This is a genomic window from Microbacterium sp. P03, from assembly GCF_043556235.1.
Taxonomy (GTDB): domain Bacteria; phylum Actinomycetota; class Actinomycetes; order Actinomycetales; family Microbacteriaceae; genus Microbacterium.
This window is the reverse complement of sequence record NZ_JBIGIM010000004.1, coordinates 170349-227428: the sequence shown is the minus strand read 5'-3', so window position 1 is coordinate 227428 and position 57080 is coordinate 170349. Positions and strand designations below refer to the sequence as shown.

At 69.4% G+C, this 57080-nt stretch carries 52 protein-coding genes (2 of these 52 cut by a window edge); 29 read left to right on the top strand and 23 right to left on the bottom strand.

Annotated elements, in window-relative coordinates; all coding sequences use genetic code 11:
* From ACFXOO_RS12350 to pcaC, 9 genes are all read left to right on the top strand, one after another.
* Positions 1-276, top strand: the 3' end of a protein-coding gene (locus ACFXOO_RS12350) for a branched-chain amino acid ABC transporter permease (protein ID WP_378842908.1). It extends 606 nt beyond the left edge of the window; 276 of the gene's 882 nt are visible here — the last part of the coding sequence; the start codon falls outside the window, past its left edge; the stop codon is at positions 274-276.
* Complete coding sequence (locus ACFXOO_RS12345; protein ID WP_394563749.1) at positions 276-1394, top strand: branched-chain amino acid ABC transporter permease; 1119 nt, start codon at positions 276-278, stop codon at positions 1392-1394. Before ACFXOO_RS12350 ends, ACFXOO_RS12345 begins: the two co-directional genes overlap by 1 nt.
* Complete coding sequence (locus tag ACFXOO_RS12340) at positions 1391-2665, top strand: ABC transporter substrate-binding protein (RefSeq protein WP_378852940.1); 1275 nt, start codon at positions 1391-1393, stop codon at positions 2663-2665. The genes ACFXOO_RS12345 and ACFXOO_RS12340 overlap by 4 nt, the downstream gene beginning before the upstream one ends.
* A 229-nt stretch (positions 2666-2894) precedes the next feature.
* Complete coding sequence (locus tag ACFXOO_RS12335; RefSeq protein ID WP_394563747.1) at positions 2895-3665, top strand: IclR family transcriptional regulator; 771 nt, start codon at positions 2895-2897, stop codon at positions 3663-3665.
* 114 nt (positions 3666-3779) lie between these two features.
* Entirely contained in the window at positions 3780-4670 is an 891-nt protein-coding gene (gene pcaH / locus ACFXOO_RS12330) for a protocatechuate 3,4-dioxygenase subunit beta (RefSeq protein ID WP_378852944.1), read from the top strand.
* On the top strand, positions 4667-5245 hold the full coding sequence (gene pcaG, locus ACFXOO_RS12325) for a protocatechuate 3,4-dioxygenase subunit alpha (protein WP_378842920.1): 579 nt from the start codon (positions 4667-4669) through the stop codon (positions 5243-5245). The genes pcaH and pcaG overlap by 4 nt, the downstream gene beginning before the upstream one ends.
* The gene (locus ACFXOO_RS12320; protein WP_394563746.1) at positions 5235-6692 is read left to right on the top strand and encodes a lyase family protein; all 1458 of its coding nucleotides are present in this window, start codon (positions 5235-5237) and stop codon (positions 6690-6692) included. The genes pcaG and ACFXOO_RS12320 overlap by 11 nt, the downstream gene beginning before the upstream one ends.
* Positions 6689-7468 (top strand): alpha/beta fold hydrolase, encoded by a 780-nt coding sequence (locus tag ACFXOO_RS12315; RefSeq protein WP_394563745.1) that lies wholly within the window; start codon positions 6689-6691, stop codon positions 7466-7468. The genes ACFXOO_RS12320 and ACFXOO_RS12315 overlap by 4 nt, the downstream gene beginning before the upstream one ends.
* Entirely contained in the window at positions 7468-7866 is a 399-nt protein-coding gene (gene pcaC, locus ACFXOO_RS12310; RefSeq protein WP_378853362.1) for a 4-carboxymuconolactone decarboxylase, read from the top strand. The genes ACFXOO_RS12315 and pcaC overlap by 1 nt, the downstream gene beginning before the upstream one ends.
* Positions 7867-7898: 32 nt before the next feature.
* On the opposite strand, the gene ACFXOO_RS12305 is transcribed toward pcaC, so the two are convergent.
* Positions 7899-9083: a 4-hydroxybenzoate 3-monooxygenase gene (locus ACFXOO_RS12305; protein ID WP_394563744.1), complete on the bottom strand. Its 1185-nt coding sequence runs from the start codon at positions 9081-9083 to the stop codon at positions 7899-7901.
* A 147-nt stretch (positions 9084-9230) separates the two neighbouring features.
* Positions 9231-9986 carry an IclR family transcriptional regulator gene (locus tag ACFXOO_RS12300; RefSeq protein ID WP_378852954.1) on the bottom strand — a complete coding sequence of 252 codons (756 nt, stop codon included), beginning with the start codon at positions 9984-9986 and terminating at the stop codon, positions 9231-9233.
* A 60-nt stretch (positions 9987-10046) separates the two neighbouring features.
* Between ACFXOO_RS12300 and ACFXOO_RS12295 the strand changes: the two genes are divergently transcribed.
* From ACFXOO_RS12295 to ACFXOO_RS12280, 4 genes are read left to right on the top strand one after another with little or no spacing between them, the layout of a single operon-like run.
* Entirely contained in the window at positions 10047-11117 is a 1071-nt protein-coding gene (locus ACFXOO_RS12295) for an acyl-CoA thioesterase (protein ID WP_394563743.1), read from the top strand.
* A 54-nt stretch (positions 11118-11171) separates the two neighbouring features.
* The gene (locus tag ACFXOO_RS12290; RefSeq protein WP_378842931.1) at positions 11172-11909 is read left to right on the top strand and encodes a 3-oxoacid CoA-transferase subunit A; all 738 of its coding nucleotides are present in this window, start codon (positions 11172-11174) and stop codon (positions 11907-11909) included.
* Between the two features lie 2 nt (positions 11910-11911).
* Positions 11912-12616, top strand: a complete 705-nt coding sequence (locus ACFXOO_RS12285) for a 3-oxoacid CoA-transferase subunit B (protein ID WP_394563812.1) — start codon at positions 11912-11914, stop codon at positions 12614-12616.
* A 1-nt stretch (position 12617) separates the two neighbouring features.
* Positions 12618-13787, top strand: a complete 1170-nt coding sequence (locus ACFXOO_RS12280; RefSeq protein ID WP_394563742.1) for a thiolase family protein — start codon at positions 12618-12620, stop codon at positions 13785-13787.
* A 51-nt stretch (positions 13788-13838) separates the two neighbouring features.
* Here the strand turns inward: ACFXOO_RS12280 and ACFXOO_RS12275 are convergent, their stop codons facing one another.
* From ACFXOO_RS12275 to ACFXOO_RS12265, 3 genes are read right to left on the bottom strand one after another with little or no spacing between them, the layout of a single operon-like run.
* Positions 13839-14669: a class I SAM-dependent methyltransferase gene (locus ACFXOO_RS12275; RefSeq protein WP_394563741.1), complete on the bottom strand. Its 831-nt coding sequence runs from the start codon at positions 14667-14669 to the stop codon at positions 13839-13841.
* 40 nt (positions 14670-14709) lie between these two features.
* Positions 14710-16440, bottom strand: a complete 1731-nt coding sequence (locus ACFXOO_RS12270; protein ID WP_378842939.1) for an amidase — start codon at positions 16438-16440, stop codon at positions 14710-14712.
* Complete coding sequence (locus ACFXOO_RS12265; protein WP_378852964.1) at positions 16437-17471, bottom strand: agmatine/peptidylarginine deiminase; 1035 nt, start codon at positions 17469-17471, stop codon at positions 16437-16439. Before ACFXOO_RS12265 ends, ACFXOO_RS12270 begins: the two co-directional genes overlap by 4 nt.
* A gap of 237 nt (positions 17472-17708) precedes the next feature.
* Here ACFXOO_RS12265 and ACFXOO_RS12260 point away from each other — a divergent pair, with 237 nt between their 5' ends.
* Together ACFXOO_RS12260 and ACFXOO_RS12255 are read left to right on the top strand one after the other, a co-directional pair.
* Positions 17709-18701, top strand: coding sequence for a Gfo/Idh/MocA family protein (locus ACFXOO_RS12260; RefSeq protein ID WP_378852966.1), 993 nt, complete (start codon positions 17709-17711; stop codon positions 18699-18701).
* A gap of 20 nt (positions 18702-18721) precedes the next feature.
* Positions 18722-19747 carry a Gfo/Idh/MocA family protein gene (locus tag ACFXOO_RS12255; protein ID WP_394563740.1) on the top strand — a complete coding sequence of 342 codons (1026 nt, stop codon included), beginning with the start codon at positions 18722-18724 and terminating at the stop codon, positions 19745-19747.
* Between the two features lie 36 nt (positions 19748-19783).
* Here the strand turns inward: ACFXOO_RS12255 and ACFXOO_RS12250 are convergent, their stop codons facing one another.
* From ACFXOO_RS12250 to ACFXOO_RS12205, 10 genes are all read right to left on the bottom strand, one after another.
* Positions 19784-22381: an alpha-mannosidase gene (locus ACFXOO_RS12250; protein ID WP_378842947.1), complete on the bottom strand. Its 2598-nt coding sequence runs from the start codon at positions 22379-22381 to the stop codon at positions 19784-19786.
* Positions 22378-22956: an SIS domain-containing protein gene (locus ACFXOO_RS12245; RefSeq protein WP_378842949.1), complete on the bottom strand. Its 579-nt coding sequence runs from the start codon at positions 22954-22956 to the stop codon at positions 22378-22380. Before ACFXOO_RS12245 ends, ACFXOO_RS12250 begins: the two co-directional genes overlap by 4 nt.
* Positions 22949-23914, bottom strand: a complete 966-nt coding sequence (locus ACFXOO_RS12240; protein WP_378852974.1) for an ROK family protein — start codon at positions 23912-23914, stop codon at positions 22949-22951. Before ACFXOO_RS12240 ends, ACFXOO_RS12245 begins: the two co-directional genes overlap by 8 nt.
* A gap of 150 nt (positions 23915-24064) precedes the next feature.
* The gene (locus ACFXOO_RS12235) at positions 24065-25084 is read right to left on the bottom strand and encodes a LacI family DNA-binding transcriptional regulator (RefSeq protein WP_378842953.1); all 1020 of its coding nucleotides are present in this window, start codon (positions 25082-25084) and stop codon (positions 24065-24067) included.
* Entirely contained in the window at positions 25081-26928 is a 1848-nt protein-coding gene (locus ACFXOO_RS12230; RefSeq protein ID WP_394563739.1) for an MBL fold metallo-hydrolase, read from the bottom strand. Before ACFXOO_RS12230 ends, ACFXOO_RS12235 begins: the two co-directional genes overlap by 4 nt.
* A complete protein-coding gene (locus ACFXOO_RS12225; protein WP_394563738.1) occupies positions 26925-28700 on the bottom strand; it encodes a hypothetical protein in 1776 nt (591 codons plus the stop codon). Before ACFXOO_RS12225 ends, ACFXOO_RS12230 begins: the two co-directional genes overlap by 4 nt.
* A gap of 83 nt (positions 28701-28783) precedes the next feature.
* Positions 28784-30223: an alpha-amylase family glycosyl hydrolase gene (locus tag ACFXOO_RS12220; RefSeq protein ID WP_394563736.1), complete on the bottom strand. Its 1440-nt coding sequence runs from the start codon at positions 30221-30223 to the stop codon at positions 28784-28786.
* Positions 30220-30882, bottom strand: a complete 663-nt coding sequence (locus ACFXOO_RS12215) for an aspartate/glutamate racemase family protein (protein WP_394563735.1) — start codon at positions 30880-30882, stop codon at positions 30220-30222. Before ACFXOO_RS12215 ends, ACFXOO_RS12220 begins: the two co-directional genes overlap by 4 nt.
* Positions 30879-31742, bottom strand: a complete 864-nt coding sequence (locus ACFXOO_RS12210) for a hypothetical protein (protein WP_394563734.1) — start codon at positions 31740-31742, stop codon at positions 30879-30881. The genes ACFXOO_RS12215 and ACFXOO_RS12210 overlap by 4 nt, the downstream gene beginning before the upstream one ends.
* Positions 31739-33151 carry an L-fuculokinase gene (locus ACFXOO_RS12205; RefSeq protein ID WP_394563733.1) on the bottom strand — a complete coding sequence of 471 codons (1413 nt, stop codon included), beginning with the start codon at positions 33149-33151 and terminating at the stop codon, positions 31739-31741. The genes ACFXOO_RS12210 and ACFXOO_RS12205 overlap by 4 nt, the downstream gene beginning before the upstream one ends.
* An 84-nt stretch (positions 33152-33235) precedes the next feature.
* Here ACFXOO_RS12205 and ACFXOO_RS12200 point away from each other — a divergent pair, with 84 nt between their 5' ends.
* The 8 genes from ACFXOO_RS12200 to ACFXOO_RS12165 all read left to right on the top strand — a co-directional run bounded on the left by ACFXOO_RS12200 (position 33236) and on the right by ACFXOO_RS12165 (position 42780).
* Positions 33236-33988, top strand: a complete 753-nt coding sequence (locus ACFXOO_RS12200) for a DeoR/GlpR family DNA-binding transcription regulator (protein ID WP_378842967.1) — start codon at positions 33236-33238, stop codon at positions 33986-33988.
* The gene (gene otnK / locus ACFXOO_RS12195; RefSeq protein ID WP_378842969.1) at positions 33985-35241 is read left to right on the top strand and encodes a 3-oxo-tetronate kinase; all 1257 of its coding nucleotides are present in this window, start codon (positions 33985-33987) and stop codon (positions 35239-35241) included. The genes ACFXOO_RS12200 and otnK overlap by 4 nt, the downstream gene beginning before the upstream one ends.
* Positions 35238-35846 carry a class II aldolase/adducin family protein gene (locus ACFXOO_RS12190; protein WP_394563732.1) on the top strand — a complete coding sequence of 203 codons (609 nt, stop codon included), beginning with the start codon at positions 35238-35240 and terminating at the stop codon, positions 35844-35846. Before otnK ends, ACFXOO_RS12190 begins: the two co-directional genes overlap by 4 nt.
* A 154-nt stretch (positions 35847-36000) precedes the next feature.
* A complete protein-coding gene (locus tag ACFXOO_RS12185; protein ID WP_378842973.1) occupies positions 36001-36996 on the top strand; it encodes a carbohydrate ABC transporter permease in 996 nt (331 codons plus the stop codon).
* Entirely contained in the window at positions 36996-37943 is a 948-nt protein-coding gene (locus ACFXOO_RS12180; protein ID WP_378842975.1) for a carbohydrate ABC transporter permease, read from the top strand. Before ACFXOO_RS12185 ends, ACFXOO_RS12180 begins: the two co-directional genes overlap by 1 nt.
* A 211-nt stretch (positions 37944-38154) precedes the next feature.
* Entirely contained in the window at positions 38155-39513 is a 1359-nt protein-coding gene (locus ACFXOO_RS12175) for an ABC transporter substrate-binding protein (RefSeq protein ID WP_378842976.1), read from the top strand.
* Positions 39514-39600: 87 nt separating this feature from the next.
* A complete protein-coding gene (locus ACFXOO_RS12170; protein ID WP_394563731.1) occupies positions 39601-42081 on the top strand; it encodes a hypothetical protein in 2481 nt (826 codons plus the stop codon).
* 69 nt (positions 42082-42150) lie between these two features.
* The gene (locus ACFXOO_RS12165; protein WP_378842980.1) at positions 42151-42780 is read left to right on the top strand and encodes a TetR/AcrR family transcriptional regulator; all 630 of its coding nucleotides are present in this window, start codon (positions 42151-42153) and stop codon (positions 42778-42780) included.
* A gap of 48 nt (positions 42781-42828) precedes the next feature.
* On the opposite strand, the gene hisD (ACFXOO_RS12160) is transcribed toward ACFXOO_RS12165, so the two are convergent.
* Complete coding sequence (gene hisD, locus ACFXOO_RS12160) at positions 42829-44154, bottom strand: histidinol dehydrogenase (RefSeq protein ID WP_378842982.1); 1326 nt, start codon at positions 44152-44154, stop codon at positions 42829-42831.
* A 78-nt stretch (positions 44155-44232) separates the two neighbouring features.
* Here hisD (ACFXOO_RS12160) and ACFXOO_RS12155 point away from each other — a divergent pair, with 78 nt between their 5' ends.
* Positions 44233-45159: a LysR family transcriptional regulator gene (locus ACFXOO_RS12155; protein WP_378842984.1), complete on the top strand. Its 927-nt coding sequence runs from the start codon at positions 44233-44235 to the stop codon at positions 45157-45159.
* Positions 45160-45189: 30 nt separating this feature from the next.
* Here ACFXOO_RS12155 and ACFXOO_RS12150 read toward each other — a convergent pair whose 3' ends face one another.
* The 4 genes from ACFXOO_RS12150 to ACFXOO_RS12135 form a co-directional block, all read right to left on the bottom strand.
* The gene (locus tag ACFXOO_RS12150; protein WP_378852992.1) at positions 45190-45993 is read right to left on the bottom strand and encodes a nitrilase-related carbon-nitrogen hydrolase; all 804 of its coding nucleotides are present in this window, start codon (positions 45991-45993) and stop codon (positions 45190-45192) included.
* A 22-nt stretch (positions 45994-46015) separates the two neighbouring features.
* Positions 46016-47182, bottom strand: coding sequence for a hypothetical protein (locus ACFXOO_RS12145; protein WP_394563730.1), 1167 nt, complete (start codon positions 47180-47182; stop codon positions 46016-46018).
* Positions 47183-47208: 26 nt separating this feature from the next.
* Positions 47209-48189, bottom strand: a complete 981-nt coding sequence (locus ACFXOO_RS12140; RefSeq protein ID WP_394563729.1) for an ester cyclase — start codon at positions 48187-48189, stop codon at positions 47209-47211.
* A gap of 133 nt (positions 48190-48322) precedes the next feature.
* Complete coding sequence (locus ACFXOO_RS12135; protein WP_378842990.1) at positions 48323-49324, bottom strand: LacI family DNA-binding transcriptional regulator; 1002 nt, start codon at positions 49322-49324, stop codon at positions 48323-48325.
* 120 nt (positions 49325-49444) lie between these two features.
* Between ACFXOO_RS12135 and hisD (ACFXOO_RS12130) the strand changes: the two genes are divergently transcribed.
* From hisD (ACFXOO_RS12130) to ACFXOO_RS12120, 3 genes are read left to right on the top strand one after another with little or no spacing between them, the layout of a single operon-like run.
* On the top strand, positions 49445-50773 hold the full coding sequence (hisD, locus tag ACFXOO_RS12130) for a histidinol dehydrogenase (RefSeq protein ID WP_378852994.1): 1329 nt from the start codon (positions 49445-49447) through the stop codon (positions 50771-50773).
* Positions 50770-51528, top strand: coding sequence for an SDR family NAD(P)-dependent oxidoreductase (locus ACFXOO_RS12125; RefSeq protein WP_394563728.1), 759 nt, complete (start codon positions 50770-50772; stop codon positions 51526-51528). Before hisD (ACFXOO_RS12130) ends, ACFXOO_RS12125 begins: the two co-directional genes overlap by 4 nt.
* Positions 51528-52271 (top strand): HpcH/HpaI aldolase/citrate lyase family protein, encoded by a 744-nt coding sequence (locus ACFXOO_RS12120; protein WP_394563726.1) that lies wholly within the window; start codon positions 51528-51530, stop codon positions 52269-52271. The genes ACFXOO_RS12125 and ACFXOO_RS12120 overlap by 1 nt, the downstream gene beginning before the upstream one ends.
* Positions 52272-52311: 40 nt before the next feature.
* Here the strand turns inward: ACFXOO_RS12120 and ACFXOO_RS12115 are convergent, their stop codons facing one another.
* Complete coding sequence (locus ACFXOO_RS12115) at positions 52312-53775, bottom strand: YdiU family protein (RefSeq protein WP_394563725.1); 1464 nt, start codon at positions 53773-53775, stop codon at positions 52312-52314.
* A gap of 206 nt (positions 53776-53981) precedes the next feature.
* Between ACFXOO_RS12115 and ACFXOO_RS12110 the strand changes: the two genes are divergently transcribed.
* Entirely contained in the window at positions 53982-54386 is a 405-nt protein-coding gene (locus ACFXOO_RS12110; protein WP_394563724.1) for a PPOX class F420-dependent oxidoreductase, read from the top strand.
* Positions 54387-54444: 58 nt separating this feature from the next.
* Here ACFXOO_RS12110 and ACFXOO_RS12105 read toward each other — a convergent pair whose 3' ends face one another.
* A complete protein-coding gene (locus ACFXOO_RS12105; RefSeq protein WP_394563723.1) occupies positions 54445-55050 on the bottom strand; it encodes an HD domain-containing protein in 606 nt (201 codons plus the stop codon).
* Between the two features lie 219 nt (positions 55051-55269).
* Here ACFXOO_RS12105 and ACFXOO_RS12100 point away from each other — a divergent pair, with 219 nt between their 5' ends.
* On the top strand, positions 55270-56736 hold the full coding sequence (locus ACFXOO_RS12100) for a DUF222 domain-containing protein (protein ID WP_394563722.1): 1467 nt from the start codon (positions 55270-55272) through the stop codon (positions 56734-56736).
* A 23-nt stretch (positions 56737-56759) separates the two neighbouring features.
* Here ACFXOO_RS12100 and ACFXOO_RS12095 read toward each other — a convergent pair whose 3' ends face one another.
* On the bottom strand, positions 56760-57080 hold the 3' portion of the coding sequence (locus ACFXOO_RS12095; protein WP_394563721.1) for a hypothetical protein. 225 nt of this gene lie beyond the right edge of the window; 321 of the gene's 546 nt are visible here — the last part of the coding sequence; the start codon falls outside the window, past its right edge; its stop codon occupies positions 56760-56762.

Below are 57080 nucleotides of genomic sequence, written 5' to 3'. Positions count from 1 at the left end.
GGGACGCTCGTCGCCCCCCAGCTCACGCTGACGCCCGGAATGCTCGACACCGCCCTCGTCTACGCGCTCGCGGCCGTGATCCTCGGCGGGCTGTCCTCGCCGCTCGGAGCGGTGGTCGCCGCCTGGTCGATCGGCGTGCTCGAGAATCTCGCCGCCGTGTACGTCCCGTTCATCGGCTACGACCTCAAGATCGCGGTGCCCTTCATCCTCATCTTCGTGGTCCTGATCTTCCGACCCCAGGGCCTCTTCGGCCGCAAAACGGTGGTGCGCGTCTGATGGCCGACTCGACGACGACAACGACATCGCGGATGCCTCGACCCGCGGCATCCGCCCCCCTCCGGCGGCCGTGGGTGCGGTGGACGATCACCGCCCTCGTGGTCATCGCGCTCATCATCGCGCCCCTCGTGCTGCCGCAGTTCGCGAACCAGACGCTCATCCGCATCGGGGTCTACGCGGTCGCCGTGCTGGGCCTGAACATCGTGATGGGCTACGGCGGCCAGGTGAACCTCGGCCAGATCTTCTTCCTCGGCCTCGGCGCGTACGTCACCGCGTACGGCGTGAACGAGGGGTGGAACATCGCACTCGTGCTGATCGCGGCGTGCCTCATCCCGGCCGTGGCGGGGCTTCTGATCGCTCTGGCCGCCGCCCGTCTGGGCGGTCTCGCGATCGCGATGGTCACGATCGCGCTGCCGATCGTGGGCGTCCCGCTCGCGAAGCGACTGTCCGATGTCACCGGCGGCTCGCAGGGCACGTCGGCGAGATTCTCGGACGCCCCGGAATGGACCGGCCTCTACGACGACCAATGGCAGTTCTACATCGTGCTGGCGATCGGCGCCGTGTCGTTCCTGCTGGCGCGCAACTTCGTCAACGGCAAGTACGGCCGCGCGCTCGCGATCGTCAAGGAGAACGAGTCGGTCGCCTCGTCGATGGGCGTCTCGCCCTACCGGTACAAGGTGCTGGCCTTCACGATCGCTTCGCTCTTCGGCGGTGTCAGCGGCTTCCTCTACATGGTGGCCGTTCAGTACACGTCGCCCGAGACGCTCAGCTTCGGCCATTCGATCAGCCTGCTGGCCGCCATGGTGATCGGCGGTGCCGGCAGCATCGTCGGGTCGCTCATCGGCGGGGCGTACTACGTCCTGGTGCCGCAGGCAACGAATCTCGTCGACCCGAACCTGACGATGATCAGCCAGGGGATCATCCTCCTGGTAGTCCTGTTCGTGCTGCCCGGAGGGCTTGTGAGCCTTCCGCGCGTCATCCGACGACTCACCCGACGTTCGACCGGCGGCTCTTCGCGAACCACCGCCGACGCCGCACAGACCGCTCCGCCGCAGGGTCCGAAGACGGGCTCGTCCGCGGAGGGACCCGAGAACACAGAGAGGCAAGGCTCAGCATGAGAATGCGAAAGACAGCAAAGGGGGTCGTCAGCATCGTCGCGATGACCTCGATCGTCGCCCTCGCCCTTGCGGGCTGCTCCCGCGAGGGCGGCGGCGGAAGCGGTGGCGACGCGAGCGGCGGCGCGGCGGCGACGAGCCCCGGCATCACCGACACGAGCATCACCCTGGGCATCACGACGCCGCTCACCGGCGCCACGGCCGGCCCGGGCAACTGCACCGTCGACGGCGCGAAGGCGTACTTCGGCGTGAAGAACGCCGAGGGCGGCATCGAGTTCGGCGACGGCAAGACCCGCACGGTCGAGCTCAAGACCTACGACGACGGCTACGACCCGCAGAAGGCGCTCGCGAACTTCCAGCAGATGGTGTCGGACGGCGTCTTCGCGGCCGGGCTGGGCCTCGGAACACCGACGAACCGCGCCTGGCGCGAGGCCGCGATCGACGAAGGCGTGCCGCAGGTGCTCGTGATGACCGGCGACCCGCTCTTCAGCGACCGCGCCGAGAGCCCCGAGCAGCTCGGACTCGTTCCGATCTACCAGCAGGAGGGCGGCGCGTTCGGCGAACTGCTGGCGAGCGACTCCACCGAGCACAAGGTCGCGATCCTGTCGCAGAACGACGACTACGGCAAGGGCTACGTCGAGGGCTTCAAAGAGGCGATCTCCGGTGCCTCCAACATCACCATCGTCAAGGAGCTGACCTACGAGGCGACCGACGCGTCCGTCGACGCGCAGATCACCGAGCTCGCGTCGAGCGGAGCCGACGTCTTCTTCAACGCGATGTCGATCACACCGCTCGTGATCTCGTCGCTGCAGAAGGCGCAGGCTCTGAGCTGGTTGCCGAGCTGGTTCCTGCCGTCGAACACGTCGAGCCCCACCGCAATCCTCGAGCCCGGCGGTGGCGCGGCCTTCCCCGGCATCTACTCGGTCGCGTTCGCGCAGTCGCCGCAGAGCCCGGCCTTCCAGGAGAGCGACGAGGGCAAGGCCTTCCTCGACGCGATCGCGGAATACACCACGCAGGACGGCGTACCCGCGTTCCCGCACTGCGTGTGGAGCTGGATCGGTGCGGCCACGCTTGATCAGGCCTTCCAGAAGATGGAGGAGCCCACCCGCGAGAGCTTCATGACGGCGCTCGAGGGCATCACGGACTACTCCGCGCCCTTCATGCTCGAGGGCTCGGTCATCGACACGACGCAGGACGGCAAGCCCGCCGTGTCGCAGGTGCAGGTGCAGAAGTACAACGGCAAGGGGTACGCGACGGCCGAGACGTTCGGCTGATCGTCTCCCGCTGAAACGCGGTCGGAGGGCCGGGGCGCATGATGCTCCGGCCCTTCGTCGTCCGTGTCAGGCGGGCGGTCGTCATCCGCCCGCCCCAGATCCACCCGTCCCCGCTCGCCGACTGCAGGAGCCGCGGGGCAGGAGTGGACTCTCGTGCCCCGGGATGCGCGGGTCCAGCCCCGAGGTTTCCCGCGGTGGTTCGATAGCCTCGGCTGGTGAGGAGCTCGCCATGACGGACGACGCCGCGGGAGCGGAGGGCGTGCTCTCCCGAGCCGCGCGGATGCTCCGTGCCTTCGGCGCCGACGACGATTCACTGAGCGCCGCCGACCTCGGTCACCGCACCGGCCTGCCGCGGTCGACGGCCCATCGCCTCGCCGCCGAGCTCGCCGGGCTCGGGCTGCTGGACCGCACCGCCGACGGCGGCTTCACGATCGGAACGGGCCTCTGGGAGATGGGCGAGCTCGCGCCCGTGTCGATGCGTCTGCGCGAGCACGCCCTGCCGCACGTGCTGCGTCTCTACGAGGCGAGCGGAGAGAACGTGCACATCGCCGTGCTCAGCTCGCCCGACCCGGCGACGGCAGAGGCTCTGTATGTCGCACGCGTGACCGGGCCGAACTCCATCCCCACCCTCAGTCGCATGGGCGGTCGCCATCCGCTGCACACCACGGGCGTCGGCAAAGCGCTTCTCGCCCAGCAGGAGGACGACTGGCTCGATGCGTTCTTCCAGCGCACGTTCGAACGCGAGACCGTCTACTCGATCGTCGACGTCGTGCCGCTCCGCGATGAGATCGCGCATGCCCGGGCCCGGGGCTTCGCGACGACGCGGCAGGAGATGACGCTCGGCAACGTCTCGATCGCCGCGGCGCTCCCTGCGATCGACGGGCTGCCACTCGCCGCCGTCGGAGTGGTGACGCATCTCGCCCGCGCCGACGAGCGCCGGCTCGGCCCGCTGGTGGTCGCCGCCGCCCGTGACATCGCGCGCGACCTCGCGCGAGACTGACGCGGCCGCGGCACCCGGCCTCGACGCCTCTCGATCCCATCCAGTGGGACACAGGCCTGGGATGCCGGGGCTCGACGTGTGACGCTGGGTCGTAGCATCCGTCGAAGGAGACCCATGACTTCCCCTGAATCCGATCCGCCGGCATTCACTTCGCGCACCGAGGAGGCGTTCTCGTCCTCCGTCGTGCTCGAGCAGCCCGCGCAGGCCGCCGCTCCCGAGTCCTTGCTCGCGACGCCCGTGCAGGTCTCGCAGGGCGAGATCACGCAGGAGATCGTCGACACGCACGCGGCCGCACAAGCGCGCGAGGATTCCGGCGAATACGTCCGCACCTCCCTGCACGACTTCCCGCCCTACCGCTCGAGCATCCTGCGGCACCCGACGAAGAACCCGCGCCTGGTCGATCCCGAGACGATCGAGCTGTTCTCGCCGGCGTTCGGTCAGCGCGACGTCGCGGCCATCGAGGCCGACTTGACGCTGCAGCACATGGGCGAGCCGCAGGGTGAGCGCATGACCGTGCAGGGCCGACTGCTCGATTCCTGGGGTCGCCCGCTCGCCAATCAGCTCGTGGAGATCTGGCAGGCCAATGCCGCCGGACGCTACATCCACCAGCGCGACCAGCATCCCGCTCCGCTCGACCCGAACTTCACCGGTGCCGGACGCGTCGTGACGAACGACGACGGTGAGTACAAGTTCACGACGATCAAGCCGGGCGCGTACCCCTGGAAGAACCACGTCAACGCGTGGCGTCCCGCGCACATCCACTTCTCGGTCTTCGGCAGCGGGTTCACCCAGCGGCTCGTGACGCAGATGTACTTCCCGGGCGACCCGCTGTTCCCGCTCGACCCGATCTACAACACCATCTGGCGCCAGAAGGACCGTGACGCGCTCATCGGACTGTACGACCACGACCTGTCGGTGCCGGAGTTCTCGATGGGCTACCGCTTCGACATCGTCGTCGACGGTCCCGACGCGACCTGGTTCGAGCCCGAGGAGGACCACGCATGACCCGCCAGCCCCACCCCTCCCTCGGCGCGTCGCCGCTGGCCGCAACGGGCGGTCAGACCGTCGGTCCGTTCTTCGCGTTCGGTCTCGACTACGACAAGAAGCACCAGGTCGTGTTTCCGCACAGCCCCGGCTCCGTCGTGCTCGGCGGCACAGTTTACGACGGCGCCGGCAACCCGATCCCCGACGCGGTGATCGAGATCTGGGGTGCCGACGAGAACGGCGACGTGTCGCGCGAGCGCGGCGCGTTCCGTCGCGACGACCACACGTTCACGGGGTTCGGCCGCGCTGCGACCACCGACGACGGCCACTACGAGTTCTTCACCCGCAACCCCGGGCCCACCGACGGGAAGGCGCCGTTCTTCTCGGTGATCGTCTTCGCCCGCGGCCTCCCCGACAAGCTGATCACGCGCATCTATCTGCCCGAGCACGAGGAACTCCGCAGTGCCGACGCGCTGCTGTCATCGCTCGGCGCGGACGAGCGCGCTACGCTCATCGCAACCCGCACCCCTGACGGGAACCTGCGGCACGACATCCGGCTGCAGGGCGATAAGGAGACCGTGTTCCTTGAGTTCTGACGACGGATCGGCGCCGACGCCCCCGCGGACGGCTTCGACGCCGGAACCCTTCGATGTCGGACTGATCTCGCCCGTCACGGTGGGCATCGATGACATGGTGGCGGATGCTGCGATCTTGGACGCGCTCGTCACGGCCGAGGTCGCCCTCGTCCGGGCCTACGCCGCGCTCGAGGTCGCCCCGTCGGCGGTGGCCGACGACCTCTCGACGGCGCTGGGCTGGCGCGGTGTCGGGCGCACCTGTCGCGAGCACGGGCTGGACGCGGCCGATCTGGCTCGCGCGTCGGTGGCCGGCGGCAATCCTGTCATCCCCCTCGTCGGCCTCCTGAAGGAGCACGTCCCCGCAGAATCGCGCGGGTGGATCCACCGGGGCGCGACCAGCCAGGATGTCCTCGATTCCGCCCTCATGCACGTCGCCGAGCGCGCAGCGACCGCGATCCTCGTGCACCTGCAGCACGCCCAGGGCTGGATCGCGGGTTTCCTCGAGGCGAACCCCGACGAGCCCGCCGCCGCGCGCACCCTCACGCAGCACGCCGTCCCGACGACCATCGGGTGGCGCGCGCTCGGGTGGGGGCGCGCGCTGACGCGGGCGTACGACCGGCTCGAAGCAGCCCGCGCAGCGCTTCCCGCTCAGCTCGGAGGAGCGGGCGGCACCCTCGCGTCGTTCGTCGAGATCGCCGGCCGGGAGCGCGCCGAACAGCTGCCGGCGGCGTTCGCCCGTCAGCTCGGCCTCGCAGCTCCCGACGCCCCGTGGCACACGTCCCGCTGGCCGGTGACAGAACTCGGCGACGCCCTCGTGCAGGTCCTGGACGCGATCGGCAAGATGGCCGCGGATGTCGCGACCCTGTCGCGCACCGAGATCGCCGAGGTGTCCGAGGGCGTCGGTGGGGGCTCGTCCGCCATGCCGCAGAAGCAGAACCCGACGGTGTCCGTGCTCCTGCGTTCTGCGGCGATCCGCGCCCCTCAGTTGGGGGCGACCCTGCACCTCGCATCGGCACTCGCCGTCGACGAGCGCCCCGACGGTGCGTGGCACGCCGAGTGGCCCACGCTCCGCGAGCTGCTGCGCCTGACGCTCGGTGCGTCGTCGCATGCGGCAGCGCTTCTCTCGGAACTCCGCGTCGACCATGACGCCGTCGCCCGCAACCTGCGGCTCACGCGCGGACTGATCGTCGCCGAGCGACTGTCGATCGTCCTGACGCCGCTGATCGGGGCCGGGCGTCTCGCCGAGATCGTCGCGGAGGCATCCCGCGGTACCGACCTGGGCGAGCTCGTGCGCGCGTTGCCCGAGTCCGATGGAATCGACGTCGATGAGCTGCTCGACCCTTCGCACTACCTGGGACTCGCGGCATCCCGCGACCCCGTTCCGGAGACGGACCCGGAGACGGGTGCCGCAGCCGATGGCGTGCCCGAGGCCGCCCCCCACTCCGCGCCCGACCAGGAGACGCCATGACCGTTCCCGAGCTCGCCTTCACTCCCGTCGTGGGTCCGGGCGACGCGCCGCTCGTCGTGCTGGGCCCGTCGCTCGGCACGTCGACCATCCTCTGGGAAGACGTGATCCCGCTGCTGTCGGGACGCCTGCGCGTGACGGCATGGGACCTGCCCGGCCACGGCGCGTCGCCGGGAACGGTCGAGCCCTTCAGCGTTCAAGAGCTCGCCGACGCGGTCGCGGGCGGCGTGCGCGATCTCGGAGAGACCTCGGTGCTGTACGCCGGCGTCTCCCTCGGCGGTGCGACCGGACTCATGCTCGCGCTCCGGCACTCGTCACTGGTGGAGCGCGCCGCGATCGTGGCGTCGGGTGCGAAGCTCGGCGAGCCGCTCGGCTGGTTCGAGCGGGCGAACCAGGTGCGCGCGCAGTCGACGTCATCGCTCATCATCTCGTCGGCCGAGCGCTGGTTCGCACCCGACTCCGTCGCGAACCGGCCCGAGCTGTCCGGCCGACTGCTGCACGCTCTGCAGGACGCCGACGACGAGAGCTACGCGCTGTGCTGCGGCGCGCTGGCCGCCTACGACGTGCGCGATGAGCTCAGCGACATCGCTCCGCCGATCGACGCCGTGTGGGGCGAGTTCGACAAGGTCGCGCCCGAGGAGAAGGCCGTCGAGATCGCCGACGGTGTGCAGCGCGGGAGTGTCACGCGCATCGCCGGTGCGGCGCACCTGCCACCCGCCGAGCAGCCCGAGGCCGTGGCATCCGCTCTGCTCGCGTTCTTGACGAAGGAAGAGGCGTGATGCGACCCGCAGGCGAAGGGCTCAGCGACGAGGAGCGATACGACCAGGGCATGGCGGTGCGTCGCGAGGTGCTCTCGGACGCCCACGTCGAGCGATCGACCGCGGCGGCGAACGCGCTGACGAGCGACTGGCAGGACTTCATCACGCGGGTCGCGTGGGGCGACGTCTGGTCGCGGCCGGGCCTCGATCGGCGATCGCGCTCGGTCGCAGTGCTGTCGTCCCTCATCGCCCACGGGCACCACGAGGAGCTGGCGATGCACCTCAAGGCGGCGCGCCGCAACGGGCTCTCGCTCGATGAGATCCGCGAGGTGATCCTGCAGAGCGCGGTCTACTCCGGCGTGCCGGCGGCCAACACCGCCTACCGCATCGCGTCCGAGGTCTTCGCCGACGAGCTCTGATCTCGGTCGGAGGCCCGTCCCGGATGCCGCCGCTACAGGCTCGCCAGCGGCCAGCCCGTGTACGCCTCGGCCAGATAGGTGCGTCCGGCTTCGGACTCCACCACGGATCGCAGCTCGCCCACCTGGCGGAGCCGGTCGAAGTCCGAGGCATCCGGCCCGACGTGCAGCATGCTCGTCATCCACCACGAGAAGTGCTGCGCCTTCCAGATGCGGCGCAGGGCCACCTCGGGGAAGGCGTCGATCGCGCGCGAATCCCCCTCGAGCAGGAGTGCGCGCAGGGCCTGGTCGAGCAGGACGACATCCGCGACCGCGAGGTTCATCCCCTTGGCGCCCGTGGGAGGCACGGTATGGGCGGCGTCGCCGATGAGGGCCACCCGTCCGCGCAGCAGCTGGTGGGCGACGAAGCTCCGGAACCGGAGCACGTCGCGCTGGAAGATCGGCCCCTCGATCAGCTCGTGTCCGTCGACGCTCGCCTGCAGAGCATCCCAGATCTCGCGCTCGCTCATCGAGTTCGGGTCGAGGTTCGGATCGCACTGCAGATACATGCGCTGCACGGTCGCGCTCCGCTGGCTGATCAGCGCGAAGCCGTTCGGGGAATTGCTGTAGATCAGCTCGCGCGCGCTCGGCGGCGCCTCGCAGAGGATGCCGAACCACGCGAACGGGTACTCGCGGAAGTATCCGCCGGTGGAGGACCCCGTCACCACCGCGCGGGCCACGCTGCGCGAGCCGTCGGCGCCGACGACGAACTCGGCCTCGATCGCGAACGGCCGGCCTTCGGCATCTGTCGCGTGCACCGTCGGTCGGTCGGTCTCCGCACCCTCGACCCGGTCGGCGGTGACCCCGAAGCGCAGGTCCTGGCCGGCGGCGAGACGGGTCGCGATGAGATCCTTCAGCGCCTCGTGCTGCGGGTAGAGCCAGACGCCGCGACCGACGGTCTCAGCGAAATCGATGCGGTGGCCCTCGCCGGAGAAGCGCAGCTCGATGCCGTCGTGGCGCTGACCGTCGACGAGCACCCGCTCGGACGCTCCTGACTGGCTGAGCACCTCGACGGTGCCCTGCTCGAGGATGCCCGCACGGATCGTGCTCTCGATCTCGGCGCGGGTGCGCTGGTCGATCACGACCGAGTCGATGCCGGCGTTGGCCAGCAGATGCGAGAGCAGCAGCCCCGCGGGGCCGGCGCCGATGATCGCGACGCGGGTGCGCGTGATGTCGTTCATGATCGTCTCCTTCGACGGACGAGCAGATGCCTCAGCTTCAGTGTGCCGTCGAGCGACGGCATTCGCTGTGAAGGTTCCCATTCAATGGGAAAGATTCGTGGCCGCCCTTCCCGATCATCGATCGAGCGCGGCCGCGCCCGGAGGCGCTCAGCGTCGATCCGAAGCGAGGCCGGTGCGGATGCCCGCGGCCGCCGCCGTCAACTGCTCGAGCGCTGCAGCGGTCGGCATCTCGCGAGGGAGCACGACGGACAAAGCCGCCACGACCTCCCCGGTCTCATCCCGGACCGGGACGGCGACGCCGGTCGAGACCGCCTCGATCGAGCCCGGCGCGACGACGTGGCCGAGCCGTCGCGCGTCGGCCAGCGCGCGACGAAGGGTTGCGGCATCCGTGATCGTGTCGGGCGCCAGCCGTACGAGCGGTGCGGAGAGCACGCGCTCGACGAGGTCGGGCGGCCCGAACGCCAGCAGGACGAGGCCGGAGGAGGAGGCGTGCAGGGGGAGCCGGCCCGCGACCCGCGTGATGTTCGCCCCCGCCTCGGGATGCGACAGCCGCTCCAGGAAGAGAGCCTCGTCCTGCTCGAGCACGGCGAGCTGGGTGTGTTCGCGCACCACGGACTGCACGCGCTCCATATGAGGAAGAGCGGCCTGGCGGAGTCGCAGCGCCGCCGACCCGCGCAGGGCGAGCTCCCACAGGCGCATTCCCAGGCGTACGCGGTGCTCGTCGTCGCGCTCGAGCAGCCCGGCCACGACGAGCGCGTCGACCTGGCGGTGAGCCGTCGAGGACGGCAGCCCGGCGCGGCGGCCGATCTGCGCGGACGTCTGGACGGTGCGCTCCGCGTCGAACGTCTCGAGGATGCGCACCAGACGCTCCACCGCGGAGTCGCCCGACGCCGAATTCGCCATGGCATCAGGGTGGCACATCGCCCGCAGGCCCGAAGGACCGCCGGGCTCTATGCTGGCGCCGTGAGCGCACCTTCGACGGCGTCGACGCCCCCGCCCGTTTCGGCGACGGCGGGGGGTGACGACCGCATCACGCTGCGGTTCATGTCCACTCCGGCCGACACGGCGGTCGGAGGTCGAGCGATCGCCGCGGGCAGCGTGATGGAGTGGATCGACAAGGCGGGGTACGCCTGCGCGGTCGGATGGTCGGGCGCATACTGCGTGACGGCCTACGTCGGCAATGTGCGCCATCGCCGGCCCATCATGCCGGGCACGTTGATCGAGGTGCAGGCGCGCCTGATCCATACCGGTCGGTCGAGCATGCACGTCGTGGTGACGGTCTCGTCCGCCGACCCGAGTTCCCGCACATACACGCCGGCGACCACGTGCATCCTCGTCTTCGTCGCGAAGGACGCGGGGGGGCATCCGGCGTCGGTTCCCGCGTGGACCCCCGCGAGCCGGTCCGATCGCAAGCTCGCCGCGGGGGCGATCGAGCGCATCCCTGCACGCACCGAGATCAAACGCCGCATGCTCGCGGAGGACTACACCGACTCCGGGCGCGCACCGCGCACGGTGCTGCGCTTCCTCGTGCCGCCCGGCGTCGTCAACTGGGGAGGCAAGGCCCACGGCGGCACGGTGATGCGCTGGATCGACGAGGCCGCCTTCGCCTGTGCCGTCGGCTGGATGGGCGGGAGTCCCGACGCCGACCATGCGATCGCGGTGTACTCGGGCGGCATCCACTTCTTCGCCCCGGTGCGCATCGGCGATCTGGTCGAGGTGGACGCACGGCTGATCTACACCGGACCGCACAGTATGCACCTCAGCATCAGGGTGTCGACGGCCGATCCGCGCCGCCCGCACGAGTGGACGCTGACGACCGTCTGCATGAGCGTGTTCGTCGTCCCCGGTGCGGGCGGTGTCGCGCTGCCGGTGCCGACGTGGCAACCGCAGACCGCCGAAGACGTGCGTCTGCGCGACCACGCCCTCGAGATCATCCGGCTGCGCGAGGACATCGTGCCGATCTCACCGACCCTCTCGCTCGAGCCCTGGAACGCGGCCGAGCACCCTGTCGCATCACCGCGCCATGCTCTATGATGGACGCATAGCGCACAGTCGTTCGCACAGCGAACACAAGCTGACGGAGGCTGCATGATCGACAAGACAGTGACGGATGCCGCGACCGCCGTCGCCGACATCCCCGACGGCGCCACGGTCATGATCGGCGGCTTCGGCCGCGCGGGCCAGCCCGTCGAACTCATCGACGCGCTGATCGCCCGCGGAGCGCGCGACCTGACGATCATCAACAACAACGCCGGTAACGGCGACACCGGTCTCGCTGCCCTGCTGGCCACCGGCGGCGTCCGCCGGATCATCTGCTCGTTCCCGCGGCAGTCCGACTCGTGGGTGTTCGACCGGCTGTACCGGGCGGGCGAGATCGAGCTCGAGATCGTTCCCCAGGGGAACCTCGCCGAGCGCATCCGCGCCGCGGGAGCGGGCATCGGTGCCTTCTTCAGCCCGACGGGCGTCGGCACCGAACTCGCCGAAGGCAAAGAGGAGCGCACGATCGACGGCCGCCGGTACGTGCTCGAATACCCGATCCGCGCCGACTTCGCCCTCATCAGCGCGCTGAGAGCCGACCGCTGGGGAAACCTCGTGTACCGCAAGACGGCCCGCAACTTCGGCCCGATCATGGCGTCCGCCGCGACGACCACGATCGCGCAGGTCGACGAGGTCGTGCCGCTCGGCGCGATCGACCCCGAGACCGTCATCACCCCCGGCATCTTCGTCGACCGAGTCGTCGCGGTGGGGGAGCGACGCTGGCTCGCCGACGGCGAGTTCGTCGGCGGCGTATCCATCGAAGGCGATCTGCGGGAGGCATCCTCATGACCATGACACCGGCGTCCGAGGCATCCGGCGCATCCGCGCCCACCCGCATCCCGCGCGACCAGCTGGCCGCGAAGATCGCAGCCGACATCCCCGAAGGGGCGATCGTCAACCTGGGCATCGGGGCGCCCACCCTCGTCGCGGACTTCCTCCCCGATGGCCTCGAGATCATCCTGCACACCGAGAACGGGATGCTGGGCATGGGCCCGAAGCCGGCGGCAGGGCGGATCGACCCTGACCTGATCAACGCCGGCAAGCAGCCGGTGACGGAGCTCGCCGGAAGCGCGTTCTTCCATCACGCGGACTCGTTCGCGATGATGCGCGGTGGACACCTCGACGTGTGCGTGCTCGGCGCGTTCCAGGTGTCGGAGCACGGCGACCTCGCCAACTGGTCGACCGGCGCGCCGGGCGCCATCCCGGCCGTGGGAGGTGCGATGGACCTCGCCATCGGCGCGAAAGACGTCTACGTCATGACCGACCTCCTCGCCAAGGACGGCTCGTCCAAGCTCGTCGCCGCGTGCACGTACCCGCTCACGGGCGTCGGCTGCGTCACGCGCGTCTACACCGACCATGCGATCTTCGACGTCACCCCCGACGGCTTCACGGTGCGCGAGGCGTTCGGCGACAACACAGCCGCATCGCTCTCGGCGCTCACCGGACTCACCCTGCGAGAAGCGGATGCCGCGGCATCCGCCGGAAAGGAATCCTGAGATGACCGGCTCCTTCATCTACGACGCCGTCCGCACGCCGTTCGGTCGGGCCGCCGGTGCGCTGTCGGGGGTGCGCCCCGACGACCTCGCCGCCGTCGTGATGCGCGCCGCCGTCGAGCGCACGGGCCTGGACCCCGCCCGCATCGAGGACGTCATCTTCGGCGATGCCAATCAGGCGGGCGAGGACAACCGGGACGTCGCACGATTCGGGGCGCTGCTGGCAGGCTTCCCGACGACGGTGTCGGGCGTGACGGTCAACCGGCTCTGCGGATCGGCCGTGGAGGCCGTGATCCAGGGGTCCCGCGCGATCGAGGTCGGCGATGCGTCGGTGATCCTCGCGGGTGGTGTCGAGTCGATGAGCCGCGCCCCGTTCGTGGTGGAGAAGTCGCCGAAGGCCTGGCCCGCCGTCGGCAACCAGACGATGTGGAACACCTCGGTCGGCTGGCGCATGACGAACAAGGCGCTTCCGAAGGAGTGGACGATCAGCAACGGCGAATCAGCGGAGAAGCTCGCCACGATCTACGGCATCTCGCGGGAGGCGCAGGACGAGTTCGCCCTGCGCAGCCACCGGCTCGCCGCCGAAGCGTGGGCCGCAGGTGTCTACGACGGCGAGATCGTGCAGGTGCCCGGGGCCGAGCTCGAGCGCGACGAGGGCATCCGCGACGGCGGCACGCCGGCATCGCTCGGGGCGCTCAAGGCGCTCTTCGCCGCGGACGGCACCGTGACCGCCGGTAACTCGTCGTCGATCAACGACGGCGCGTCCGCCGTGCTGCTCGGCGCCGAAGGCGCGCTCGACGCCGAACCTCTCGCCCGCATCGCCGGGCGCGGTGTGTTCGGCAACGACCCCGACGTGTTCGGGGTCGCGCCGGTCGAGGCCGCCAACCGCGCACTCGCGCGGGCGGGCCGGACCTGGGCCGATGTGGACGTCGTCGAGCTGAACGAGGCGTTCGCCTCGCAGAGCCTCGCGTGCCTGCAGGGATGGCCCGACCTCGACCCCGGGATCGTGAACATCCACGGCGGAGCGATCGCGATCGGGCACCCGCTCGGGGCGTCCGGTGGACGCATCATCGGCCACGCGGCGCATGAGCTCGCGAGGCGCGGCGGCGGCGTCGCCGTCGCGGCGATCTGCATCGGCGTCGGCCAGGGCCTCGCGGTGGTGCTCGAGCGCTGACCCGCGTTCCGCGCCCTGTCTCCCCGACCGATCGCGCCGAGTACGACCGCGTCAGCCTGGCTTGCGGGCCTGCAGCGTATAGCTGAGCGGAGCGACGCCCGGGTGCTCGGCCAGCGCGTATTCACCGTCGGCGCGCTCCTGCATCTGTCCGGGTAGGGCCTCCCACGGCACGCTGTCGTGCTCGACGAGCCCGGTGATCTGGAGCCCCGCTCCGAGAAGCGCGGTCACGACCTCGCCGAGACCGTGGTTCCACTCGTAGGTCTTCGAAGCGACGATCGGCCGGTCGGTCGGCACGTAGGTGCTGTCGTCGTCCCACTCCATCGGGTCGGCGAGCTCGAAGTACGAGAAGCGCAGGTGCAGGTCGTCGTCGAGCCGCTCGTCCATGGCCCAGAGGATGGGATGGCCCTCGCGGAGGAAGAGTCGCCCGCCCGGGGCGAGCAGGCGGGCGACGACTTCCGCCCATTCGGTGATGCGGGGCAGCCAGCACAGCGCCCCGATCCCCGTGTAGACGAGATCGAACGAGCCGGGCTCGAGCACGGCGGAGGCACCCGCGACATCCGACTCGACGAAGTCGACGGCATCACCGGTCTCGGCCACGAGCCGGCGCGCTTCCGCGATGGCGACGGGGGAGAAGTCCAGGCCGGTCACGTGCGCACCGAGGCGGGCGAGCGACAGGGTGTCGGTGCCGATGTGGCACTGCAGGTGCACGGTGCGGAGGCCGGCGACGTCGCCCAGGCGTTCGCGATCGAAACGCACGACGTCCGAGAGCAGCGCACGGTCCTCGATGTACCTCTGCACTCCGTAGCCGAACCCGTTGCGAGCGGCGTGGAGCGCCGCCCTCTCATCCCAGTTGGCGCGGTTGGTGTCGAGATACTTCTGCATGCCCGTCACGCTAGCCGAACCGTCAGCGACGGCGTGCGCCTCACTCCAGTGGCGGTGTCCGCGGCGGCGACGTCCGGCGGCGTCCGGTTGCCTCGAAGGCCGCGGCCAGGCGAAGCAGCGCAGTGTCGTCGTAGGCGCGTCCGGCGAACGTCAAACCCACCGGCATCCCGATGTCGGTCATCGTCCCCATCGGAACCGTGACCGTCGGGATGCCGAGGTGTCGCGGCACGAGGTTGCCGTTGGCGACCCAGACCCCGTTGCGCCACCCCAGATCAGCGGATGCCTCGTTCACGTCCATGTCCGCCGGACCCACGTCCGCGACCGCGGGGAAGACGACGGCATCCAGTCGCTGCGCGTCCATCCACTCCTCGAGGTCGACACGCCTCGTCTCCTCGAGTCCGCGCAGGCCGTCCTCGAGCAGGGGGATGTCGGTGAAGGAGTGCACGGGGTGCGCGCGCACGAACGCGGGGTACTCGGCGATGTCATCGTCGAACCCGGTGTAGCGGTCGGGGAGCGCGCCGTCCGGGGCGGGGAAGATCGTCGCGCCGTCCACGTCGCGCAGGCTCGACAGCGTCGGATCGCCGTTCGCCGCGAGGAAGTCGTCCCACGCCCATGCCGACAGATCGATGATCTCGCGCCGCAGGTACTCGGGCGGCACGAGGCCGCGGGTCGCGATCGTCGGGGCGCCTGGTCGGTCGCCTTCGTAGTTCGACACCGCGGGGAAGTCGACCTCGACGACCTCAGCGCCGGCACCTTCGAGGTCGCGCCGCGCCGCCTCCCAGAGCGCCATGACGCTGTCGCGCGTCTCGATGCGCCGGCCCGTCGGCCCGCCGATACCGACCCGTGCACCGCTTCCCGCGCGGTCATCGGCGTTGATGTACATCCGGGGCACGCCGATGCGGCGCCCGCGGAGGACGCCGGCCGCGGCATCCGGCTGCGGCATTCCGAGAGCGGCATACGTGGCGGGCCGCACTTCCGACGCGGCGGGGATCGGCACCCACGGCTGGGCGCGCCAGAAGTCTCCGCGGGTCTGGTCGTCGTCGGCGACGATCACGTCGAGCACTTCGAGCAGGTCGTCCATGGTACGGGTGTGCGGCACGACGACGTCCATCGTCGGCACCAGCGGCCAGTTGCCGCGCACCGAGATCACACCGCGCGACGGCGTGTACGCGCACAGCGCGTTGTTCGAAGCCGGAGCGCGTCCCGACGACCAGGTCTCCTCCCCGAGCCCGAAGGCGGCGAAGGATGCGGCGGTCGCCGTTCCGGAGCCGTTGGACGACCCCGACCCGAACGCGGCGGTGAGGTAGGCGGCGTTGTACGGGCTCTCGGCACGACCGTAGACGCCCCGCTGCATGCCGCCGTTCGCCATCGGCGGCATGTTCGTGAGCCCGAGCAGCACCGCGCCGCCGGCGCGCAGGCGCTCGATCGCGAAGGCGTCGTGCTGAGCCACCAGATCGGCGAAGGCGGGGGATCCGGCGGCTGCGGTCAGACCGCGGGCGAGATAGCTGTCCTTCGCCGTATAGGGGATGCCGTCGAGCGGCCCGAGGAGCGCGCCGGCGGCACGCCGCTCATCCGACGCGCGCGCGTCGTCCAGTGCCTCGGGGTTCGGCACGACGAGGGCGTTGAGCGCGGTCGTGGTGCCGGGAGCGTCGTAGGCCTCGACGCGGGCGAGGTACGCCTGCACGAGGCCGACGCTCGTCACGCGCCCGTCCTCGAGCGCCGCCCGGAGGTCGGCGATGGATGCCTCGACCACGTCGAATCCGCCGGTCATCGCGTCACCGCCGGCTGCTGCTGCGTGATGCAGTGGATTCCACCGCCGCGCGCCAGGATCGGGCGGGCGTCGATGGTGACGACACGACGGCCGGGGTACACCGACGCCAGGATCTCACGGGCCGCAGCATCCGCCCGCTCCTCCCCGTAGCCGCACGCGATGACCCCTCCGTTGACGACGAGGTGGTTGACGTAGTTCCAGTCGACGAATCCCTCGTCGTCGCGCAGCTGCGCGGGCGCGGGGATGTCGACGATGTCCCAGCTTCTTCCCGCGGCATCGGTCGTGCCGGCGATGTATTCCCGCAGCCCGCGCATGACGTCGTGATCAGGATGCTCGGGGTTCGGCTGCTCGTGCAGCAGGAGTGTGCCGGGGGACGGGATCGTGGCGAACATGTCGACGTGGCCGCGGGTACCGAGGTCTTCGTAGTCGCGGGTCAGCCCGCGCGGCAGCCAGATGACCTTCGTCGCGCCGATCGTGCGGCGGAGTTCGGCCTCGACGCGCGCCTTGTCGGCGTAGGGGTTGCGGCCGGGGTCCAGCTGAACGGTCTCGGTGACGAGCACGGTGCCCTCGCCGTCGACATGGATGGCTCCGCCCTCGTTCACGAGCAACGACGAGATCAACTCGGCCTCCGCGCCGGCGGCGGTGAAACGTCCGATCTCGCGGTCCTTCTCCCAGGTCGACCACGCGGGTGCGCCCCAGCCGTTGAAGATCCAATCCACGCCGCCCAGGATGCCGGGCCGTTCGTCGTCGAGCACGAACGTGGCGCCCATGTCGCGCATCCAGTAATCGTCCAGCGGCGCCTCGACCTGCGCGATGTCGGCGGACAGCATCCGTCGGGCGCGGTCTCGCTCGACCGGGTCGACCACCATCGTCACGGGCTCGAATTCGGCGACGGCGTGGGCGACGGCCGTCCACGCCGCGTACGCCTCCTCGGCCGACGCGGTGTCATCGCCCAGGGTGAGGCCGGGGCGGGGGAATGCCATCCAGGTGCGATCGTGGGGGGCGGTCTCTGCGGGCATGCGCCAGGCCATGGGACACCTCTGCTTCCTGTGGGACGGACGCCGCGGCTTCCGTCGACGTCGTCTCTTCGGGCGGAGCCGGACAGATCCTGTTGATCGCATGATCAACAGCTATGCACGACGCTAGCCGTGGCATCCAGCTCGTGTCAAGAGTGCGTGACCCGGAGCGCTCCGTGCGAATGTGGTAACGTTGCCACATTCCAGCAGAGACCGGCGCTCTCGGCGCGGGTTCGCACACATGGGGGTGTCGTGAAGACGATCGGGATCGGCGTCGTGGGCTTCTGGCACGTGCACGCCAACGACTACGCACGTGAGGTACGGGAGCATCCAGGTACGGATCTGGTCGTCGGGTGGGATCGCGACGCGCACATCGCCGACGAGGGGGCCGCAGAGCTGGGGATCGACCTCGTCCCTTCGCTCGACGCGCTGCTCGGCCATGCTCACGTGGACGCCGTGACGATCACCACGGCGACGGCCGATCACACCGACGTCATCCGCCGCGCGATCCGCGCCGGCAAGCACGTCTTCACGGAGAAGCTCCTGGCGCCCACGGTCGAGGAATGCATCGAGCTCATCGACGAAGCCGAGGCGGCCGGTGTGCAGCTGGTGGTTTCGCTTCCGCAGCTCGGCGCGCCGCCCACCGTCGCCGTGCGCTCGCTGATCGACGAGGGGGCCCTCGGCACCGTCACCTACGCCCGAGTCCGTGTCGCGCACGACGGCTGGCTCGACGGGTGGTTGCCGGAGCGGTTCGCCGACGCCGCTCTCGCGATCGGAGGAGCGTTCGCCGACCTCGGCTGCCACCCGGCCTATCTCGTGCAGCACTTCCTCGGAGCCCGTCCGCAGACCGTCGCGGCGACATACGGGGCCTTCACCCGGCATGCGGTGGAGGACAATGCCGTGGTCGTCCTCGGGTACGCGAACGGGGCCGTCGGCGTGGCCGAAGCGAGCTTCGTCACGACACCCGGCGCCTTCGCCCTCGAGGTGCGCGGCACCGACGCATCCGTGCTGTTCGGCTTCGGGCGGGAAGCTCTGATCGGCAAGGGCGGCCGGTTCGGCGACGCATGGACGGAGCTGGCGCTCCCCGAGGCGGAGCCGACGCCGTTCCAGCTGTGGATCGAGGCGATCCGCGACGGGGCCGATCTCACGACGAACCACGAGGCCGCCGTCGAGCTGACCCGCCTCGTCGTCGCCGCCAACGCCTCATCGGGCTCCGCTCGGAGCTACGACGCACCGCCATCATGAGCACACGACTGGAGAAGAACATGTCAGACAAGATCAGGATCGGACTCATCGGAGCCGGCGGCATCGCCGGAGCGCACGTCGCCGGCTATCGGCGCAACCCCGAGTCGGTGATCTTCGCCGCCATCGCCGATCCCGTGCGGGCGAACGCGGAGAGGCGCCGCGGAGACGACGGCGGCGTGGTCATCTTCGAGGATTACCGCACCATGATCGCGGAGGCCGATCTGGACGCGGTCGACATCTGCCTGCCGCACCATCTGCACGCGGAGGCGATCATCGCTGCCGCGGAGGCAGGACTCCACGTGCTCGTCGAGAAGCCGCTGTGCATGACGATGACCGAGGCAGCCGCCATCGCGGACGCTGCGGAGCGCTCCGGCGTCACCATCATGTGCGCGCACAATCAGCTGTTCCTGCCGGCGGTCTCGGAGGCCAAGCGACTCATCGACGACGGGGTCTTCGGCCGCGTCTACGAGGTGCGCACGACCGACAGCTTCTACAACGACTTCACGCCTGAGAGCATGGGGTGGCGCGCCAGCGCCGCGACAGCCGGCGGGGGAGAGCTCATCGATACGGGTTACCACCCGGTCTACCTGCTGCAGCACCTGGCAGGAGCGATTCCCGTCGAAGTGACCGCCATGCTCTCGCGACACCGCCTCGACTTCATGGAGGGCGAGGATTCCGCGCAGGTGCTGGTGCGCTACGACAACGGCGCCGTCGGCGTCGTCACCACCGGCTGGGCGTACGACGCCGCGCCGGGTACCGAGAAGTTCTCGCTCGTCGCGGAGCGCGGATCGCTGTCGTCCGACGGCGTGACGTTGACCTACCGACTTCGCGGACAGGATCCGGTCGTCCTCGACTTCGAGCCGGTCCACGACATCGCGGCCGAGGTCGCACATTTCGCCGAATCCCTCCTCTCCGGCCGTCGGCCGATCCACACCCACGTGGAAGGGATCGATGTGCTCGGCGTGATCCTCGCGGCGTACGAGTCGGACCGTTCTCGTTCGTTCGCGCCCGTTCCCCGCGTGCGCGCGACCACATCGGCCGTCTGAGCCCGCGGCCGCAGCCACCCCGTCGATCGACTCGCTTCAGTCGACGGGGTGGCCGAGCGGCCACTCCAGAAGATCGACCTCGACGATCTCGGCGGTCTGATCTCGCGGAACACGGAACGTCCGCAGCTGATACGGTCCGAAGTCGGCGTCGAGGGTGCGTCCGACGAGCGGCAGATCCATCGACACCGACGCCGCCGCCCCCCGTGTCTCGATGGCACGGACGATGACATCGGCCCCGCCGTCCGGGGCATCGTCCTCGCTGCCCTTCAAGGCGGTGACCATGACAGCTTCGCCGCCGTCGTCGGCGAAGCTGTGCCGCGGGGGCAGGTCTCCCTCGTGAAAGGACTCGAGCTGAGCGCGGACGGGCTGGCTCAACAGCGCGGCGCGACGGGTCGGCTGCGAGGTGCGCCGGTCACCCAGGTGGGGGATGAGCTCGACGCGGAAGTGCTGGACGCCCTGGTCCTGGAAGGAGTACACGCCCTCGGGATCCAACAGCCGGGGGTCGTGCCACGAGTAGACCGGGCTGCGCACCGCGGTGATCCCGATGCTCGGGGTGTTCATGCCGGGGGAGCCCGCCGGGGAGACGTCCCACCCGTGCTTGGTCGTGCAGATCACGGTGAAGCCCGCGGGTGATCCCTCGATCGTTCCGGTCAGGTCGACCCACGATTGGGCGGGTTCCTCGGCGCCGTCCACCGGCCGTTCGATCACCCCGAACGGGACCTCGTACGTCGCGACGGGGGAGTCCAGCCCGACGGGGTAACGCAGCTTCAGCAGGTGCGCCTTTTCGTGCCAGTCGATCGTGACATCGACCTGGAGGCTCCGACTGTCGTATGCGAGGTAGAGCTCCTCGGTGAGCGTGCTCGAGCCCCACGAACGCTCGACACGCACGCGCACTCGAAGCGGGCCGGTCTCACGGACGACGATGCGATCGAGCATCATGGGCGCGCCCGGCCATGCGTAGGAGATCACGCGATGGCCCCACGTGTCGGTGGGGTCCTCGCAGACGACGGTGCGGGACTCGCCGAGGGTGCCGGCGAGCACGTCCGTTCCCGACGCCTTGTCGAGCATCGAGACGACGTCGCCGGTCGCGGGATCGAGCTCGATGCGAAGGTGCGCATTCTCGAAGACGGTGCCGTTGTCGCTCACCCTGATGTCCGCGTCCGTTTCGCGGTATGTGCCGGGGAGGATCCGATAGACGGCGTATCCGAGCGCGGGCACCACCGCCCGGAACGTCAGGGCGCCGCGGCTCATGTCCCCGGTCGTCGCCGTGGACTGCGTCGCCTGCGTGCGGACGGCCGCACCCTCGTGGTCGACGACGTGCACACCGTGCGGCTGGCCGCCGTACTGCATGTCGACATCGGTGGACACGGCCCAGGGATGAGGGTTGAAGACCACGACGGGTTGCGTCGAGACATCCACCGGAATATCGATGCGACGGGCGATGCGGTTGTGAGCGCGCGTGATGATGCGCTTGGCGATCGCCACGGACTCGCCGAGCTGGTCGCGCGCGTCGTCGTAGGACGGCTCGATGGCCGAGCCGGGGAGGATGTCGTGGAACTGGTTGAACAGGATCTGCTTCCACGCGCGTTCGAGGTCGTCGCGCGGGTAGACCGCACCGGTCAGTGCGAGATCGACAGCCGCCCATCGTTCGGCCGACAGCACCGCGAACTGCGCGCGCCGCTGCCACGCTTTGATGCCCGAGTGTGCCGAGTAGCAGCCGGGAGCATGATGCTGGAGGTCGTCACGCCGTACCTCGAGCCGGTCCAGGAAGGCGTCGCCGCGAGAGAGCATCTCATCGAAGTAGGCGCGGGGAGAGGACATCGTCATCCTTCCGAATGTGCCCATGCGGTCGTATCGGTGGATCGACTCGATATTGAGCTTCGTGGGGCCGCCGCCGTGATTGCCCACTCCGTAGAACACCATCATCTCGCCGAGCGAGCGATCCAGCTGCCCGAGCGCCTTCTCCGTCTGGAAAGCGAGATCGGCAGGACCACTGCCGTACTCGAACGGGATGCGGTAGGCCAGGACACGCGAGCCGTCGGGCGCTTCCCAGTGGAAGAGCGTGGCGTCGAGGTCGCTCTCATGAGGTCCCGGGCGCAGGAAGCAGTAGGAGTCCATCCGCTGGCCGCGGAGTACCTGCGGAAGCGTGACGCTGTGGCCGAACGGGTCCACGTTCATGCCCACGCTGGAGATCCGACCGAAGCGCGATCGCAGGTACCGCTGCCCGTACAGGCCCTGCCGGGCGAACGACTCGCCCATCGGCATGTTGCAGTCGGGCTCGACCCACCAGCCGCCGACGTTGACCCACCGCCCCTCCGCGACCCGCTCGCGGATGCGCTCGAACAGGGCGGGATCCTGCTCTTCCACCCAGGCCAGCAGCACGATCTGATCACACGTGAAGACGAAGTCGGGGTATTCGTCCATGCGGTCCAGAGCACTCGTGAAGGTGGCCCTGGCCTCCTGGTATCCCTCTTGCCACGGCCACAGCCAGACGGGATCGAGGTGCGCATTGCCGATCATGTGCAGACTGCGATCGGGTGTCGCCGCGGGCCGGGGCGCGCGTGCCAGGTCGGCCGGCTGGGCGCCGGAGGGCGCGTTGGAGACAGGAGCGGATGCCGGGGGCCGAGGTCTCATGAGGGCTCCTCTCCTGCCGCCCAGGCGTCCAGTATTTCGGACAGGGCATGCAGGAGGAAGGTGTGCATCTCCTGGATGCGGGGGGTGTCGTCGGACGGTACGAGCAGCACGTGATCGGCGAGAGCGACGGCGGGACCGCCGTCGCCGCCGCCGAAGAGGACAGCGACGGCACCCTTCGCCCGCGCGACGTCGAGGGCTCGCAGGACGTTCGCCGAGCGACCGCTCGTCGTGAAGGCGGCGACGACGTCACCCGGCCGGGCGAGGGCCTCTATCTGTCGCGAGAACACGTCCTCGAAGGAGTAGTCGTTGGCGATGCATGTCGACACGGTTGCGTCCGTCGTCAGGGTGATCGCTCGGAGCGGCCGCCGGTCGCGACGGTAGTGGCCGATCAGCTCACCGGTCAGATGCTGGGCGTCGGCGGCGCTGCCGCCGTTGCCGAGCGTGTACAGCGTTCCGCCGGACTCGAACGACGTGATGAGCATCGCTCCGACGGCGCGCACGGTCTCCAGCAGCGCGGACGCGTCTTCGGCGACGCGGGAGTAGGAGCGAAGCTGTTCGTCCAGCCAATCAGGCACGGTGCACCTCCGCGAGATCCATGGCGAGCGCGGCGGCGCCGACGACGCACACCTCGTCGCCGAGCTCTGCCAGCGCGATGCGGGCGGCGGCGCCGGCCGGCGGCATCGCGTCGCGGCGCACCGCCGCGCTGATCGGTTCGAGCAGCATCGCACCCGACCGGGTGACACCGCCGCCGAGCACGACGACGTGCGGTTCGAACGCGTTCACGAGGTCTGTGATCGCCTGTGCGAGCAGTTCGGTCGTGTCATCCCACAGCTCTCGAGCGAGTTCATCGCCGGCCGCGGCGCCCCGCGACACGTGCTCCGCGCGCACCGGCTCCTCGTGACGCAGCATCGAAGGGCGAGCATCGTCTGAGAGCAGATCGCGGGCCCGATCGGCGATGGACGTGCCCGAGGCGTAGGCCTCGAGGCATCCGAGTCGCCCGCACTGGCACAGGCGGCCGCCCGGTCTCACCATCACATGCCCGAATTCCCCGCCGTTCCCCGCCGCCCCCCGGTGCAGGCGGCCGCCGATGATCGCTCCACCGCCGATGCCGGTGGAGATGGTCAGGTAGAGCGCCGTCCCCGCACCGCGGGCGGCGCCGTAGCGGAATTCGCCCAGCACGGCGGCCGTGGCGTCGTTCTCCAGGACGGCGGGAACTCCGAACGCGGACTCGGCGAGCGCGACGATGGGGATGTCGATCCACCCGGGAAGATGAAGGGGGCCGGTGAGCACACCGGCGGCGGCGTCCAGCGGTCCGCCGCAGCTGATGCCGACCGCGGCCACGTCGTCGATCTCCGCCGCCGCCATGCTCCGGCGGCCGAGGTCGAAGAGATGCGCGATGACTTCGTCCGGGCCGCGCTCCTTGCGCGTCGGCTCCGACAGGAATCCATGGGTGCGCCCGTCGGGGGTCACCACGGCGGTGGCGAGCTTCGTCCCGCCGATGTCGAGCGCGAGCACCGGCAACCTGACGGCCATGTTTCCTCCGGCATCCGTACGACGGTCATTGTCGACGAGTTAATGTGACATCGTTCCCACATCGTACAAGGTTAGATCCCGGATCAGCAACACCCCGGCCGGGGGGGGGGGGGCTCCGGAGTGGGACAGGGCGCGGAGCGATGCGGAGCGTCAGCGCCGTGCGGACGTCGAGCCGCGGTCGACGAATACGGTCGGCAGCACGATCGTCTGCACCGGGGCATCCGGTGACTCGATGCGACCGAGCAGGGTGCGCACGGCGGCCGCACCGAGTCCGAGGGTGTCCTGGCGCCGCACCGAGATCCCTGGTTCCACCATGCTCATCCACGGGGCATCATCGAAGCCGACGATGCTGAGGTCGTCGGGCACGGACAGGTCGAGGGCCTGCGTCGCGCGCCAGACGCCCTCCGTGAGGACGTTGTTGGCCGCGAACACCGCGGTGGGCGCCTGCGGGCGCGAGAGGAGGGCGGTGGCCGCCTCCTGTGCCTGAGCGGCATCCCACCCCGCGGGCACGATGAGGCTCTCGTCGACGCGGATGCGCCGTGCCGCCAGTGCGTCCAGGTATCCGCGCTGCCGCTCGTCTCCGGTGGTCCACTCGGTCTCGTCGATCAGCAGGGCGATCCGCTCATGGCCGAGGGCCAGCAACCGGGCAGTGGTCTCGCGCGCGGCGGAGCGGTTGTCGACGACGACCGCGTCCGTGCCGGCCGGATCGAAGCGACGGTCCACCTCGACGAGCGGAACCCCCCGGCGGGCGAGGAAGGGTGCGAGCGCGGCGGACACCGGTGTGGCGATCACACCGGAGACGCGCGACGACACGAGTGTCTCCACCGATTCGAGTTCGTCTTCGCCCACCCCGTGCAGATCGACCAGGACGATGGAACGACCGGCGCTGCGGGCCTCGGCGCCGACGCCCGACGCCAGTTCGGCGTAGAAGGTGTTCCGCAGGTCAGAGACCAGCACGCCGATCGATCGGCTGGTGCGCTGTTTCAGACTCCGCGCGGTGGCGTCCACCACGTAGCCGAGTTCGAGGGCGACGGCGCGGACCCGATCGCGCACATCGGGCGCCGCGTATCCGTGCCCGGACAGAGCTCGGGACGCCGTAGATCGAGAGACTCCGGCGGCAGCGGCGACGTCTTTGATGGTCGCACGAGCGATCGGGAACTCGCGACTCATCCGCCCACCGGGCGCACGTCCAGGATGGCTTCGGCGTGTTGTCCGAGCCGCCGATCGCCGATGGTGACGTCGATCGCGAGTCGATGGCGGCGGCCGGCAGTGTCGGCGACGACGGTGAACTGCATGGTCACTTCCTCATGAGGGCCCAGCCGCGCGGCCATCTCCGCCTCGGATGACCGCCAGCCTAGCGGCAGCACCACGCGCAGCCACGCGTCCGCCTCCCGGTCGAACGGATTGCGCACCCTGACCGTGTAGGCGACCGTGTCACCGCATCCCACGCGGGCACGGTACGGGGAGATGCGCGCGAGCTGACCGTCCGCGGGGATTCCGACTTCGTCGAGAGGCAGCAGTCGTTCGTGAACATCGTCGACGAGCGCACCGGACTCTACGAGGTCGTCGAGGTACGCGGCATCCGTCCACCGCGGTTCCCAGTGACCAGACGCCATCAGGCCCGGCGCGATGCGGCGGTACAGCGCGGCGCTCTGCGGATAGTCGCCGAGTCGGAACAGATTGCGGTACTGGTAGTTCATGACGTCCCGACGGCCGTCGCGTCCGCCGAGGCCCTCCTGCTGGTCGCCGGTGAACGCCACCGTCACCCCGTCGACCTCGAGGCTGTACGCGACGGCGTAGAGCGTGTGCCCCGGCTGCGCATGCGCCGTGATCACGTACTCGTTCCAGCAGAACGGCTCCTCGAGAGGGAGCACGCGGTCGGCGGGAATGGAGTCGTACCACTGGCAGGGAAGGTCCTCCCGCCACGGATCGGCCATGGTCGGCGCGACGTTCTCCGGGATCCACAGCTGCGTGCCCTCGACCTCCCTGAGGAGCGGCAGGCCCGCGACGTGGTCATCGTGGTAGTGAGTGGGAAGCGCGACCGTGATCCGCTCCACGCCGTGATCGCGGCGGAGAGCGGGGAGGGACGCGAGCCAGGGCAGTCGGGCGGCGCGCTCCTGGCCGAGCACGATGCCGGTCGTCATGTCATAGCCGTAGTCGATCACAAGGGCCTCGCCGCCGGCGGAGAGCAGGACGTACGAACACGACAGGGAGGTGCGGTTCAGGAGCAGGTGCGGCGTCAGGGCGGTGAAGGGATGGTCGAGGCGGTCCGCCAGATCCCAGGGGGAGGAACGTCTGCTGTCGACGTACTCCTGCATCGTGTCGGCGAGCTGCGCCAGCGCCGTGTGAGGGTCGGTCATCACTGCACCGTGCGAGGGTGCGAGCAGTGTGGGATCCTCACGGCCGAGCAGGATGCTGCTGAGTACCGTCATGGCGGGGCCCTCGTTCTGGGTGTAGGACCATTGCGTCGCCGCCAGCGACCACACCTTCCCCGGCGCGTAGATGAGGTCTCCGGTGAAGGCGACGCGGGCAGCGCCACGATCGAGGAGGTAGGTGACCGAGCCCAGTGTGTGACCGGGGGTGGGGAGGACGCGGACGGTGACGCCGGGCAGATGCAGTTCGCGGTAGACCGGAACGGTGGCGTGCACCGGCACCGACTCGAGGAGCGAGAACCGGTCCTGACGCAGGTTGTAGTCGTTGTCCAGCTGACGCGTCTGCCACATCTCCTCCACGCGGTCGAACAACTCCACTTCCACCGGCGGGACATGGATGCGTGCTCCGTGTGCCACGGCGCGGGGCAGCCCCTGCCCCTGGTCTCGGTGATGGTGCGTCATCAGCACATCGGTGATCGACCGGATGCCGAGGCCGGCGATCTCGTCGAGAGCCGTCCCGGATCCGAAGTCGATCGCGACGGCGTCGCGCTCGCCCGGGCGGGCGTCGACGTCGACGATGAGATACACGGCGCACGTGTCGGCGATGCGCCAGACGCCCGGTGCGATCTCGACGGGACTCACCGGAGGGTCCTCCGGTACTCATCCCATGTGGCTCGGATGACGGCGAGGTCCTCGGCGCCGATGGTCTCTCCCTCGGCGACCCGTTCCAGGTAGTAGAGCGCCGGCACCCCCAGGGTGGCTTGCACCCTCGCATAGTCGAGCCACTCCGCGCGGCCGGGCATGGGCCATTGGTCGGTGTCGATCGGATGCCGCGGCAGTGTGCGTGTCGCGATCGCATGCCGGGCGCGGAGCTGATCTGCGACGGGCACGGGATCACCTGCCACGTCGAGCTCGAGCACGTCGTTGGTGCGGACCATGTCGGTGACGTCACCGAAGGACGGATGAACGGTGTGAGTGATGACGAGCGCGTCGGACTTCACCGCGTGGGCGGCGCCGTGGATCTCGGCCATCAGGCGATGAAGCGCTGCGATTCCCCACACGCCGTCACTGCCGACTGCAGGCATGAGGGAGCGCCCGCTCGGCGCCCGCTGCGTGAAGTCCACCTTGAAACCGTCGGCGTCGAGGCCGTCGTGAGCGAGCAGACGAGCGACGATCGCGCGCAGCCGCGCCAGATAGGCCCCACTGCCCGGATCGGCCGAGATCGCTCGGCCCGCCGCGTCCGTGATGCATTCCTCCACGGGCAATCCGGTGGGATCCCACGCCTTCCACCACAGCAGGACTCTGCTGCCCTCGGCGTGACGGGCACGGATCCATCCCCGGAGGTCGGGCCACGCGTCGACATCGGGCTGCGCCGTGCCGTACGACTCCTGCCAGCGGTCGTCGACCACGACGGTGCCGGGTCTCAGGTCGGCGGCACGCATGATCGCGAGGAATTCGTCGTAGATGTCCTGGCGGCACAGATCGGGCGCCGGTGCACCACCCCGGGCGACCTGTGCACCCCACCCGCAGAAGATCGGCTCTCGCCACCAGGGGATGACGACGGATCCGGCGTCCTCGGCGAACCCGTGGGCCACGAGATCGGCGCGGTGGTGCAGGAGCGCGTCCAGCGGGGTCGACACCGGTGCGAGCACGACGATCGGCGACCGCCAGACACCCTTCACCGGCGTGTGTCCTTCATAGCTGAGCCGCAGGAGGAATCCACCGTCGAGGGGCTCGTACGCGAGGGTCGTGAACCGAAGGTCTTCGACGGGCGCTCGGACCGACATCGCGAGCCAGTCTCCGGCGGGAGGCACGGTGGGGCCGGTGGGCGCGGATCGACCCCACGCCAACGCGAGCGGTGGGGGAGAGAAGATGCCGTGCAGGCGTCCGGGGTCGGCATCCCCGACGATCCCGAGGAGGGCTGCGGCGGAGGCGGGGCGGACGAACGCGACGGGCTCCGTCGGCGAAGGCACATAGAGGGACGCCGCGTCGATCGACGAACGGAACGTACCGGATGCCCCCGTCGGCAGGATGCCGTCGCCCCCGGCGAGGGTGACGTCGGTGATGTCGCCGAAACCCTCGGCTTCGACCCGCAACTCCACTGCCGACGCCGTGCACCGGACGACGAAGCGCCGCGCCGACCAGTGGCTGGATCGCGTGGCGATCGAGACGAGGAGGGCGTCGCCGTCGGCGGAGACCGTCGGCTCGTCGATGGACAGTGCTTCGTCCTGGCCCTGCTGGGTGTGGACGCTGGAGAGCACGCACAGCCGCGACCAGCGAGACCCGGCCGCGTCACCCAGCTCCAGATAGGGCGACCGGGCCACGCCGCGTGCGCCGGTCGACCACGACAGCGCGTAGTCGTCCCCGCGGATGGTGATGCGGTCCACGGTCTCGGTCATCGACGGGCGAGTCATGTGCGTCATCCTATGTGGCAGCGTTCCCAGGTTCGGAGGTCTCGGACGCGCCCCGGCCTGCCGCCATGACGTCAGCGCGCCCTTCACTCGACGATCGGGTAAGGGGCGCCGTCGACGTGGATCTCGAAGCCCGGCCTGTCGAATCGTGCGTCCAGGCGCGCATGGCGCGAGCCGTTGGTCCAGCTCAGCTGCAACGACCCCGCGTCGGGCGAGGTCCACACGAACCGGCCGTCGAATGCGGGGTGCCTGCGCAGCTCGGCGAGAGCGAGCTGACCCCGTGTGACGGGTGTCCGCAGTGCCGCGGAGAGCTCCTGCGGACTGTAGCGGTGGCGGTTGACGTCGCGTCCCTGACCGGTGGCGCCGAACCGCTCGCGATCGTCCTCGCCACCGAGCAGCCCGACGTAGTAGAACTGCGGCTCGCCCGGCAGGAAGATCTGCACGGCGCGCGCCAGGAGCATCCGGCGGGTGTCGCCTCCGAGGACGCTGAGGAACGTGGCGTTGATCTGGTGAGGCATGCCGGCCCAGGTCGGGGTCACCGAAGCGAGCGTCGAGTGGCCGTTCGTGGCGACGGCGGCGCGCGCGAACACGTCCGCCATCTCCTCCTCCGAAAGGAGGCCCCGCTGGCCGGCCCCCGGTCCGGCGTCGATGATGCCGATGCCGTCGTGCGTGTCGAGGACTGTGACGGCATTGTCGGGCCGCATTCCGATCCACTCGGCCAGTCGATCGACGCGCCCCGTACCGAGGGCGTGCAGAAGCAGGGGCGGTGTCGCGAAGTCGTAGACCAGGTCGACGAGCGGCGCGATCGCGAGCTGCTGCGAGTAGTGCGCGTGCACTTCGACCAGGACGCGCATGCCGCGGTCGCGGATGAGACTCGCGGCCTGCCGCACGAAGACGAGCGTGTCCTCGGTCATGAACGAGTCGGTTCCCGGGGTCTTCACCGCATAGCCGACGGCGTCCAGTCGCACGGTCGACACGCCGGCCGCTGACAGCGCGTCGGCGAGTCGTTCGAGGTAGGCGATGCCGGCGGGATGTCGCACGTCGATATCGATCTGCGACGGCATGAACGTCGTCCACACGAGCCGCCGCCGTCCGTCGCCCGAGCGGTACGGGGTGAACGGCACCCCGGGACGCGGCCGGTAGAAGGCGGCGATCTCGGATTCCCCCGCGCCGTCGGGGAACACCGCGTCGAACGTGAGGAACATCCCGGCGGACGGGGAAGCGTCGCCGCGGTCGAGCCAGTCGACGAATTCGGCGGAATGGGCCGAGACGTGGTTGACGATCAGATCGACGGTGACATCCCTGTCCCGGGAGATGCGGCGGACGTCGTTCCATCCGCCCAGACGCGGGTCGACCCGTGAATGGTCGACCGGGTCGAACCCGGCGTCATCACCGTCGAACGGGGTGAAGAAGGGGAGGATGTGCACCCCGGTGAACTGCGGAAGACTTTCCGCGAGCACGCGCGACAGCCCCGCGAGGTCAGCAGCCAGGCGGTCGACGTAGGTGAGGAGGGTGACTCCGCTCACACGACGGCACCGAGCTCGTCGACGAACGCGGTCGCGCCGCTCTCGGGCGACGTCAGCACGCGGGTGTCCCCGCCGGCAGCGGCGGCCATGGATGCCTGCGCGAGGACGACGACGTCCGCGTCCGTCGCGCCCACGGCGGCGGCGATCAGCCTGTCATGGGTGGCGCCGTCACCGTCCGCGCGCGCCTCGGCTGCCTGCGGCACGAGTGTCGCGGTCACACGCACATCAGCCGACGTCAGCGCACGCTCTACGAGCCGGACCGTCGGGCCCAGCGTGGCCTCGAGGGTGGCGAGCACCGCGATCGTGCCGACGCGCCCGGTTTCCGCGCCCGCAGAGCTCGCGCGGTCGACGGCCGTGCCCGCCATGGCCGCGTCGACGCGCACGACGGACACGCCGGTGTCGGCTGAGGCCCGCTCGGCCGCCTCGCCGATGGAGGAGCACGTCACCAGGACCTTCGATGCGCCTGCGCGGGCGAGCGACTCCACGTGACCGCGCACGCGAGCGGCCACCTCGTCGGTGACCCCGCCCGCGGCGATGGTGTCGGCCAGGAGCGCGGGGTCGACCACGTGGACGATGTCCAGATCACCGCGTCGTGCGCGCAGCAGATCGTGGAACAGCGGCGCCAGGGCCGGCACCGTGTGGAGCAGACCCACTCTCATGCATCCCTCCAGGGCCGTGCGACGGCGTCCACGGTCCGGATGAGTGATTCGAGCCGGGGTAGTGCCCGCTCTCTGAGGCCTGCGCGGACATTCTCAGTGCCCACGAGGTCGCTCCACAGAGCGCGGCCGGCGAGGAAGCCGCTGGCACCCTCCATGCATGCAGCCCGTACGGCGTCTTCGAACCGGCTCTGCGCGACACCCTGGGAGAGGACCACCCACGGCCCGGTCATGCAGTCGTTCAGTGCGGCGCTCGCCTCCCGCTGCGCACGCTCGTCGCCGGTGCCCGCGAGCGGCACCTGCGCCTTGTACAGATCAGGGTGCAGGGACGCGAGCTCGCGCGCGGCTTCGCGGATCGCAGCATCCATGTCCCACTCCCCTTCTCCGGGGGCGGCGCGGACGACGGGCTCGAGCACGGACAGCACACCGCGGTCGCGGGCGAGGGCGATGAAGCGCTCCGCCAGCGCGACCCGTTCTTCCCGGTGTTCGTCGCGCCGCCAGATGATCAGCAGCTTCACCGCAGACACTCCGTCGAGCGGATGCCGGGCGACGACATCGTCGATGGTCGTCTCCTCGACCGGACCGCCGGCGTCCTGCGTGAGCGCGTCGGCGGCGAGGATCAGACCCGTCGTGGTCGGCACGATCTCGCGGATCGAGTCGAATCCGTAGTGACGATCGATCAAGAAGCCGGACGCGGAAGGACCGAGTTCGGTGGCGACGTCGGTCTTGAAGCCGATCAGCACGTCGTCGTCCGGGCGGCCGCGTCCGGCGGCATCGAACATGTGACGCAGGCTCTCGCGCTGGTCCATCGCCACCATGGCGAAGGTCCCGGTGGTACGGGCGATGGCATCGAGGGTGGTCATGAATCTCCTTCGAGAGGGTGGGTGGGATCGGAGAGGGCGTGGACGACGAACCTGTCGTAGGCCGCGTCCAGCCCCTCTGCGCGGCAAGGGACGACCGGCTCGGTCTCGAGCACCGCTGGTTCCGGGGCCAATCCGGCGCGTACCGCGGCGAGCAGGGCCGCGCCGGCGGCGACCGGCTCCGACGATGTGCATCGCCGGACCGGCGTCGTGCCCATGGCCGCGCTGAGCGACGCCCAGACCGGTATGCGATCGGTGAGAGAGCCCAGCAGGACGACACGGTCGGCGCGCGCGCCGGTCACCCGCTCGACCGTGCGGCGCATCCACGCGGAGTGCAGGACGAGGGACTGCAGGAGCGCGCGCGGCACATCCGCCTCGTCCTCGCCGAGGACACGCAGGCGCGCCGTCGGATCGGGCGCAGGACACTGTCGTCCGCGCGGATAGGGGAGGATCACCGCGGGTGTCGTGTCCCACGCCTCGGCGCTCAGGCGGCTGAGGTGTCCGAGAACGTCGTCCGGCCACGCCGCGAGCAGGCCGCCGCACGCGGGATTGCCCGCCATCACCGTGAAGTGACGATCATCGACCGTGCGCCCGATGGAGAGACCGTCTGCCACGGCTCGTGGGTCCGGTCGATCGGTCACGGCCAGGAGCGCCTCGGCGGTGCCGAGGGAGTCCGCCATGTCACCGACCCCGCGCGCGCCTGCGGCCCAGGCCCCGACCGCATGGTCGTGCCCGGCGATGTACACGGGAATGTCACGCCCCAGCCCGAAGCCGGCGGCGGCGTGTCCGGTCATCCCTGCCGGCTCGCCGGCGTGCACGATGCGCGGTAGGACCTGCTCGCTGATACCTGCCTCATCGAGCAATGCGGTGTCCCACCGGTGCTCGTGCTGCGCCCTCGTGTCGAGCATCATGGTGCGGGCCGCGAGTGTGTGGTCGGTGGCGTGCCGGCCGGTGAGCGCCTCCACGACGACATCGGCGACGCCCCGCCACTGCGCGAGTCGCGCGTGGATCTCCGGCGCGTGTTCACGAAGTCCGAGGAGCGTCATCAGCGCCGGTTTGGGCGTCGCCGGTATGCCACTGCGCAGCGGGAGGTCGGGATGTCGCTCGAGCACGCGGCCGAGGACGTCGCGGTTCTGCACGCGGTCCCACCGCAGGAAAGCGCTCAGGGCGACGCCGTGCCCGTCGACGGGCACCCCGGTCTCTGCCATCGAGCTGATGCCGATCGCGGCGACGGGAAGGCGCGTCGTCGCCGTCGCCGCCTTCAGCAGGCGCGAGATCACCGCTTTCAACGACGACGGGTCAGCGGGCGTCGCCGCCCGTCCGGTCCAGACGGCGCGCCCGCTGTCGACCGCGTCGATCAGCACGACCTTCGTGTTCGTGCTGCCGACGTCCACGCCCACGACGATCGTCACCCGGGCAATTCTGTTATGAAATGAACATTCTCGCAATTGTGTGAGCAGATTGACAATGGGGGACGTGCTCGATTGGATGTCGTCATGCGCTACACCGGAGCCCCCGCGCGCAGGGATGAGATCGCCCGCATCCTGGCGACGGAGGGGTACGTCTCGTCGGGCGATGTCGCGGAGCGTGTGGGCGTGTCCGAGATGACGATCCGTCGAGACCTTCACCAGCTCGAGTCCGAGGGACGAGCGCGTCGCGTCGCCGGGGGAGCCGCGGCGCCCTCGAGCGGGCTCCCGTTCGAGCGCCGCGACGTCATCGACGCCGCCTACAAGAACTTGATCGCCGAGGCGGCGATCGGCGAGATCGCCGGGGCGAGCAGCGTCGCACTCGATGCCGGCACGACCGTCGCGGCGATGGCCCCCTTCGTCCGCGCCGACATGGTCCTCACCCACTCCCTTCCGGTGATCTCGGCGGTCGCCGGCCGACGTCCCGACGCCCTCGTCGTCGCCGGCGGCCACTACCAGGCAGACACCCGCTCGTTCGCCGGCCCTCTCGCCGAGGCGACACTCGCGAATGTGCGGACGGACGTCGCGGTCCTGTCCGCGACCGCGGTCACCGCAGACGCCTTGTGGGGGGCCAACGCGCTCGACGCGGCGGTGAAGCGCGTCCTGGCGGCGCAGGCTGCGCGCGTGGTACTGGTGGCTGACGGCTCGAAACTGGGAGCATGGGCGCCGCTGCGCGTCGCCGATTCCTCCCTCGTCGACGTGCTCGTGACGGACGCGCGCGCCGACGAGGGTGTCGTCGCAGCGCTCCGCGGGCGCGGACTGATCGTGCGAATCGTCGGATGAGCGTGCATCTGGGCGTCATCGCCGACGACATCACCGGCGCGTGCGATGTCGCGGGAGGTGTGTCGCAGACGGGCATGCCGGCCGAGGTGAGACTCGGAGTGCCCGACGTCGACGATGAGCCCGCCACGTCCTGCGTGGTCGTCGCGCTCAAGTCCCGCGCGGCGATCCCTGACGCAGCGGTCGCCGAGAGCGTCGCGTCGGCTCGCATCCTGCGCGCGTGGGGAGCGACGGTGATCTACCAGAAGTACTGCTCCACGTTCGATTCCACGGATACGGGCAACATCGGGCCGGTGGCCGACGCGCTCATCGATGACTGGGGGTCGGACGCAGCATCCGTGGGCACCCCGGCGACCCCGGCCGCGCACCGGACGCTGTACCTCGGTCACCTGTTCGTCGGCGATCGACTGCTGTCGGAATCATCGGTCGCGCAGCATCCGCTCACTCCGATGAAGGACCCCGACCTCATCCGCGTGCTCGCCCGACAGACGAGCCGCCCTGTCGGCGGCGTCGCTCTCGAGGATGTACGTGCGGGAGCATCGGCTGTGCGGTCCAGGATCGCCGAGCGCCGTGAGGTCGGCGTTCGTCATCTGCTGGTGGACGCCACCCAGGAGAGCGACCTGGACGTGATCGCCGACGCGCTCATCGGCTCGCGTGACCTCATCGTGGGCGGGGCGGCCGGCCTCGCCGTCGCCATCGCGCGTACGGTCGCGCGCGCGCCCGCGTCGCCGGCAGAGTCGCCGAGCGCAGGAGGCGAACTCATCCTCTCGGGGAGTGGATCCGAGCGCACGCGCGAGCAGGTGGCTGCGTTCCGCGGACCCGTGATGCATGTCGATCCGGATGAGGCCGTCGCCACGCCCGAGAGCGTCATCGGTGCGGCGATGGCGTTCGTGGCGCGCGAGCCGCGTGCGCTGGTGAGTGTCACCGCCGCGCCGGAGGCCGTCGCCGCGGCGCAGCGACGCTGGGGCTCCGCGCGGGCCGCTTCCGCTCTGGAAACCGTGCTGGGGCGGGTGGCGGCACTGGCCGTCGAGAATCTCGGCATCAGACGAATCCTGGTGGCAGGAGGCGAGACGTCGGGCGCGGTGGCCCACGCCCTCGGAGTGCGTCGCCTCCGCGTGCGGCGCGTCGTTTCGACGGGCGTGCCGTGGATGTCGGCCGTGGACTCCGGCGGCAGGCGGTTGGACCTGTGTTTCAAGTCAGGCAACTTCGGCGAGAAGGACCTGTTCGAGTCGGCGTGGGCGGAAGGCCGGGAATGACCCTGATCGACGATCTGATCGCCGCGTGCCGTGCACTCGCGGACGCGGGCCTCTCGCCGGGAAGCTCCGGCAACGCGAGCGTGCGAGACGGCGACATCGTGTACGCCACACGGTCGGGTTCATCCCTGCGACGCGTGACGAGCGACGACCTGGCGGTCATCGGGCTGGATGGCGCACACATCTCCGGGCCGCCGGTCACGAAGGAGATCGGGATGCATCTCGCGGCGTACCGGGCCCGACCGGACACCGGCGCCGTCGTTCATCTGCATTCCTGCGCGGCCACCGCGGTCTCCTGCCTCGACTCCGGCGACGCTGATCCGATCCCGGCATACACGCCCTACCGGATCAGGCTGCTGGGTCGTGTCGCCGTCGTGCCGTACGCGCCCCCCGGCAGTGTCGCACTGACTATGGGTGTCGCAGAACGTATCGCACATGCCCACGTGCTCCTGCTGGCCAACCACGGCAGCCTCGTCCGCGCGGAAGATGCCGCGACCGCCGTCGACCTCTGCGAGGAGCTCGAATCGGCCGCCGACCTCGCTCTCGCGCTGGCCGGTAGACGTGCACGGACCCTCGACCCGGCGAGCGCATGGGGCTCCTCCGAGTGACGTAGAACCACCGGATCCGGCCGCGCCACCTGGTTGCCAAGACGCGCGATGGGACTTATAGTCTGAAGTGATGTGGTAACGATGCCACAAACCACCGATGATCGCTGGAGGAACCACTGATGGTCTCTGCCCCCGTCCCGAGGACGCGGACGCCATGAGCGTCAACATCGGAATCGCTGCGGAAGCGATCACCTCCGGGGAGCCGATCAAGCGGCGCCGTGGAGCGAAGGCGCCGAAGGTGCCGAAGGTCAAGGTGCGCTACAACAAACGCGAGGCCATCGCCGGCTACCTGTTCATCGCCCCGTGGATCGTGGGATTCCTGATCTTCACCGCCGGCGCGATGATCTACAGCCTGTACATCTCGTTCAGCAGCTACAACCTGGCGACCAACCGTTCTCGTCCCGTGGGACTCGAGAACTACGCGCAGCTGTTCGAGGACCCGAAAGTCTCGCTCGCTCTCGGCAACACGCTGTTCTACGCAGTACTCGCCGTTCCGGCCGAAATCATCTTCGCTGTCGTGCTGGCACTCGTGCTGGACAAGATCACCCGGGGCGCCGGGGTTTTCCGCACGCTGTACTACCTGCCCAAAATGACCCCGGCGGTGGCCACGGCATCCGTGTTCTTCCTCCTGCTCAACGGCAACACGGGAGCCGTCAACCAGTTCCTGCGCGTCTTCGGGATCGAGGGCCCGCAGTGGCTGATCGACCCGGCATGGGTCAAGCCCAGCATCGTGATCATGGCGCTGTGGACCGTCGGCGGGACGATGGTCATCTTCCTCGCCGCGCTGAAGAACGTGCCGGTGGAGCTCTACGAGGTCGCCTCGATCGATGGCGCGGGGCCGATCCGGAAGTTCTTCTCGATCACCCTTCCGATGATCTCGGGTGCAATGTTCTTCAACGTCATCGTGTTGTCGATCGCCGCATTCCAGGTCTTCGATCAGGCGTACATCCTGTTCTGGCGAGACACGGCCAACACCGCTCCCGATGCTTCGTTGTTCTATGCGATCTACCTGTTCCAGCAGGCCTTCCGTCAGTTCAACTTCGGCTTCGCGGCCGCGCTCGCCTGGCTGTTGTTCGTCATCATCCTGCTGATCACCTTCATCCAGATGAAGGTCGGCAACCGATTCGTCTATTACGAGGGAGACCGCTGATGTCGGTGTTTCAGGAGACCCCCGGCGTAGCGGAGCCGATGCCGGAGATGGCGCTCTCCGTGGATCCGACGCTCAAGCCGAAGCCGCGCCGCAAGATCTGGACTCCGCAGACCTTCATCGGCAGATTCCTGCTGTGGGTGGTCGCCATCGCGTTCGCCCTGCTGTTCATCTACCCGTTCGCCTGGCTGCTCGCGGCGAGCTTCAAGCCCCGAGGCGAGGTGTTCGACAACAAGCTGATTCCCGAGACGTTCCTCCCGCAGAACTACGTCGACGTGTGGAACCAGCTGCCGCTGCTGAACTGGATGTTCAACAGTCTCGCGATCGCGCTGCTGGCGGCGACCGCGGTAGCGGTGTCCAGCTCGATCGTGGCGTTCGGATTCGCATACTTCAAGTTCCCCGGAAGGAGCCTGCTGTTCGGCCTCGTCCTGGCGACGATGATGCTGCCGGGCGCCGTGACGATGATCCCGATCTACCTCATCTGGAAGGAGACGGGATTGCTGGGCACGTGGGTGCCCCTCTTCGGCATGAATCTCTTCGGTTCGGCTTTCTACATCTTCCTGCAGAGGCAGTTCTTCCTGGGGTTGCCGAAAGAGCTCTTCGAAGCAGCCAGGTTGGACGGCACGAGCTATTGGGGAATGTTCTGGCGCATCGCGATGCCGCTGTCGATCCCGTCGTTCATCATCGTCTTCCTCTTCGAATTCCAAGCGAGCTGGAACAACCTGCAGTCGGCGCTGATCTACCTCAACGCGGGATCTCCCGAGGGATTCACCGCACCGCTCGGGATCGCCTACGCGATGACGAAGTACAGCCCCACGAACGGCGGTCAAGGTGACTACCAGTACGTCATGGTCGCGGCGCTGATCGTGACGATCCCGATGCTCATCCTCTTCGCCTTCGGTCAGCGGTATTTCGTCGAAGGAATCGCAACGACGGGCCGCAAGGGCTGAAGTTTCGAGCGTCCTCGTGGCGCTCGATTTCAACGGTCTGGCATCGATGCCAGATCGTGACCATCACGAACACATAAACACGCGGTTTTTTCTTGTCATCACTGTGACATGTGGCTAGCTTGATGTGGGAAGGTTCCCACATTGCGAACCTCCAGCACAGCGATGGGCGGAATGAACCGCTCCAATCGAAAGGATCGAAATGCGTAAGCGCATGACTGCCATCGTGGCGCTGGGGGCGGCATCTGCGCTGATGCTCGCCGCCTGCTCCGGCGGTGGCGACGAGACCGCGTCCGGCTCGGACGTCGACTTCACCGCCGCGCCGACCGGCGACCTGTCCGCGTGGGGGTTCGAGAACGCGGATGACGTGGGTCAGGCGAGGCTCGACTACGCCGCAGCGCAGCTCGGCGACGTCACCGTCGACCTGGACGCGACGGCGTTCGATGCCCAGAAGTTCACCACACGCGTGGCGAGCGGCGACGTTCCCGACGTCGTGCAGATGGATCGTCGCTACGTCACCCAGTACGCGGCGCAGGGGCTCATCCAGCCCCTCGATGCGTGCTTCGAGGCTCAGGACGTCGACCCGTCGACACTGTGGTACCCCTCGGTGGTGGACGATGTCACCTACAAGGACGAGGTCTGGGCGGTGCCGCAGTTCTACCAGCCCCCGGCCATCCTGGTGAACATGAACGTGCTGAACGAGGCGGGTGTCACTCCCGAGGAGATCGACACGTCCCAGCCCGACGTCCTACTCGCCGCCGTCAAGAAGATGTACCAGGAGTCGGGCGGCGTGCCCACGCGTCTCGGATTCGACCCGGTGTCGACCGGCTCCTCCGGACTGTGGATCCTCGGCCTCGGCGGCCAGCTCAATGACGCCGACGGAAAGCCGACACTGGATGACCCCCGCAACCTGGCCGGTATCGAACTCCTCAAGGAGATCAACGACGCGCAGGGCGGGTTCGCGAAGGTGAAGAGCTTCACCGACTCCTTCGACACGTTCGGAGACAACAACCAGTACGTGGCCAATCAGGTCGGTGCGCAGATCAACGCGCAGTGGTATCCCAACGTGCTCGCCCCCTACGTCGAGGAGATCGACATCCGCGCCGTGCCTTTCCTGGACTCCGACGGCAACCCGTTCGCCGTCGCCGGCGGATCGTCGTTCGTCATCCCGGTCGGCGCGAAGAATCCCGCCGCCGCCTGCGCCTGGATGAACGAGCTCACCGCGCTCGACTCGTGGCTCGCCGCGGGTACTGCCCGTGACGAGACGCGCGCCGCGGACGGGGGAATCAACACCGGGCTGTTCACCGGCTCGCCGGAGGCTGATCAGCAGATCCGCGACAAGTCCGTCAAGCCGTCCGGCAACGAGAACTTCGACCAGGTCATCTCGACCTACTACGACGTGGTGGGCTACGGCACGAGCTATGGTTCGTCACCGGCCGGGCAGACCATCAACACCGAGCTGAACAACGCCGTCACATCGGCACTGCTCGGGGAGAAGTCGCCGGAGCAGGCTCTACAGGACGCGCAATCGGCAGCGATTCGCGACTACGAGAACGCCATCGCCGAAGGCTGATCACCTCTGTCGAAGGGCGGGCGTGCTGACAGCCGCTCGCCCTTCGTCATCCCCTCCGCGCCCCGACCCCGACACGCCCGGAAGCTCATGACGATTCGCCAGATCCTCCTCGTCCCCCATACCCACCATGACGTGGGCTACACGAACAGTCCCCGCATCATCGACGACATGCATGCGCGGATCGTCGACCGCGTGCTGGACCTCGCTGGTCCGGCCACCGGAAGGGACGATGAGTTCCGCTGGACGTTCGAGGTCGCGCGCCCCGTGCTGAACTTCCTTCGGAGGGCTGCTCCTGATCGCCGCGCCGCGCTCCGCGATCTGGCCGCGGCAGGACGCGTCAGCGTGACGGGCGGGTATCTCAACATGACGCAGCTGTCGAGCGCCGCAGAGACCGCAGCCGGTTACGAAGAGCTCTCCGCGATGCGCGACGCGGGACTCGTCCCGCGGACTCAGCAGCACGGTGACGTGAACGGACTGTCCTGGGGGATCGTCGATCAGATGCTGGACGCCGGTATCGACCGCCTGGTCATGGCGCTGAACCCCGACCACGGTCGGCCACCGTTCGTCCAGCCGTCGGGGTTCCACTGGGTCGCTCCGACAGGGCGCCGCATCTTCGTCTGGCTGTCGACGCACTACGGGTTCGGCGAGGAGTGGGGAATCATCGACGGGGACGTCGCACTCGCGGATCGATGCATATCCGAGTTCGTCTCCGCCCTCGAAGGGCGGAGTGATTACGGCTGGCAGACAGCGGTGGTCCATGCGGCCAACGACAATCGCTGGCCGACCGACCGCTTCCTCGACGTCGTGCGCGCATGGAACGTCCGGCACCCCGACCTCCCCATGCGCACGGCGACGATCGACGAGGCCGTCGACGTGCTCGAGAGGGAGGCGCAGGGCTTCGAGATCCCCCTCGTGCGGGGCGAGTGGGCGGACTGGTGGTCCCATGGACACGGTTCCACCGCCCGCGAGGTCGCCGTCTACCGGGAGGCGGGGACGTTCGCCCGGTCGGCGCAGAGTTCGCTCGCCCTCGCAGGCCTACGGGGCGAGCGGGCGACGCCCCTGGCCGAGGTCCTCGGATACCGGCGCGGCCCGGTGCGGCTCCGCACGGCGGACGAGATCCACGAGGCGATGACCCACGTCGACGAGCAGCTGCTCCTGTACGGCGAGCACACCTGGGGGAGCTGGGAGACGTACTCCAAACCGCACTCCACCTTCACGCACTCCCACCACAACGCGAAGTCCGCCTTCGCCTACGACGCATGGGACCACGCCCGGGACCTGGCCATCGAGGGGTGGTACCGCTCCGTCCACGCGGGTGCACCCGCATCGTCCGACCGCGATGTCGCGCGCGTCGTCGTCGCCAATCACTCGGAGTCCGATCGCGTCGAGGTGGTCGACGTCGAGGTCGACGGCGCGCGCCACGTGCGCCTCGCCGCCGCGGTCCCTGCTTTCGCGACGGCATCCTTCGACGTGCCCGCCGTCCCGCAGGAAGACGAGGCCGGCAACGGCATCGTGAAGACCGACCTCTACCGGCTCATCGTGGACCCCTCCCGCGGCGGCGTGATCTCGATGGTCGATCGTGGAACAGGTCGAGAGCTGATCGACCCCGACGGGCTGAGCGGCCTCGGCGCCGTCGTCGCCGAGGTCGTCGCCGAGGGATCCGATCATCCGATGCTGACGACGTCGCCCAAACTCTTCCATCCCGAGCATCCGGGGCCACTTTTCGAGGCGGTCGTGGCCGATGGATCGGGCCCGGTCCGCGTGACCCGTGGGGGGCGCCTGACACGAATCTCGTGGGGGTCCGCACTTCCGGGCATCCTGCAGGCCGAGACGGTGGTCACCATCTCGGACGACGTGCCGGACGTCGACGTCGACGTCGAGGTCCGCAAGCCCGAGCATTTCGGTCCGGAGAGCATCTTCGTCGCATTCCCCTTCGACGTCGAGGAGCCCGAGTTCCTCCTCGAGACGGCCGGTGCCGTCTTCCAGGCGGAGTCGGAACAACTGCCGGATACGAGCAAGGACTGGTACAGCATCCAGCAGGCGATCGGCGTTCGCGGGAATGGTCAGGGCATCCTCTGGGGCACGCGTGACGCTCCGCTGGTGCAGCTCGGCGGGTTCCACACGGGTCAGTGGGCCCGAACGCTGGATACCGAGCGCGGTCACGTGATGAGCTGGCTGATGAACAATCTCCATTTCACGAACTTCCCCGCGCGGCAGGACATCGCCCGCACGTTCCGCTACCGCTTCCGACCGGCAGCTGTGACTCGAGCCGACGTGCGGCGGTACGGCCGTGACCTGCGAGAACCGCTGCAGGCGCGTCACTACCGCGGGCCGGCCCCGCTGCAGGCACTCGCACCCCTAAGGGTGGAGCCGGCGGCGCAGATCCTGGTGGAGCTGAGACCCCTCGCCGAGGAACGCGTCCGCCTCCGGTTGCACAACATCGCCGACGAGGGGGTCGATGCACGGGTGGATGTTTTCCCCGACGGGTGGGAGGCGGATGCGGCATCGCCCGTGCATGTTCCTGCGCGGGGGACGATCGACCTGCTCCTCACGCGGTCGAGCCACTGACGCGCCCTCTCTCGCATTGATCAACGGATCAATAGACTGGGAGCAGAGGTTCGAGGGGAAGTGCACCCGGTGTCACCAGCTCCGCGCAAGAAGGCGGCTCGCAAGTCGCCGGCCGAGAGGTCGGCGGAGATCGCGCAGGCCGCCCGCGATCTCGCACTCGAGCAGGGGCTCGCGGGCGTCACGCTCCGCGCCCTCGCCGCGCGGATCGATGTGACCCCCGCGCTCGTCGCGCACTACGAACCCAGCATGGACGTCGTGGTGGCCGACGCCTTCGGGTCGATCGTCGCGACCGAGATCGACGAGGTCCAGGCCGAGATCGCATCGCTGGAGACCGCGACGGCCCGCATGATGGCCATGGTCGACACGCTGCTGGACGGCACGAGGGATGACGTCACGGTCGTCTGGGTCGAGGCCTGGGCGCTCGGTCGCCGCAACGAGAAGCTGGCCGCCCAGGTCCGCACGCAGATGGACGCCTGGCAGGCGGCCCTCGAGACCGTCATCGCCGACGGAGTCGCGGCGGGCGAGTTCGACGTGACGGATGCCGCGGCCACCGCCTGGCAGGTGCTCGGCATGATCGACGGTCTCAACGCCCAGGCTCTCGTCCGCTGGAACGACGCGGGCGTCCGTGGCTCACTCCTCCACCGTGCCCTGGAGGGGATGCTCGGCGTGAAAGGGTTCTCGCTCGGCGCGAGCGCCTGAGCGCCGGAGCGGTACCCGGGGCGAGACCGCACCCCGCCCCGGCCCCGGCTACGCCTGCTCGTCGAACTCGGCGAGCCTCATCGTTGCGGTCGCGCTGTGCGCAGCCATGCCCTCGGAGTCGGAGATGACCTGCACGGCATGAGCGAGCTCGGGCGTCGCCGACCGGGCGATGCGCTGGTAGGTCAGCGGCTTGAGGAATCTCGACACGGACAGCCCGGCGCTGTGCTTGGCACCGCCCGCGGTGGGGAGCACGTGGTTCGTCCCGGCCATGCCCTTGTCGGAGTAGGCCACGGTGCTCCAGGCGCCGAGGAAGATCGACCCGTAGTTGCGGAGGCGATCGTGGTACCAGTCGTCGTCGGCGGTGATGACCTCGAGGTGCTCCGGGGCCAGATCATCCATCAGCAGCGCGGCGGTCTCGCGGTCCTTCGCGACCGTCACGACCCCGTAGTCCCGCCATGCGGGCCCCGCGATCGGCTCGGTCGCCAGCGTCGTCAGCTGGCGCTCGACGGCTGCGATCACCGCCCGGCCGTGCTCCTCCGAGGTGGTGACGAGCGCGGCGGGGGAGTTGGGTCCGTGCTCGGCCTGGCCGAGCAGATCAGCGGCGACGATCTCAGGGTCGGCCGTCTCGTCCGAGATGACCGCGACCTCGGAGGGACCGGCCAGGAGGTCGATCGTGACGGTGCCGAACAGCTGACGCTTGGCCTCGGCCACGAAGGCGTTGCCGGCGCCCACCAGCATGTCGATCGGGGGCTCCCCGAGCAGCCCGTAGGCCATCGCGGCGAGCGCCTGCACGCCGCCGAGCACGAACACGCGGTCGACGCCTGAGAGGTGTGCGGCGTAGACGACCGCGTCGTTGGCGCCGCCGTCCGGCTGCGGCGGGGTGCAGGCGATCACGGTCGGCACGCCGGCGGCCTTCGCGACGCCGACCGTCATGAAGGCGCTCGCGGTCAGCGGGAAGCGTCCGGCGGGCAGGTACGCGCCCACGCGTGAGACCGGGATGTACCGGGCGCCCGTGACGAGGCCGGGGACCAGCTCGGTTTCGAAGTCGACCAGATGCGCGCGCTGCTCGGCGGCGAACGCCTTCGTGCGAGCCGATCCGAGTTCGATCGCCTCGCGGAGGTCGGCGGGCAGTCGGTCGCCGCTGGTGGCGATCTGCTCGGCGGTGAGTTCGATGTCGCCGCCCTGGTAGTTGTCGAGCGAACGCGCGTAGTCCAGAACGGCGTCCAGGCCGCGGCGCTGGATGTCGGCGAGCATCTCGGAGACGGTCGCGATGACCGCGGGGTCGCGCTGGGCGGCGGGCGCATCCACGAGCGGGGTCTTGAGGTGGTGGAACGAGCCGTCGAGGCTCTGCAGAAGAGGGGGGCTGTATTGCATACGACGACGGTAGATCCTCGCCTGATCCCCCACAAGAGCCGTACATGCGATGCGAACCACAGGGTTTACCATTGGCACGTGACCCTCGCTCAGCTCAAGGCCTTTCTGGCCGCGCTGCAGTTCGGGTCCTTCACGGCGGCGGCGGTCGAACTCGGTGCGACGCAGGCGTCGATCTCGGAACTGGTGGCGCGCCTCGAGCGCGAGCTGGGCGTCCGCCTCTTCACCCGCGGTCCGCGCCGCCTCACGCCGACCGACGCGGGGATCGCGCTGCGGGAGCACGCCGAACTCGCCGTCAGCGCGATCGCCAACGGCGTCGAGACCATCGCCGCGCTGCATGCGCTCGAGGGTGGCACCTGCACCTTCGGGGTGCTGCGCAACGCCGCGTACTACGACCTGTCCGACCTCGTACAGCGTTTCCATCAGCAGCATCCGAATGTCAAGGTGCGCTTGGTGGGCCTCAACTCGGCGCTCGTGGCCGAGTCGATCGCCGCCGGCGAGATCGAGGCCGGCCTGCTCGTGCTGCCGATCGACGAGCGGGGCCTCCGCATCACCCCGCTGTTCCGCGACGAGGTGCTCTACGCGTCAACACGTCGGAACGCCCGTGACGGCGCCGTGCGCATCGACGAGGTCGCCCGCGCGAAGCTCGTGCTGTACGACGCCTACGCGGGCTGGAACGATCCCACGCGGCGTCAGCTGCTCGAGCGTGCGCGCCTCGAGGGGCTGACGATCGACCCCGCCATCGAGGTCGAGCACGTCGAGACCGCGCTGAGCCTCGTCGCCACGGGCGCCGCCGACACGATCGTGTCGCGCACGATCGCCGAGTCCGCGTCCTTCCCTCCGGGCGTCGAGGTCACGCCTTTCGCGGAGCCCCTCTTCGACACGATCGCGCTCGTCCAACGCGAGGGCGCCTACCTCTCGCCCGCGACGCGACGCCTCGCCGAGCTGGCCGAGCGCACACTGCTGGCCAAGGTCGGCGAGCACGAGGGGCGGTCCCGCGCGGGGTGAGGTGAAGACGGATGCCGCGGCATCCGTCTCTCAATACAGGTCGGGTCTGCGGTCGGCGAAGAGGTCGTTGTGCGGGGGGAGGGTCTTGTCGCCCGGTGCCCGCAGCCTCAGCGTCGCGACCGCGGAGCCGCGATCGTCGGCGCTCGCGGCGACCCACCCGTCTTCGTCGATGACGGCTGTGCCGCCCGTCCACTCGACACCGCGTTCGGCGCCCCGGCGGTCGGAGATCACCGTGGCCAGTCGAGAAGATCGGGCAGCCGCCATCGCCTGGATGGTCTCGGGGGCCCGTTCGCCCTCGGGCCTCGGTACGAGGGGCCAGTTGACCGGCAGCGCGAGGAGATCGGCGCCGCCGAGGGCGAGACGGCGCGGCACTTCGGGGAACTCGTTGTCGTAGCAGATGGCGACCGCGAGGCGGCCCAGCGGGGTGTCGAAGATCGCGCCCGCGCTCGGTCCTCGCTCGAAGAGGACCGCCTCAGCCCCCCACAGGTGGGACTTCCGGTAGTCGCCGATCCTCCGGTCGTTCGTGAGCACCGCGGCGGAGTTGAACAGCCCGGCCTCGTCGCGCTCCGCGTATCCGACCACGGCCACGGTCCCCGCGGGCAACGCCGACGCGAGATCCGCCCATCCGGCGTGATCGCGCGGGACCGCGGCCGCAGCCGCTTCGTCCCGATCGGCGAACACGTAACCGCTGGTTGCGAGCTCGGGGAGCACGATGAGCTGCGCGCCCTCCTGGACGGCCCGCTCCACGGCGGTCCGGATGCGTGCGAAGTTGCCGACGACCTCGCCCAGATGGATCTCGGGCGAGGTCGCGGCGACGCGCAGTTCTCGAGTCATGCAGTGACGGTCGTACGACCGCTCAGTCGTCTTCCGTGGCGGTGACCATGACGCCGACGGGGGCGAGGTAGCCGTTCGGATCGATCATCCAGTCGGCGTCGCGCGCCGCATCGACGACCTCGGGGGCCCACTCCAGGTAGACGCGGTCGTCGCCCGAGTTGACGACGAGCAGTTCGCCCGCACCCGATTCGCCGGCCTCGATGCAGCGGAACGCCCGCCAGGCGCCTGCGGGTACGGAGAACGAGTCCGAGGGGCCGATCTCGATCGTCGTCGCCGGGTCGCCGTTGAGCGTGATCGCCCAGCGCCCCGACTTCACCAGTAGCGCCTGCGTCTTGTCGTGACGGTGACGCAGCAGCCCCTCGTCCGCCGCGGCGCGCACCCATGCCATGTTGAAGGAGTGCGGCTCGTGGATGTTGGGTATCTGACGGCGGTCTTCGCTCATGCCGTACCCGATCGCGAGGCTGAGCTCGGCGGCACCTCCGGGGAGGCTCGCGCACAAGAGCGCGTTGCGGCTGTAGACGCGGTCGCCCGGCTGGATGACCCGGCCCCGCATCTCGTCGACCGAGTAGGTGGTCAGCTCGTCGATGTACTTCTGCTGGATCGGCTTGATCAGCGTGGCGCCCTCGGGGAGGACGTCGCCCGCGACGGTGTCGATGAGCTGGTTGTCGGCGGTGAGGTGCAGGCCGTACGACTCGGCCTCCTTCAGCACCGACGGACCCCAGATGATGCCGCCGGTGACGTCGCGGCCGAGGACGGTCCAGAGGATGCCGTCGTCCGGGCCCTCGTTCGTGAAGCCGCGGAAGATCCAGGTCGGGATCGAGATGATGTCGCCGTCGGTGCTGACGTACTCGCCCTGCTTCCCGTCGATGCCCCATCGGAGCCGGAACTGGCCGCCCAGGTTGACGAAGACCTCGGCGGTGAAGTGCAGGTGGAGGTTGTTCGAGATCCCTGCCGGCATTCCGGCGGCGCCGGTGTTGAATCCGTGCTCCTCGGTGAGGTTGATGACCTGGCCGGCGTTCTGCGAGACGCCGCCGCCGATGAACGCGTAGTTCTCCTTGCGGTCGGACCCCGGCGTGCGGCAGTCGATGAAGGCCGCGTTGTGCGGCACCCAATCGGTCTTGCGGATCGTGCGACGCTCGATCTCGTGCCCATCGACGATGACGTCGTGGCTCAGGTGACCGGTGCTCATGTTCTCTTCTTTCTCTTCAGGAGGTGTCAGTAGATGTTCGTGGGGCCGACAGGCTCGTCGCCGCGCATGCCGGCGATCTGCGCCCGGAGGGCGATGTCATCCCACAGGCGCACTTCCTTGACGAGCGCGCCGTTGTGGAAGGTGAACTGGGAGATGCCCAGCACGTCGACGGGCGCGCCGGTGAGCGGGCCGTAGTCGGGCTTGCCGTTGTATGCGCCGACGAACTTCCAGGTGACGGCTACGCGGAGACCCGCGTACCGCACGTCGTAGTTGGTCTGGATGTCGCGGATCTCGAACTGTCCGGCGGGGAAGGCCTCCAGGAAGCGCAGGAGCGCGCGTCGGTAGCCCTCGGGGCGGATCACCAGGCGGTTGCCGACGGTGAGCAGCACCAGGTCGCGGTGGAAGAACTTGTCGACCTTCTGCAGGTCCCGGTCGTTCCACACCGTCTGGATCATGTCGAGCACGGTCTCGACCTCGGGGCGGTGGTCGTCAGGGCGGGCGCCGGAGTCGCCGAGGGCGATCGGATCACGGGGCGCCGGCTCGGTCCACGACCCCGTATAGCCGCGGAACGCCTGGGCGCGGGCGAGCTCATCGAGGTCGTCGCCACGGAGAAGGGCGCCGGCGAGCGAGTCGCGCACGACCCACTCCTCCACCATCCGGCCGCGCCGGTAGAGGCAGTTCGCGATCGTCCTGCTGTACTCCGACGTCTGCAGCTGCCCCGAGAGGACCAGGTGCGAGCTGAGGAACGCGTCATCGCCGCGCGCTTCCCAGATGACGTCTTCTGCCTGGCCGGTGCGGTCGGGAGTGGAGGAGATGCGCATCAGCGTCCCCTCGATCACCTCGTCCCGAGTGGTCGACGTGCCGTACGCGCCGTGCACGATCGAGTCGGGCTCGTAGTTCTCGCGGATGTAGCTGATCGAGCGGTCCACCCAGATGAGGTCGGTGACCTCGCGGATGAAGTCGTCGGGGTCGGCGTACGGCTGGTAGGCGACCGGATCGAGAGGCACGCGTGCACTCCTTCTGTTCGTGGCCCGCATGCGACGGTATGCCGCGGGCTCTGGAGGTGTGATTGGCAGTGTATGCGTATGCACAACTGAACGCAAGGCAGGGCGCCGGCGCTCGACAGGGGTCGAAGAGCGGTCAGCCGCGACGGGGAGCGGCGAGCGTGCTGCGCTCGATGAACGACGTGGGGAACTCGACGTGGGCCACGGTCGCGTCGGGCTGCTCGATACGCCGCGTCATCAGGCGGGCAGCCTCCCGCGCCATCGCGACGAAGTCGTACGCGATGGTCGTGAGTTCGATGATGGGCCAGGATGCGGCCGGCAGATCGTCGAAGCCGACGATCGAGACGTCGCCGGGAACGGATGCCCCGGCCCGGCGTGCGGCGTTGAGGGCGCCGTAGGCGACGACGTCGTTTCCGCAGAAGACGACAGTGGGCGGGACGGGGAGGGCGAGCAGTGAGGCCGTCGCCTGGTCTCCCGCCACGGTGTCGAAGGGGCTCCTGCGCATGTACTGCGGTTCCAGTGCGAGTCCGTGCTCGGCGAGGGCGGCGCGCAGGGCGATCTCGCGGGATTGGGCGGTGCTGGTGTTGCTCGGTCCGAGGACCGCGCCGATGCGCGTGTGCCCCAGCTCGACGGCCCGCGAGGCGGCGGCCGCGAACCCGGCGGCGGGGGAGACGACCGTGGCGTCGGCGTCGACGAACGAAGCCGTGCGATTGAAGTACACGAAGGGAAGGCCGCGGTCGCGGAGGCGCAGGGGGGCCACGGAGTCGACGGTGGTGGTAGCGAGGATGACGCCGTCGAGCCCGTTGGCGATGAGACGTTCCGCCACCGCCTCGTTGTCGTCCGTCTCGGTGTGGAGCATGAGCTGGTAGCCCGTGCGTTCGAGCTCGTAGTGCACCGGTGCGATGATCTGCGCGTAGAACTGATTCGCGAGATCGGTCACGAGCAGACCGATGCGCCGTGTGCGTCCCGAGGACAGAGCGCGGCCGGCTTCGCTCGGCACGTAGCCCAGCAGAGCGGCGGCCTCGCGCACCCGTTGCTTCGTCCCCTCGGAGACGCGGGGGTCGTCGCGCAGCGCCCGCGACACGGTCGGCTGCGACACGCCCGCCAGTCGCGCGACATCTCGGCTCGTCACGGCCATGTCCACCCCCTCACCCCGATGGTGGTTTGGCCGCAGTCTAGCGGGACTTGACCGGAGGTTGCATACGCAAGCATAATGTGAACATACGTATGCACACTCGTGTGCCGAAAGGAAGCACTGATGCCCCTGTACCTGAAGAGCGCGCCCACGAAGTCGTTCACGGACACGGCCCAGAGCGACGTCGCCGAGCGCGTGACGTCGATCATCGCCGATATCCGCTCGCACGGCGACGCCGCCGTGCGGAAGTACTCCGAGACCTTCGACCGCTGGTCGCCCGAGGCGTTCCGCCTCGACGACGCGCGGGTGGAGGAGATCATGGCGACGCTCGACCCGCAGGTGATCGAGGACATCGTCTTCGTGCAGCAGCAGGTGCGCACTTTCGCCCAGGCGCAGCGCGACACGCTGACCGACATCGAGGTCGAGACCCTGCCCGGTGTCTTCCTCGGTCAGAAGCACGTGCCCGTGCAATCGGCCGGAGCGTACATCCCCGGTGGCAAGTACCCCCTGACGGCATCAGCGCACATGACGATCATCACTGCGAAGGTCGCCGGCGTGCCCCGTGTCGTCGCGTGCACCCCGCCCATCCGCGGCGAGATCCCCGCGGCCACGGTCGCGGCGATGAAACTCGCCGGCGCCGACGAGATCTACGTTCTCGGCGGTGTCCAGGCGGTGGCGGCGATGGCCGTGGGGACCGAGACGATCGCTCCGGTCAATCTCATCGCCGGTCCGGGCAACGCGTACGTCGCCGAGGCGAAGCGCCAGCTGTTCGGCGAAGTGGGCATCGACCTGTTCGCCGGCCCCACCGAGATCCTCATCGTCGCCGACGAGCACGCCGACCCGTTCCTCACCGCGGTCGATCTGCTCTCGCAGGCCGAGCACGGTCCCGAATCGCCGGCGGTACTCATCACGACGTCGAAAGAGCTCGGAGAGCAGGTCATGGCGCAGATCGAGCAGCTGCTGCCCGGTATGTCGACGAAGGACTACGCCGAGCCGGCCTGGCGCGACTGGGGGCAGGTCATCGTCGTCGACGATCTCGACGAGGCGTACACCCTGGCCGATTCGTTCGCCTTCGAGCACGTCCAGATCTTCACCGAAGAACCTCGGGCTGCGCTCGAGAAGATGCACGACTACGGGGCCCTGTTCCTCGGCGAGAACACCTGCGTCTCGTACGGCGACAAGGTGATCGGCACCAACCACGTGCTGCCCACCCTGGGAGCAGCCCGCTACACGGGCGGCCTGTGGGTCGGCAAGTACCTGCGCACGGTCACCTACCAGCAGATCCTCGATCCCGCGTCCTCCGCGAAGCTCGGCGAAGTCTGCGGCCGCGCGGCGCGTGTGGAGTTGTTCGAGGGTCACGCCCGATCGGGTGACGCGCGCGCCTGGCGTCACGGCGGAGCATCCTTCCCCTGGATCGAGGAGAACCTCGCAGCGGGGGTCGGCACGCGATGACCGACCTCGCGGGACGCACGGCGCTCATCACGGGCGGGGGCAGCGGATTGGGCGCCGCCATCGCGCGGGCCCTGCACGGCGAGGGGGCGGACGTCGTGGTGGTCGGACGCGACACCGCGAAGCTCGACGCCGTGGTGGGCAGCCTCGGCGACCGGGCGCGCGCGGCGATCTGCGATGTGGCCGACCCCGCGGCCGTAGATCGCCTGGCCGAGGCGCTCGAGGGCGTGGACGTGTCGATCCTCATCAACAACGCAGGCGTTCCCGGGCCGGTGGCCGCGCTCACCGACATCTCGGTGGAGGACTGGGACGCGGTCTTCGACGTCAACGTGCGGGGCACGTTCCTGATGTGCCGGGCGTTCCTGCCGGGGATGGTGCAGCGCGGCACCGGCGACGTGATCAACGTCGCGTCGGTGTCGGGCAAGCGCCCCCTCGCGCACCGGATCCCCTACTGCGCGTCGAAGATGGCGGTGATCGGGCTGACCACGACGCTCGCCTACGAGGTCGGTCCGGCCGGCGTCACCGTCAACACGCTGTCACCGGGCCCCGTCGCCGGACCCCGTATGGAGCGCAACTTCCGCCTCGAGGCCGAGCGGTCCGGCAGCTCGGTACAGGATGCGGAGCAGGCGTTCGTCTCCCGGTCGGCGCTCGGGCGGATGATCACCGAGGAGGAGGTCGGACGAGCCGTGGTGGCGATGCTCGCGATGCCCGGTATGTGCGGTGCAGACGTCGACCTCTCCGCCGGGATGGTGGCCTGATGTCGCTCAGTCTGCGGGCCCGCGCCGAGGCGGGTGATCGCCTCCTCGGTGTGCTGCTGCGGATGCCGTCGGAAGAGCTCGTCGAGATGGCGGCCGTCGCCGGTTTCGACTACGTGCTGATCGACTGCGAGCACGGCCCCGCCGACGTCATCGCGTTGCGGCAGCACATCGCCGTCGCCGCGATCCACGACGTGCCGGTGATCGTGCGGGTCGGCGAGGATGACGCGGGGATGATCCTCCGCGTGCTCGACCAGGGCGCGCAGGGCATCCTGGTGCCGCACATCGACTCCGCCGCGGATGCCGCTGCAGCGGTGGCGGCCGCGCACTATCCGCCCGCGGGTCGCCGGGGCTTCGCGACATACAGTCGAGCGGGACGATTCGGCGAGACGGATGCCGCGACCCATCGCGACTGGTTCCTCGCGAACACCCTCGTGCTCGGGATGATCGAGTCGCCCGTCGGCGTCGCGGCCGCGACGGACATCGTCGCGACGAGCGGGCTCGACGGCATCATGATCGGACCGGCCGACCTCGCCGCGACATCCGGTCCCGGTGATCAGCCACTCGCCGCCGCCACCGCGCAGGTGAACGCGGCGATCGCCGCGGCCGGGGTGCTGCGGATGGACATCGTGGGCACCGCCGCCGCCGCGACGGCCGCCTTCGACGACGGCGCGCAGCTCGTCGTCTACAACCTCGCGGCATCGCTGATGGGGCACCTCCGCGGTCTGATCGAACCGCGCGGCTGATGCGTCGCCCTCCGTCAGGACGGCGTCGCCCGCGAGCGGTTCAGGTGCCGCAGAACGTCTGGTACGCGCCGAAGTCCGGCGGTGCGGGCGCCGCGTAGCGCTCCCGTCCTGGCCGCTCGCGGTAGGGCGACGCGACGACGTCGAGCAGCGTTTCGAACGGAGCGAGGTCGCCGGCGACGGCGGCGTCCAGCGCCTCCTCCACGAGGTGGTTGCGGGGGATGTAGACCGGGTTCACGTCGTCCATGGCAGAGGCATCAGGGCCGGACGACGCCCATCGCAGCATCCAGGCATCGAACGCGGTCGGGTCGGAGAACATCGCGCGTACGCTGTCGGCGTTTCCCCGCGCGGCCGCACCGAGCGCGCGGAAGAACGCGGTGTGGTCCACGCCGCCGGCCTGCAGCACGTCGAGCAGGTCGGCGAGGAGCGGCGGGACGGCGGCAGGATCCAGGTCCGGACGCAGACCGAGTTTTGCGAGCATCCCGGCGGACCAATGCGCGTTGTACCGCGTTCGGAAGGTCTCCAGCGATGCCTGGGCCAGGGTGATCGCGGCGTCGGGATCGTCATCGAGCGTGGGCAGCAGTGTTTCCGCGAAGCGGGCGAGATTCCACTCGGCGACGAGCGGCTGGTTGCCGAAGGCGTAGCGCCCGCCGCTGTCGATGGAGCTGTAGACGGATGCCGCGTCGAACGCGTCCATGAACGCGCAGGGCCCGTAGTCGATGGTCTCGCCCGAGATGGTCATGTTGTCGGTGTTCATCACGCCGTGGACAAAGCCGACGAGCATCCACCGGGCGACGAGCTCCGCCTGTGCTGCGATGACCGCGTTCAGCAGGGCGAGACCGGGGTTGTGCGCGCCGACGAGTTCGGGGTGGTGACGCTCGATCGCGTGCGCTGTCAGACGTCGGACGAGATCGACGTCGCCGGTCGCCGCGGCGTACTGGAAACTGCCCACACGCAGATGGCTGCCGGCCACGCGCGCGAGGACCGCCCCCGGCAGCATCGTCTCGCGCCGCACGGCCTGCCCGGTCGCGACGACCGCCAGAGCACGCGTGGTCGGCACGCCCAGCGCGTGCATGGCTTCGCTGATGAGGTACTCGCGGAGCATGGGCGCCACGGCGGCGAAGCCGTCGCCGCCGCGGGAGAACGGTGTCGGGCCCGATCCCTTGAGATGCAGGTCGCGGAGGTCGCCGCGGACGTCGACGATCTCGCCGAGCAGCAGGGCGCGCCCGTCGCCCAGTCGAGGCGAGTAGCCGCCGAACTGATGCCCGGCGTAGGCCTGTGCGACCGGGTACGCCCCGTCGGGCAGCAGATCGCCGACGAGCAGTCTCGCGCCGTCTGCGCTGCGCAGGAACGCCGAGTCGAGACCGAGCTCCGCCGCCAGCGGCTCGTTCAGGACCAGCACGTGCGCGGCGTCGAATGTGGTCGCCTGCCACGGGACGGCCATCTCGGGCAATTCGCGCGCGAAGCGGCTGTCGAGCGCCACCGTGGTATCTGATCGGACCGTCACACACTTAAAATTACCGCCGGGGTGCGGCGGCGGGGCCGTCAGGCATGACCCGACCGGTCTCCGGGCGGCCGCCGGGAACTGCCGCGCCCGAGGACCGGGATTCGGGCGAAGCGAGCGTGAGCCGTGCGAGGCGCTTCGATGCGACGGGCGATCAGGCGATCGCGTCGACGCGCCTCCATCCGCTGCGGCGGGGTTACGTTCGATTCATGCAGAGTGTCGACGAGTGGTCTGAGATCGCGAACAGCCAGTTCGTCTCGCTGGGCACGTACCGCAAGAACGGAGAATTGGTCGCCACGCCGGTCTGGATCGCGTTGGACGGCGAAGATCTTGTGGTGACCACCGAACGCGAGACGGGCAAGGTCAAGCGACTTCGCCGGAATCCGGCTGTCACCATGCGTCCCTGCAGCCGCATGGGACAGGTCCCCGCCGGTGCGATCACCGTCACCGCCACCGCACGATTGGACGACGATCTGACGGCAGGCAACGCGGCGCTTGCAACCAAATACGGCCTCCCCTTCAAGATCATCCTCGGGCTCGAGCGGTTCATCCGCCGCGTGCAGCGGAAGTCAGGCCAGAGAGTCATCGTCCGGATCGTCGATTCGACGAGCTGAGCCCGACACCACCGCCCGCCTGGCCGCGGGACGGTCCCTCATCGGGCGCACGTCTCATTCACCGAAGCTCTTCGAGCGGATTCTCTGCGAGCTTCCTCACGACGCCGCCGTCCACGAGACGTCGGGCGGCTGTTGTGGGCTTCCGCTCGGCCTGATCGATCACGCACGCGCCGAACTCGTGCGCGAGGGTTCCGCGGGGATATGCTTCGAGCACTTCGCGCAGGAACTCGTCCGGAAGCACATCCGACCTGAGGCCGGAGATGTCCAGGCCGGTGGCGATCTCCAGCAGATATCCTTCGACATCGAGTTCCGGGTCGACGCTCGGCCAATTGTGGCGCACGATCACCTCGAGCACCCGTCCGCGCCGGTCGGCGGACCATCCCGCGCCGGCGGTCAATGCGACACCCACGTGCCCTCCAGCGTGCTCGTACGAGATCGCGTGATTGTCGTACTCGGGCACGGTACCGATGTCGTGGAGGATCGCGGCCACGTACAGGAGCTCGTGATCGACGTCCGGACGTCCCTCGACCACGGCGAACGCCTCGGCCCACAACCACGAGCGGACCGCGTGCGCAGTGAGCGCCGTGGACTGGTACTCCGTCGCCAGGGCGAGCGCGCCACGGGCTGCCAGGCTGTCAGGTCGCGGAAAGTCGCTGATACGCACAGCCCATCGTGGCACAACGCAGCGCTCGAAGACCGGACCGAGTGCAGACTGTCAGGTCGCCGCAAGGCAGTGGCCAAGGGTTCCTGTCGAGTTGATTCCAGCGCCCCACACCACACTGCCGCGAGGTCATTTCCGAAGTTATCCACAGAGCTTGGAATCAGCACGTGATCTCGTAGTTTTCTTCGCTTCGATGTCGGTGGCCGCCGGCAGAATAGGGGTATGGAAGTACTCGCTGACACGCTGCGACAGGTCGAGCTGACGCTCGGTGCGGCGGTCGGTCGGGCGTATCGGTCGGGCGAGCTGCGGGGCCTGGGGGATGACGCAGTGCTGGCGCTTGTGCGGGGGGCGTCGGTGATCGCCCGGCAGGCTGAGGCGCTCCTGGTGGGCGTGGTTGCGGAGTTGGAGGAGCGGGGGGAGGTCGCGCCGTATCCGGAGCGGCCCACGACCCGGTTCGGGTGCCGGTCGGTGAAGGAGCTGGTCCAGCGCACCACGCTCGCCTCCGGTCGGACGGCAGGTGACATCGTGAAGGCAGCGCGAGCCCTGCAGCAGCCGGTGGCGGTGTCGACGGGTGAGGTTCTCCCGGCCGCGTATCCGGCGCTGCGTGAGGCGGCGGCGGATGGGGTCGTGGGGCTGGAGGCCCTGGCCGCGGTCGTCGGCGCGCTGACTGCGGCGCAGTGCGACCGGGGGGCACGGTTTGTCGCGGATGCGGAGCTCGCGGCATCGGCTCGCGGGGTCGGGGTGGACGGTGGCCCGCGTGCCGGTGCTGATGATCTGCGGTTGCAGGCGCAGGTGTGGGCGGCGTATCTGGACCAGGACGGTGCGGAGCCGCGCGAGTCCCGTGCACTGCGGAAGAGGGCGTTCACGATGGGTGTCTGCCCCGAGGGGATGGTGCCGTGCCGGGGGACCCTGCTGCCGGAGGTCGCGTCGCAGCTACAACGCTTGTTCGACAGCATCCTCAACCCCAAGACCGGCGGACCCGATGTCCCTGCGGGTCCCTGGTTCACCGACCGTGGAGACCCGGGTGCGGACACGATTTCCAAGGACGCGGCTCTGGAAGACCCGGCCTTCGGAGACGCGACTGATCCGCGTACGCGGGTGATGCGGCAGCATGACGCGCTCGCGATGGTCCTCACGGTCGCGGCGCGGTCGGGCGCGGTGCCGTCGATCGGGGGTGCGGCCCCGACCCTCGTCGTGTCCGTGACTGCCGAGGATCTCGTGTCGGGTCGGGGTCACGCTCACCTCGACGGGTGCGACGAACCGGTCTCCCTCGCTGTGGCCCGGCAGGTCGCGTGCACGGGCGGAGTGCAACGGGTGACATCCGATGCGGGCGGCCGGATCGTGGGGATCGGCATCATCGACCGGGTGTTCGACGCCCATCAGCGCCGGGCGATCACCCTCCGCGACGGGGGATGCCTCATCCCCGGCTGCCACGTCCCTCCCGCATGGTGCGAAATCCACCACGTCACCGAACACTCCCGGGGCGGACCCACCCACACCGACAACGGTGTCCTGCTCTGCTGGTGGCACCACCGCACCCTCGATTCGAACGGGTGGAAAGTGCGCATGCGGGGCGGCATCCCCGAAATACGCGGCCCATCCGCATGGGACCCCGGAAGACAGTGGAGACCCGTCACCACATCACCCACCCGCCTGAGCCGGGCACTACGCGCCCGAAGCCCCGGCTGAGGATCGGCTGACGGACGCGGCAGTCAGGTGATCGTCATCACGGACTGTTCGTTTGTCTCCGTGTCGCACGTCGTGATGCGCCACGCCGGTGCTCCACCGTTCATGACGCGAACCATCTCGATGATGAGGGGGCTCGGCCACACCTCTCCGGAGAGTTGCGCCGCCTCGTAAGCACCGGCCCCACTCGTCTGTCGCTCCGCTTCCGTCAGCTCCACCTCGTGGCTGGCCAGGGGTTCCAGCGTCCGGACGTCGACGATCGATTCCTTCCCATGGCTCGGGTCTTCCGCTTGTTCGCCGAAAGCGTCCCGCGCGTTGTCGACGCTTCGGATCCTCCAGATCCATGA

Bases quoted from the DNA above. Each gene is read 5' to 3' on its own strand.
- ACFXOO_RS12315 (WP_394563745.1), top strand. From the start codon at position 6,689: ATGACCGTTCCCGAGCTCGCCTTCACTCCCGTCGTGGGTCCGGGCGAC.
- pcaC (WP_378853362.1), top strand. From the start codon at position 7,468: ATGCGACCCGCAGGCGAAGGGCTCAGCGACGAGGAGCGATACGACCAG.
- ACFXOO_RS12215 (WP_394563735.1), bottom strand. From the start codon at position 30,882: ATGAGAGTGGGTCTGCTCCACACGGTGCCGGCCCTGGCGCCGCTGTTC.
- ACFXOO_RS12120 (WP_394563726.1), top strand. From the start codon at position 51,528: ATGTCGCTCAGTCTGCGGGCCCGCGCCGAGGCGGGTGATCGCCTCCTC.
- ACFXOO_RS12100 (WP_394563722.1), top strand. From the start codon at position 55,270: ATGGAAGTACTCGCTGACACGCTGCGACAGGTCGAGCTGACGCTCGGT.
- ACFXOO_RS12235 (WP_378842953.1), bottom strand. From the start codon at position 25,084: ATGAGTCGCGAGTTCCCGATCGCTCGTGCGACCATCAAAGACGTCGCC.
- ACFXOO_RS12200 (WP_378842967.1), top strand. From the start codon at position 33,236: ATGCGCTACACCGGAGCCCCCGCGCGCAGGGATGAGATCGCCCGCATC.
- ACFXOO_RS12190 (WP_394563732.1), top strand. From the start codon at position 35,238: ATGACCCTGATCGACGATCTGATCGCCGCGTGCCGTGCACTCGCGGAC.
- ACFXOO_RS12150 (WP_378852992.1), bottom strand. From the start codon at position 45,993: ATGACTCGAGAACTGCGCGTCGCCGCGACCTCGCCCGAGATCCATCTG.
- ACFXOO_RS12125 (WP_394563728.1), top strand. From the start codon at position 50,770: ATGACCGACCTCGCGGGACGCACGGCGCTCATCACGGGCGGGGGCAGC.
- ACFXOO_RS12280 (WP_394563742.1), top strand. From the start codon at position 12,618: ATGACCGGCTCCTTCATCTACGACGCCGTCCGCACGCCGTTCGGTCGG.
- ACFXOO_RS12345 (WP_394563749.1), top strand. From the start codon at position 276: ATGGCCGACTCGACGACGACAACGACATCGCGGATGCCTCGACCCGCG.
- ACFXOO_RS12275 (WP_394563741.1), bottom strand. From the start codon at position 14,669: ATGCAGAAGTATCTCGACACCAACCGCGCCAACTGGGATGAGAGGGCG.
- ACFXOO_RS12175 (WP_378842976.1), top strand. From the start codon at position 38,155: ATGACTGCCATCGTGGCGCTGGGGGCGGCATCTGCGCTGATGCTCGCC.
- ACFXOO_RS12290 (WP_378842931.1), top strand. From the start codon at position 11,172: ATGATCGACAAGACAGTGACGGATGCCGCGACCGCCGTCGCCGACATC.
- ACFXOO_RS12110 (WP_394563724.1), top strand. From the start codon at position 53,982: ATGCAGAGTGTCGACGAGTGGTCTGAGATCGCGAACAGCCAGTTCGTC.
- ACFXOO_RS12285 (WP_394563812.1), top strand. From the start codon at position 11,912: ATGACACCGGCGTCCGAGGCATCCGGCGCATCCGCGCCCACCCGCATC.
- ACFXOO_RS12225 (WP_394563738.1), bottom strand. From the start codon at position 28,700: ATGACTCGCCCGTCGATGACCGAGACCGTGGACCGCATCACCATCCGC.
- ACFXOO_RS12265 (WP_378852964.1), bottom strand. From the start codon at position 17,471: ATGGCCTGGCGCATGCCCGCAGAGACCGCCCCCCACGATCGCACCTGG.
- ACFXOO_RS12340 (WP_378852940.1), top strand. From the start codon at position 1,391: ATGAGAATGCGAAAGACAGCAAAGGGGGTCGTCAGCATCGTCGCGATG.
- ACFXOO_RS12240 (WP_378852974.1), bottom strand. From the start codon at position 23,914: ATGGCCGTCAGGTTGCCGGTGCTCGCGCTCGACATCGGCGGGACGAAG.
- ACFXOO_RS12135 (WP_378842990.1), bottom strand. From the start codon at position 49,324: ATGGCCGTGACGAGCCGAGATGTCGCGCGACTGGCGGGCGTGTCGCAG.
- ACFXOO_RS12300 (WP_378852954.1), bottom strand. From the start codon at position 9,986: ATGGCGAATTCGGCGTCGGGCGACTCCGCGGTGGAGCGTCTGGTGCGC.
- ACFXOO_RS12210 (WP_394563734.1), bottom strand. From the start codon at position 31,742: ATGACCACCCTCGATGCCATCGCCCGTACCACCGGGACCTTCGCCATG.
- ACFXOO_RS12185 (WP_378842973.1), top strand. From the start codon at position 36,001: ATGAGCGTCAACATCGGAATCGCTGCGGAAGCGATCACCTCCGGGGAG.
- hisD (WP_378852994.1), top strand. From the start codon at position 49,445: ATGCCCCTGTACCTGAAGAGCGCGCCCACGAAGTCGTTCACGGACACG.
- hisD (WP_378842982.1), bottom strand. From the start codon at position 44,154: ATGCAATACAGCCCCCCTCTTCTGCAGAGCCTCGACGGCTCGTTCCAC.
- ACFXOO_RS12170 (WP_394563731.1), top strand. From the start codon at position 39,601: ATGACGATTCGCCAGATCCTCCTCGTCCCCCATACCCACCATGACGTG.
- ACFXOO_RS12180 (WP_378842975.1), top strand. From the start codon at position 36,996: ATGTCGGTGTTTCAGGAGACCCCCGGCGTAGCGGAGCCGATGCCGGAG.
- pcaG (WP_378842920.1), top strand. From the start codon at position 4,667: ATGACCCGCCAGCCCCACCCCTCCCTCGGCGCGTCGCCGCTGGCCGCA.
- ACFXOO_RS12250 (WP_378842947.1), bottom strand. From the start codon at position 22,381: ATGAGACCTCGGCCCCCGGCATCCGCTCCTGTCTCCAACGCGCCCTCC.
- ACFXOO_RS12145 (WP_394563730.1), bottom strand. From the start codon at position 47,182: ATGAGCACCGGTCACCTGAGCCACGACGTCATCGTCGATGGGCACGAG.
- ACFXOO_RS12305 (WP_394563744.1), bottom strand. From the start codon at position 9,083: ATGAACGACATCACGCGCACCCGCGTCGCGATCATCGGCGCCGGCCCC.
- ACFXOO_RS12335 (WP_394563747.1), top strand. From the start codon at position 2,895: ATGACGGACGACGCCGCGGGAGCGGAGGGCGTGCTCTCCCGAGCCGCG.
- ACFXOO_RS12255 (WP_394563740.1), top strand. From the start codon at position 18,722: ATGTCAGACAAGATCAGGATCGGACTCATCGGAGCCGGCGGCATCGCC.
- ACFXOO_RS12270 (WP_378842939.1), bottom strand. From the start codon at position 16,440: ATGACCGGCGGATTCGACGTGGTCGAGGCATCCATCGCCGACCTCCGG.
- pcaH (WP_378852944.1), top strand. From the start codon at position 3,780: ATGACTTCCCCTGAATCCGATCCGCCGGCATTCACTTCGCGCACCGAG.
- otnK (WP_378842969.1), top strand. From the start codon at position 33,985: ATGAGCGTGCATCTGGGCGTCATCGCCGACGACATCACCGGCGCGTGC.